The 56,364-nt window shown below is 63.4% G+C and carries 44 protein-coding genes (1 of these 44 running past the window's edge); 24 read left to right on the top strand and 20 right to left on the bottom strand.

The genetic code is table 11. From position 1 onward, the window contains the following. On the bottom strand, positions 1-690 hold the 5' portion of the coding sequence (locus NA10_RS07990) for a branched-chain amino acid aminotransferase (RefSeq protein WP_067565250.1). The gene continues 411 nt to the left of window position 1, outside the view; only the first 690 of its 1,101 coding nucleotides appear in the window; the start codon lies at positions 688-690; the stop codon falls past the left edge of the window. Between the two features lie 163 nt (positions 691-853). Further along, a complete protein-coding gene (gcvT, locus tag NA10_RS07995; protein ID WP_067565466.1) occupies positions 854-1,954 on the bottom strand; it encodes a glycine cleavage system aminomethyltransferase GcvT in 1,101 nt (366 codons plus the stop codon). A gap of 114 nt (positions 1,955-2,068) precedes the next feature. On the opposite strand from gcvT, the gene NA10_RS08000 reads away from it, so the two are divergent. Genes NA10_RS08000 through NA10_RS08015 form a run of 4 tightly spaced genes read left to right on the top strand, consistent with a single transcriptional unit; the run spans position 2,069 to position 4,333 of the window. Beyond that, entirely contained in the window at positions 2,069-2,389 is a 321-nt protein-coding gene (locus NA10_RS08000) for a hypothetical protein (RefSeq protein WP_067565253.1), read from the top strand. After that, positions 2,389-3,750 (top strand): hypothetical protein, encoded by a 1,362-nt coding sequence (locus NA10_RS08005; protein ID WP_084514409.1) that lies wholly within the window; start codon positions 2,389-2,391, stop codon positions 3,748-3,750. Before NA10_RS08000 ends, NA10_RS08005 begins: the two co-directional genes overlap by 1 nt. Further along, complete coding sequence (locus NA10_RS08010) at positions 3,747-4,055, top strand: hypothetical protein (RefSeq protein ID WP_067565256.1); 309 nt, start codon at positions 3,747-3,749, stop codon at positions 4,053-4,055. Before NA10_RS08005 ends, NA10_RS08010 begins: the two co-directional genes overlap by 4 nt. Then, a complete protein-coding gene (locus tag NA10_RS08015) occupies positions 4,052-4,333 on the top strand; it encodes a hypothetical protein (RefSeq protein ID WP_067565259.1) in 282 nt (93 codons plus the stop codon). Before NA10_RS08010 ends, NA10_RS08015 begins: the two co-directional genes overlap by 4 nt. 180 nt (positions 4,334-4,513) lie before the next feature. Here the strand turns inward: NA10_RS08015 and NA10_RS08020 are convergent, their stop codons facing one another. From NA10_RS08020 to NA10_RS08030, 3 genes are all read right to left on the bottom strand, one after another. Then, positions 4,514-5,494, bottom strand: coding sequence for an exonuclease domain-containing protein (locus NA10_RS08020; RefSeq protein WP_067565263.1), 981 nt, complete (start codon positions 5,492-5,494; stop codon positions 4,514-4,516). Between the two features lie 2 nt (positions 5,495-5,496). Continuing rightward, on the bottom strand, positions 5,497-5,910 hold the full coding sequence (locus tag NA10_RS08025) for a hypothetical protein (RefSeq protein WP_067565266.1): 414 nt from the start codon (positions 5,908-5,910) through the stop codon (positions 5,497-5,499). A 422-nt stretch (positions 5,911-6,332) separates the two neighbouring features. After that, entirely contained in the window at positions 6,333-7,361 is a 1,029-nt protein-coding gene (locus tag NA10_RS08030; RefSeq protein ID WP_084514410.1) for an SEC-C domain-containing protein, read from the bottom strand. 306 nt (positions 7,362-7,667) lie between these two features. On the opposite strand from NA10_RS08030, the gene NA10_RS08040 reads away from it, so the two are divergent. Next, positions 7,668-8,132, top strand: a complete 465-nt coding sequence (locus NA10_RS08040) for an IS1096 element passenger TnpR family protein (protein ID WP_067565276.1) — start codon at positions 7,668-7,670, stop codon at positions 8,130-8,132. 92 nt (positions 8,133-8,224) lie between these two features. Next, positions 8,225-9,409 carry a Fic family protein gene (locus NA10_RS08045; RefSeq protein ID WP_067565277.1) on the top strand — a complete coding sequence of 395 codons (1,185 nt, stop codon included), beginning with the start codon at positions 8,225-8,227 and terminating at the stop codon, positions 9,407-9,409. A 212-nt stretch (positions 9,410-9,621) separates the two neighbouring features. Here NA10_RS08045 and NA10_RS08050 read toward each other — a convergent pair whose 3' ends face one another. The 7 genes from NA10_RS08050 to NA10_RS08080 form a co-directional block, all read right to left on the bottom strand. Beyond that, the gene (locus NA10_RS08050) at positions 9,622-10,329 is read right to left on the bottom strand and encodes an enhanced serine sensitivity protein SseB C-terminal domain-containing protein (protein ID WP_067565280.1); all 708 of its coding nucleotides are present in this window, start codon (positions 10,327-10,329) and stop codon (positions 9,622-9,624) included. After that, positions 10,316-10,675 carry a hypothetical protein gene (locus tag NA10_RS08055; RefSeq protein ID WP_157556195.1) on the bottom strand — a complete coding sequence of 120 codons (360 nt, stop codon included), beginning with the start codon at positions 10,673-10,675 and terminating at the stop codon, positions 10,316-10,318. Before NA10_RS08055 ends, NA10_RS08050 begins: the two co-directional genes overlap by 14 nt. Beyond that, positions 10,660-12,090 (bottom strand): WXG100-like domain-containing protein, encoded by a 1,431-nt coding sequence (locus NA10_RS38100; RefSeq protein ID WP_218021473.1) that lies wholly within the window; start codon positions 12,088-12,090, stop codon positions 10,660-10,662. The genes NA10_RS08055 and NA10_RS38100 overlap by 16 nt, the downstream gene beginning before the upstream one ends. Further along, complete coding sequence (locus NA10_RS08065) at positions 12,087-12,374, bottom strand: WXG100 family type VII secretion target (RefSeq protein ID WP_067565286.1); 288 nt, start codon at positions 12,372-12,374, stop codon at positions 12,087-12,089. The genes NA10_RS38100 and NA10_RS08065 overlap by 4 nt, the downstream gene beginning before the upstream one ends. A gap of 2 nt (positions 12,375-12,376) precedes the next feature. Next, positions 12,377-12,706 carry a WXG100 family type VII secretion target gene (locus NA10_RS08070; RefSeq protein ID WP_169812544.1) on the bottom strand — a complete coding sequence of 110 codons (330 nt, stop codon included), beginning with the start codon at positions 12,704-12,706 and terminating at the stop codon, positions 12,377-12,379. Between the two features lie 119 nt (positions 12,707-12,825). Next, complete coding sequence (locus NA10_RS08075; protein WP_067565292.1) at positions 12,826-13,440, bottom strand: AAA domain-containing protein; 615 nt, start codon at positions 13,438-13,440, stop codon at positions 12,826-12,828. A gap of 299 nt (positions 13,441-13,739) precedes the next feature. Further along, entirely contained in the window at positions 13,740-17,354 is a 3,615-nt protein-coding gene (locus NA10_RS08080) for a DEAD/DEAH box helicase (RefSeq protein ID WP_157556197.1), read from the bottom strand. A 382-nt stretch (positions 17,355-17,736) separates the two neighbouring features. Between NA10_RS08080 and NA10_RS08085 the strand changes: the two genes are divergently transcribed. Continuing rightward, on the top strand, positions 17,737-18,096 hold the full coding sequence (locus NA10_RS08085; protein WP_067565298.1) for a nucleotide pyrophosphohydrolase: 360 nt from the start codon (positions 17,737-17,739) through the stop codon (positions 18,094-18,096). An 11-nt stretch (positions 18,097-18,107) separates the two neighbouring features. Here NA10_RS08085 and NA10_RS08090 read toward each other — a convergent pair whose 3' ends face one another. Further along, positions 18,108-19,964 carry a DUF2075 domain-containing protein gene (locus tag NA10_RS08090; protein ID WP_245677089.1) on the bottom strand — a complete coding sequence of 619 codons (1,857 nt, stop codon included), beginning with the start codon at positions 19,962-19,964 and terminating at the stop codon, positions 18,108-18,110. Positions 19,965-20,330: 366 nt separating this feature from the next. Here NA10_RS08090 and pglW point away from each other — a divergent pair, with 366 nt between their 5' ends. Together pglW and pglX are read left to right on the top strand one after the other, a co-directional pair. Then, positions 20,331-24,860, top strand: a complete 4,530-nt coding sequence (gene pglW, locus NA10_RS08095; protein ID WP_067565304.1) for a BREX system serine/threonine kinase PglW — start codon at positions 20,331-20,333, stop codon at positions 24,858-24,860. Next, positions 24,857-28,495: a BREX-2 system adenine-specific DNA-methyltransferase PglX gene (gene pglX, locus NA10_RS08100; RefSeq protein WP_067565307.1), complete on the top strand. Its 3,639-nt coding sequence runs from the start codon at positions 24,857-24,859 to the stop codon at positions 28,493-28,495. The genes pglW and pglX overlap by 4 nt, the downstream gene beginning before the upstream one ends. 74 nt (positions 28,496-28,569) lie before the next feature. On the opposite strand, the gene NA10_RS08105 is transcribed toward pglX, so the two are convergent. Further along, positions 28,570-28,764, bottom strand: a complete 195-nt coding sequence (locus tag NA10_RS08105; protein ID WP_067565310.1) for a DUF397 domain-containing protein — start codon at positions 28,762-28,764, stop codon at positions 28,570-28,572. Beyond that, entirely contained in the window at positions 28,761-29,669 is a 909-nt protein-coding gene (locus NA10_RS08110; RefSeq protein ID WP_157556199.1) for a DUF5753 domain-containing protein, read from the bottom strand. Before NA10_RS08110 ends, NA10_RS08105 begins: the two co-directional genes overlap by 4 nt. Positions 29,670-29,822: 153 nt before the next feature. On the opposite strand from NA10_RS08110, the gene NA10_RS08115 reads away from it, so the two are divergent. From NA10_RS08115 to NA10_RS08165, 12 genes are all read left to right on the top strand, one after another. Beyond that, on the top strand, positions 29,823-30,287 hold the full coding sequence (locus tag NA10_RS08115) for a DUF4254 domain-containing protein (protein ID WP_067565316.1): 465 nt from the start codon (positions 29,823-29,825) through the stop codon (positions 30,285-30,287). Positions 30,288-30,311: 24 nt separating this feature from the next. Continuing rightward, entirely contained in the window at positions 30,312-30,554 is a 243-nt protein-coding gene (locus NA10_RS36490) for a hypothetical protein (RefSeq protein WP_157556201.1), read from the top strand. Between the two features lie 149 nt (positions 30,555-30,703). Beyond that, positions 30,704-31,024 carry a type VII secretion target gene (locus NA10_RS08120; protein ID WP_067565319.1) on the top strand — a complete coding sequence of 107 codons (321 nt, stop codon included), beginning with the start codon at positions 30,704-30,706 and terminating at the stop codon, positions 31,022-31,024. After that, positions 31,021-33,354 (top strand): TPR repeat domain-containing protein, encoded by a 2,334-nt coding sequence (locus NA10_RS08125; RefSeq protein WP_067565322.1) that lies wholly within the window; start codon positions 31,021-31,023, stop codon positions 33,352-33,354. Before NA10_RS08120 ends, NA10_RS08125 begins: the two co-directional genes overlap by 4 nt. Positions 33,355-33,470: 116 nt before the next feature. After that, the gene (locus tag NA10_RS36495) at positions 33,471-34,199 is read left to right on the top strand and encodes a hypothetical protein (RefSeq protein ID WP_157556203.1); all 729 of its coding nucleotides are present in this window, start codon (positions 33,471-33,473) and stop codon (positions 34,197-34,199) included. After that, positions 34,196-34,429 (top strand): hypothetical protein, encoded by a 234-nt coding sequence (locus tag NA10_RS08135; protein ID WP_067565326.1) that lies wholly within the window; start codon positions 34,196-34,198, stop codon positions 34,427-34,429. Before NA10_RS36495 ends, NA10_RS08135 begins: the two co-directional genes overlap by 4 nt. Positions 34,430-34,843: 414 nt before the next feature. Then, positions 34,844-38,767, top strand: coding sequence for a BREX-2 system ATPase PglY (gene pglY, locus NA10_RS08140; RefSeq protein WP_067565329.1), 3,924 nt, complete (start codon positions 34,844-34,846; stop codon positions 38,765-38,767). Then, on the top strand, positions 38,764-41,616 hold the full coding sequence (pglZ, locus tag NA10_RS08145; protein ID WP_067565332.1) for a BREX-2 system phosphatase PglZ: 2,853 nt from the start codon (positions 38,764-38,766) through the stop codon (positions 41,614-41,616). Before pglY ends, pglZ begins: the two co-directional genes overlap by 4 nt. A 225-nt stretch (positions 41,617-41,841) precedes the next feature. Beyond that, the gene (locus NA10_RS08150) at positions 41,842-43,656 is read left to right on the top strand and encodes a DUF262 domain-containing protein (protein WP_067565335.1); all 1,815 of its coding nucleotides are present in this window, start codon (positions 41,842-41,844) and stop codon (positions 43,654-43,656) included. A 4-nt stretch (positions 43,657-43,660) separates the two neighbouring features. Then, positions 43,661-44,698 (top strand): CBS domain-containing protein, encoded by a 1,038-nt coding sequence (locus NA10_RS08155; RefSeq protein ID WP_067565338.1) that lies wholly within the window; start codon positions 43,661-43,663, stop codon positions 44,696-44,698. A 56-nt stretch (positions 44,699-44,754) separates the two neighbouring features. Continuing rightward, positions 44,755-46,062 carry a BREX system ATP-binding protein BrxD gene (gene brxD, locus NA10_RS08160; protein WP_245677093.1) on the top strand — a complete coding sequence of 436 codons (1,308 nt, stop codon included), beginning with the start codon at positions 44,755-44,757 and terminating at the stop codon, positions 46,060-46,062. Further along, positions 46,059-48,239 (top strand): DEAD/DEAH box helicase, encoded by a 2,181-nt coding sequence (locus NA10_RS08165; protein WP_067565344.1) that lies wholly within the window; start codon positions 46,059-46,061, stop codon positions 48,237-48,239. Before brxD ends, NA10_RS08165 begins: the two co-directional genes overlap by 4 nt. Before the next feature lie 289 nt (positions 48,240-48,528). Here NA10_RS08165 and NA10_RS38105 read toward each other — a convergent pair whose 3' ends face one another. From NA10_RS38105 to NA10_RS38115, 3 genes are read right to left on the bottom strand one after another with little or no spacing between them, the layout of a single operon-like run. Then, complete coding sequence (locus NA10_RS38105; RefSeq protein ID WP_067565347.1) at positions 48,529-49,038, bottom strand: SbcC/MukB-like Walker B domain-containing protein; 510 nt, start codon at positions 49,036-49,038, stop codon at positions 48,529-48,531. Positions 49,039-49,043: 5 nt separating this feature from the next. After that, positions 49,044-50,393, bottom strand: coding sequence for a TIGR02680 family protein (locus NA10_RS38110; RefSeq protein ID WP_218021474.1), 1,350 nt, complete (start codon positions 50,391-50,393; stop codon positions 49,044-49,046). Beyond that, positions 50,284-51,105, bottom strand: coding sequence for a TIGR02679 domain-containing protein (locus NA10_RS38115; protein WP_157556205.1), 822 nt, complete (start codon positions 51,103-51,105; stop codon positions 50,284-50,286). Before NA10_RS38115 ends, NA10_RS38110 begins: the two co-directional genes overlap by 110 nt. A 212-nt stretch (positions 51,106-51,317) precedes the next feature. Between NA10_RS38115 and NA10_RS08185 the strand changes: the two genes are divergently transcribed. The 3 genes from NA10_RS08185 (at position 51,318) to NA10_RS08195 (ending at position 55,186) form a co-directional block, all read left to right on the top strand. Next, on the top strand, positions 51,318-51,581 hold the full coding sequence (locus tag NA10_RS08185; protein ID WP_067565356.1) for a hypothetical protein: 264 nt from the start codon (positions 51,318-51,320) through the stop codon (positions 51,579-51,581). 212 nt (positions 51,582-51,793) lie between these two features. Then, positions 51,794-53,752, top strand: a complete 1,959-nt coding sequence (locus tag NA10_RS08190; protein WP_067565359.1) for a UvrD-helicase domain-containing protein — start codon at positions 51,794-51,796, stop codon at positions 53,750-53,752. A 243-nt stretch (positions 53,753-53,995) separates the two neighbouring features. Then, the gene (locus NA10_RS08195; RefSeq protein WP_067565363.1) at positions 53,996-55,186 is read left to right on the top strand and encodes a Fic family protein; all 1,191 of its coding nucleotides are present in this window, start codon (positions 53,996-53,998) and stop codon (positions 55,184-55,186) included. 44 nt (positions 55,187-55,230) lie between these two features. On the opposite strand, the gene NA10_RS08200 is transcribed toward NA10_RS08195, so the two are convergent. Together NA10_RS08200 and NA10_RS08205 are read right to left on the bottom strand one after the other, a co-directional pair. Continuing rightward, on the bottom strand, positions 55,231-55,731 hold the full coding sequence (locus NA10_RS08200; RefSeq protein WP_169812546.1) for an LmeA family phospholipid-binding protein: 501 nt from the start codon (positions 55,729-55,731) through the stop codon (positions 55,231-55,233). A gap of 38 nt (positions 55,732-55,769) precedes the next feature. Further along, positions 55,770-56,364: hypothetical protein (locus NA10_RS08205; protein ID WP_218021475.1), on the bottom strand; the 595-nt coding region annotated here is incomplete at its 5' end.

Here is a 56,364-nt window from a genome sequence, read left to right on the forward strand (position 1 = left end):
GGCATCGAGCCACACCACCTGGTCGCAGCCCTGCTCGGAGGCTTGCTTCTGCGCCAGCAGCGAGGACGCGTAATTACCCGCGACCTTCGCCTCACCGGTTCCGCCGGGGGCGGCGCGCACGTATTCGGTCGACAGCCACACCTTCACCGGCTTCACACCGCGCGGGAAGTACGCGCCCGCGGGCGAACCCAGCAGCAGGTACTTGTACGCGGCGGCGGGTTTCACGCCGAGCCCCGCCTCGGTGGCGAACATGAACGGCCGCAGGTACAGCGACTCCTCACCCCCGGCGGGCGGCACCCAGTCGGAGTCGACTTCGAGCAGCTGGCGCACGGATTCGATGAACAGCTCATCGGGCAGCTCGGCCATGGCCATGCGCGCGGCCGAGCGGCGGAATCGCGCGGCATTGGCATCGACCCGGAAGGTCGCGATGCTGCCATCGGCCTGCCGGTAGGCCTTCAACCCCTCGAAGATGGCCTGTCCGTAGTGGAAGACCATGGTCGCGGGGTCCATCGACAGTGGGCCGTATGGCTCGACGCGCGCATTGACCCATTCGCCGTCGAGGTAGTCGATGGACACCATGTGATCGGTGAAGAATCGGCCGAATCCGGGCGCCGCGAGAATCTCCTGCCGTCGCTCCGCCGGGGTGGGCGCGGGGTGCGAGGTGCGGGTGAACTGCGCGGCGACTGTCATGACGGCGAGTTTAATTTGCCGGTCGAGCGGACACGCCGCCACCCACCCGGCGGCCGGAAGTCATGGCGTTTCGCCCGTGATGCACCTGGCTTTTTCGTGCACTTGTCACCATCTTCAGGCGGAAAACCACCAATCCGAAGCGACAAGTGCACGATTAGTACACCTACGCCGTATGCGGTTCGACGAACGGCGGCTTGACGACCTCACACTTGATGCGCCGCCCACGCACATCGACCTCGACCTCATCCCCGGGCTCGACCTTCGCCGCGGTATCGAGCAGCGCCAGCGCGATCCCCACCTTGAGGCTGGGCGAGAAAGTGCCGGAGGTCGTCTCACCGACCTGCTCGTCACCCCGCATGACGGCTTGCCCCTGACGCAGGACGCCGCGGTCGATTGCCTTGAGCCCCAGCAGGAGTCGCCGCGGCCCGGCCGCCTTCTCCTGCTCCAGCGCGGCCTTGCCCCAGAACTCCGGCTTCTTCCAGCCGACGGCCCAGCCGGTACGCGCCTGCAAGGGCGAAATGTCAACGGAGAGTTCATGTCCGTGCAGCGGATACCCCATCTCGGTGCGCAGGGTATCGCGCGCCCCGAGCCCGGCGGCCTGACCACCGGCAGCCTCGACCCGCGCCACCAGCGCACGGAAGACAGCCTCGGCGTCATCCCACTCGGGCAGCAGTTCGTAGCCGTGCTCACCGGTGTAGCCGGTCCGGCACACCCGCACCGGCCGCCCCTCCCACTCGGCGTCGGCGTACGCCATGTATTCCATATCGGTCGGCAACCCCAGCGCCGCAAGCACTTCCGCCGACTTCGGCCCCTGCACCGCGAACACCGCATACCCGCGATGCTCATCGGTCACCGTGATTCCCTCAGGTGCCTGCTTCCGCAACTCCGCGACAACGGCCGCGGTATTGGCGGCATTCGGCACCAGGAAGATCTCGTCATCGCTGACGTAGTAGGCAATGAGGTCGTCGATCACGCCGCCCTCGGGCGTGCAGCACAGCGTGTACTGCGCCTTCCCCGGCCGAATGCGGTTGAGGTCATTGCTCAATGCCGAGTTCACGAAAGCCGCCGCCCCAGCGCCCTTCACCGTGGCCTTCCCCAGGTGGCTGACATCGAACAGCCCGACAGCGGTCCGAACGGCGGTGTGCTCCCCCACGGTGCCCGCATACGACACCGGCATCTCCCACCCCCCGAACGGAGCGAAGGTCGCCCCGAGTTCGACGTGGACGTTGTGGATGGGTCCCTGCAACAGCTTCTCGTCGGTCACGCGCTGGAGTTTATCCGCCGCCGACCCCGCGGTTGTGATTCGGGCAATTCCCGGCAGACCACTCATAGCGGTCTGCGATAGAGTCTGCCGGAAGTTTGCAGTTGAGGGAGCGCCATGCCATTCGAAGTCAACCCCGACGGCCTCCGCGCCGCCGCGGGCGCGCTTGCCCTGCTCCCCGGCGATATAGACCAAGCTCCCCGCCTCGGCGCAGCACCGGTTGCCGCGAAGATGCCGGGCTCAGCGGCAGGAGCCGCCCTGGCTCAGTCCGACAACCTGAGCCGCAAGGCCAAGGACCTCCTGAAGGCCCGCTTCAACGAATTCTCGGCCACCCTCGTCATAGCCGCCGACACCTATCGAGGCACGGATACCGAGGCGGCCAACCGCATCGCCGCCCTCACCGACATCAACTCCGGCGATCCCCACGCAGGCCGCTGATGCCCACCCCACTCGATGTACTGAAATGGGACGTATCCGGCTACGCCACCACCGCGACCAACGCCACCCAAATCGCCGACGCCATAGTCAAAGCCTCCGGCACCATGCACGCCACCATCCTCGACCTCCTCTGGCAGGGCACAGCCCGTCAATCCGCCGAGGCCAAAGCCGACGCCGAACAAACCCAAATGCGCGCCATCGCCACCGCTTACGACGACCTGGCCACGGCATGCGCCGGAGCGGCAAGCACCATGGCCGACCCGATCGCCACCATCAAGTCGATCATCCTCAACTACGTCCACCCACCGGTTTCCATCGGCGACGACTGGTCCATCGAGGGCGTAGAAGACTGGAATTCCGAAGCAGGAGTACAGCTTTCCCGCCTGGCAGGCCTGGCCTCCACCCTCTTCGCCGCCGATGCAGAATGGGGTGCGAAGATCGCCGCGGCCAACAGCGAACTCGAAGCCATGGCCCCGGCCAACGCATTGGCCGCCGCCAACGCCGTCATCCAGGCGGACAAGAAGAACGACACCCGAGCCGACCCGGAACGAATCCGCACCTCGGCCGCGGCCTTCCAGCAGGTCTTCGGCCGACTGCCGACCACCGCGACCGATTGGTCGACCGCGGAGGTGCTCAACCCGAACAGCTTCGACCCCAAATACAAGGATCACGACGCGAGAATCGTCGTCGGCCGGATCAATCCGGTGCCCGGGCAGGGTACCGTTCGCACGGCCCTGTATATCCCCGCGGCCGAGGTGACGAATTTCCCGGCATACGATCTCGGCGACAATCGCAGCGAGAATGCGAATTTCGATCCTGAACACGCGCGCGTCACCATGTACGTCGACTACGAGAACGGAATAATCGTCGCTCGTCAGAATCCATCGGTCACCGTCCATGGCGATGTCGACGTGGCAACACCGAAGGTCGAGGCACAGCAATTGCACGACGGCTCGGTGCTCGTTCGCTACGACGCCACCAACCCCTTCGCCCCCGGTGCGCCGGTGGGACCGGAGATATCCGGCCACACCGTCAACGGCGAGCTGGTGCTGGCTCCGACCAGCGGTAATCCGGGTACTTCCCGAATCACCGCCGGTGGGCTGATCGGCGACTACCCCTCGGTCGAGATCTACCAGGACAATTCCGCAGGAAAGGGACGGCCCGTATTGATCGACGCAGCTGACTCCGGCAGCCAGTGGGGACCATTGGCCAACCTCCCGTTCCATCACGAGGTCGGCGGCGGCACCGCCATGTTCGACCCGTTCAAGGCCGACTTCAGCCAGCCCGACTGGATGAAGAACGCCCCAACCAAACTGGGCAGCCCTGCCAGTCCACCCTCGATCGTGGTCGTGAACAAATGACACAGCAGACATCCGGACTGCAGAAACTCAAGTCCGACAACGTCTTCTGGAAATGGGCAACCATCACGCTGCCCCTGGCTATCGCCTTGGAAGCGGCGTTGTTCGGTGCGGTAGTCGCCGCGATCACCGATTCCGACCCCACAGCCGATCCATCGCGCCATCTATTGTTCGGCATAGTGTCCGCCGCTATGGGGATCGCCACCGTAATGCTTTGGCGTAGAAACACATCCCCCACCCGAGGCGCGGCATTCGGCGTCGGTGGCGGCCTGGCCTTTCTCGTCATCTTCTGGCTGGTGACCCTATGACCACCCCCCTGAGTCATGCCCTCGCCCCCGGTTCCTACGGCCCGGAAAGCTTCCTCGCGACCGTCGCCGGACTCCTCTGCATAGCAGCCCCTTTCACGGGCTGGGCCCCGAACGACGCCTGGTGGTGTTTCTTCGCACCCGCCATCGCGGGCATCGTGCTGATCTTCTTCGCCGGACCGGCCCGCCGAGTCGGCATCGGATTCCTCTGCGCCACAGCAGGATTCCTGATCACGATATTCGCTTTCCTCGGCGGCTTGGCGGTCGGCCATCTCTTCTGATCACATGCACCGAGGACGAACGATGCACGAGAGCCGCGACGGTACGCGTCGCGGCACTTCTCATTGTGGAAGCGGTGGCACGCCGAGAGTCGCGATCATCGATCTGGACGGTCTCAATTTCCCCTGCGCGCCTTCCTTATTGCGACCGGCGTCAGCCTCCGAGACCACCGTTCCGACTGCTCAGCGCGCCGTCACCGGCTGAAGCGCCGCGAGGAAACGCTCTTCATCCAGGATGTGGATGGACTGCCCCTGAGCGCGGAGGTAGGCCGCGCGGTGGGCTTTGGTGGTGGTGAAGGCGGAGGCGTCGGTGCCGGTGAAGCCGTCGCCGATCACCAGGCAGGTGGTGCGTTTGGTGACGTTTTTGGCGGGGGTGGCGCCGCAGGCGGCGATGATGTTCCAGGCTTCCTGACGGGTGAGGGTGGCGAGATCACCTGTGAAGACGACCGTTTGGCCGTACAGGGGGTGGGTGGGGTCGGTGCCGGTTATTTCCGGCATCACCAGTTCCTCACGGGCGAAGAAGGATCGGCGAGGGCGAGGGGTTTCGGTTCGGAGGGTCTCCGAGCGGCGAGGTTCCGTCCGACGCGGGGTGGTTGAGCGCGGGCGATAGGGGCGATCATTTCCGAGGCGTTCGAGGTCACCGAGGGAATCGACGCCTGTACGGGCCGCCAGTGCCAGGACGATATCCGCGGCGGCCCTCGCATCGGCTGCGGCGTCGTGGTGGGTCAGCAGCGAGATATCCAGTGCGTCAGCGACATCGGGCAGGCGATAGCTGTCGAGATCGAGGTGGCGTCGGGACATCGCCAGGCTGCAACTGAAATCCCAGTTCGGGGCGGGGATTTCGCTGTGGCGGCAGGCTTCGCGGATGGCGCCACTGTCGAATCCGGCGTTGTGGGCCACCAGGGGGAGGTCGGCGACAACCTCGAGGACTTCGGGGAAGCGTTCGGCGAAGACGGGCTGATCCGCCACCATCATGGGCGAAATACCGTGTACGCGAATGTTGTGGCGCGAGAAGAAATCCACGGAGCGCGGTGGGCGGCACAGCCAGGAGTGGGTGGCCAGGCGTACGCCGTCACGAACGATCGCCACGCCGACGGCGCAGATGCTGCCGCGGGAGGAGTTGGCGGTCTCGACGTCGAGGGCCGCGAAGGAGAGTCCGGGCATCGTCACCGCACCACGAGGGGCAGCGGGCGTGCGGCGAGACCTCCTTGTTCGACCAGGAAATGTCTTGCCGCCCGTAAGGATTCGAAATCCGACCAGGCGTCGGCCAGGTCAGCGATGCCGCGCGCCAAAACCAGTGCGTCGTAGACGATTTCATCCACCGCACACGGTGCCTGCCGGGCTTGTGCGGGGTGGACGAACTCCGGCCACTCCGGACGGATCGGCTTATTCGACTGCGCTGCTTGATATTCGGTGAACAGCGCGTCCACGGCCTCGACCTCGGCCCGCGCGGCGGCGAATGTCGCGTCGAGATCCACGACCGCAGTGGTGGCGACTTCCTCCGCAACCCCGTCGCACCACACCACGTCATACCCGGCGGTGAGCGCCCCGATGACCTCCGCATCATCAGCGGCAACCACCCAAGCGCCCGATAACCGCGAAAGCCCAATGACCCGACCGACATTCACATGCCAAACGACCAACCGGTCTCCCCTCTTGTCGAGCACTACTACAAGAGACAACACGGTCTGAGTCGCACTGGTCATGACGCTCCGAGGTCGCTGCGGATGCTCTGCACCGGACACCGTAGACCATGGGTCGGACAGACTCGCCGATTCGGGTAAGCAGACCCGGCGGTACCGAACGCTCGGACATCGACCATCAAGCAGCCGCCGGAGGCTCGGTACGGCAATCGGACTGGCGGTAGCCCTGGTCACCCTCGTCACAGGAGGGAGACGACGCGACTCGTGATCTGCCAACCGAAACCGGAAGCAGCGCAATTGGGTTCAGCGCTTGAAGTCGCTGCCGAATTCCCCTGATCATGCCCGACCCCGGAGCGGCTTCAGGTCGGTCGACCACAGCACTTCTTGTATTTCCGGGACGACCCACACCAACAGGACTCGTTTCGTCCAGGGGGCCAAGCGATGTCGCGGCCGAGACGGCTCAATTCCGCGGCATAAGCTGCGCGGGTATTCGACTGAAGCGGATCCCGGTCGTGGGCTGCCGCATACTCGGCCAAGCCCGCGACACCCGCCGCGGACACACGCAGAGACAGCCCGGAATCAGCTTCCCTGAGTTGACTTTCGACCGATGCACGATGCTCGACGTGACTGTCGTACTGATTCCGCAGTTCCGGCCATCGGCGCATCGCGGCGTCGAATTCTTCCTCCGGGAGATAGAACATCGACAGAGCTGTGGGACGTGCCGATGAGGAGCCGCGACGATCGATGCGGTCAGCCCAACTCCGACGCTGCTGCTCGGCCCAGCGGTCATCGGCGTCTTCGGGCAACCCGAGCGATTCCCGGACACGGCTGCGGCCGATCGCGAGTCGATATTCGCCGAACCCTTCCGCACCGTCGTCACCGATCAGTCGTTGCCGAGCCAATCCGGCTTCGAACCAGTGCAACGCCTCTTCCAGCGCTTCAACAGCTTCGAAAGCCTCAGCGACGGACTCGTAAATGGCGTAATCATCCGGGCCCTCGGCAAGGATCGTGTCGAGCATCGCCCGACCCGCGAGGGCGTCGTCGTACTCGAGCAGGAACAGCGCGTACCAAACCCGCGCATCACCGGCGACCTCGCCGCCATCGGCGATCGCCGCGAGATGCAAACGGCGGGCGCGTTCCAATTCGCCTGCCATTGCCCAATATCCGGCTGCCTCATTGAGGTTCTGGGCACGTTCGTCAGGGTCGGCTTCGGCGGCTTGCTCGAACTGAAGAGCGATTTCCCGTGGCGGCTGCGAGTGGAGACCGAGATCGGCCGCGTGGGAGTCCAACTCGTCCCGCAAACGCGCGTGTTCGGCGAGCAGCCGATCGTGTTCGCGTTCCAGGGCCCGCAGCTCTCGCCGCTCGGAAGCTGACATGTCGTCGGACACCGGGCACTCCTCTCGTCGTCCCCACGATAGTTTCCGAATAGGGTCGACACCGCCTCAACTTCCGTGGAACCAGCAATCCTCGGCATCACATCAGCTAATGTCGCCCCGTGGCCGGCATGCAGCAGCCCTCCCGCCGCGGACCACGTCGCAAGAGGCGGTCACCCTCCGCCTGCGCGCGACAATCGTCGGCACCGAGCCGCCACTGTTCCGATGGCTGGACGCGCCCTCCGAGCTGTTCCTCAACAATCTGCGCGAGGCCATCGGCGCGTCCTTCGGCTGGGTCGACCGTGCCTCTCACGAATTCCGTTGTGGCCCAACCTTCGATGCCCGACTGTCGAGCGCTATATCTGCCCCGAGGCACTCGGCGACGGCGACACCGCGGTCCCCGAGGAACAGGTCCGCCTGGACGAACTGTTCTACACCCCGGGCGACACTCTGTTCTACCTCTACGATTTCGCCGATCTCTGGTTGCACCACATGGCGCTCGAGGAGAGCGGACCCCGCACAGCGAAGATGCCCCGAGCCCGCTGCGTCGGCGGTATGCGCGACTGCCCCGCGGACGTATACGGCGGGATAGCCAAGTACGAATACTGGTCTCGCAGAACCGATCCATACGACGACGGCAAATCGTTCCGCTACGTCACACCGGAAGACATCATCACCGAATCCGACGACCCGGTACCGAGCCCCTTCGTCATCGAGGAGATCAACTGGGCTCTGGCCAGCCAGGTTCGGCCACGGCAGGGACTCGAAGTAGGACGATCCCATTGAGAAGAAAGTATATCAACGCCAGTTCTAGCTACGTTTTTCCATGGATAAAGTGCAGTTAGTCGAGAGTTGGTCGACCTTTCGAAGGAGACCGCGTGAACTGGCCACCGCACCACAACGAAGATCGAATCTGGAACCCACACCAGCGCCAAGGCTCGCGGGCGGACCGGACCCTCGAGCGGATCACGGTCGCGATTCCGCCCAGAATCGGCAAGCTCGACTACGACCCAACCGGCAGCGTTGCTCGAACCCACGAAGCGGCATTGATCGCGATCGCCCGCCTCGAGGCCGGATTCGGCGAGCATCTGGCGCCACTGGCCGACTTCCTGCTGCGTAGCGAGGCCGTCGCATCCTCCAAGATCGAACATATCGATGCCGGCTGGCGAGCCTTCGGTAAAGCTGTTGCGGGCGGCAAAGCCAGCGATGAGGCGAGGCCGCAACTGGCGGCGGTCAAGGCCCTGATCGCGATGGTCGATGCGGCCGGCGCGGGCACGATCCAGCTCGACGATCTACTCCAAGCACATCGGCTATTGATGGCTGACTACACCTCTCGCGATGCGGGACAACTGCGCGATGTGCAGAACTGGATCGGCGGCAGCGACTACACGCCGATCAACGCCGCGCATATCCCGCCGCCCCCCGAACTGGTTCCCGAGTTGATCGCCGATCTGCTGGTCTTCGTCAACCGGGATGATCTGCCGATCCTCGCGCAGGCCGCCATCGCGCATGCCCAGTTCGAGTCCATTCATCCGTTCACCGATGGGAACGGACGCATCGCACGGGCACTGATCAGCGCTGTGTTGCGCCGCCGCGGCCTCACCCGCCGAGTGACCGTACCGCTGGCATCGGTCATGCTGGCGGACACCGGCCGATACTTCATGCACCTCAACCGATTTCGCACTGGCGACGTCAACGCGTTCGTCGAATACCTCGCAGTCGGCGCAATCCATGCCAGCGAGGCAGCCCAGGACTCCGCGCTAGCCCTGGCCGACCTACCGAGGCGCTGGCGAGACATCGTTCGCCCCCGGACCAACTCGGCGGACGAAACCCTCCTCGCAGCCCTGCTCGAAACCCCAATCCTCAACGCCGACACCGCACAACGGATCGCCGGCACCACCGACGCCAGCACCTATCGGGCACTGGGAAGGTTGACCGACGCGGGGATTCTCGAACTCCTTTCGGAGAGCAACCGCAACCGCATCTGGGCAGCGACTGATGTGCTGGCAGAGCTGGACGCGTTGAGCGCGGCGATTGGGCGGCGCACTATCGAGCACCTCTGACGGATACCCGACCCAGCGCCTTCCTCGACGAGTTGCCGTCTACGACCTCCCCGCCGACTCAGCCCCGGACCATATGGTCCGCCACGACTCGATGCTCTCCGGCGGCGTCACGGTCTCATTGAAGTAGCAGGCGTCTTCTGCCTCGAACTACCGGCTGGAGGCTTCGAAGGCGATTCACGCCTCAGCCTCCAGTTTCAGCATTGACAGGCGCGTCAGCCCGCCGGGTAAACCTGTGGCAGAGACTCGATTTCATGTCGGAAACCGTCGTCACCATTCGGATCGATGAAATACGTCTCCACCTGAAATTCCAATGCGAACGCCGAGGCGCTCTGGGCGATCGACTCCGCAATTTCCGAACGGGCAGCCGCAGTCCCCTGCGATTCATCGATACCGACCACGAAGACCGGCTGCGAATCACCGACCTGCATCAATCCGAACCTGGCCGACCGGACGGAACCGGTCGACGACAGCCGCGTGGCAAGCGCGTCGAGGAATTCCTTCGGGCGCCGGGCAGGTTCACCGATTCGAACCTCGGATCCCGCCGCAGTACCGCTCGAACCTGCTTTCAGCCGGGCGACCCCGGCGGGCATGATCGGAAGGCCAGGGGCCGAACCACGCCAATTGAGGGCGATACCAATCTGTGTCGGCAACAATCCGGCTAGCTCGCGCATCAAGATCTTGATTCGCGGGATCTCACCTGCCGCACCGACCAATTGTTCCTCGCTCGAGTAGGCGGGAACGAAAGGGGCACCGTCGATTTCGGTCGTGGCGAAGCTCGCGGTCGCGCTATGCGCGGAATCGGCTACAACGGGGGCATAGACGATCTGATCTGGCATGGCGCTCAACAACTCTTCCCCTGAAATCCGCCCGGCCTTCGCCTCCACCAGCAGTCGCTCGAAATCGTTGTCAGGAAACGTCATTGTCGGTCCCTTCATCCAAGATGCGCCCGAGCGTCTCGACCTTCTCCTCGAAGTTCAGATTGACGATGCGCTGCTCTTCGAAGTCCTCCCGCACCAGATAGAAGTCGCTGATGTTCCGACCACCGACATACAGGCGATCGAACAGATCCTTGGCAATCGCGAGAGCCGCACCGTCCGACTCCTCCGAATCATCAAGGGCCGCACCGATCTCCGCAAACCGGGTACTCCATCCGAAGACTCGAGGATTCTGCGGTTCATCCCGCAGCTGAGTAAGAATCCGACCGACAGCCGACGCGGCGTCTACCCGCCGACGAGACAACGAATCGCTGATCACTTTAGCGGCCACGCTCCTGCCACATCGACCCCCGGAATCTTCCACGGCTGCGGCACGAATATCTGCTCTGCCGCACCACCGAGATGAACCCCCGATTGATAGCCGACCGGGCCGACATACACCTCGGTACCCGCTGGAATCTTCACCTGGAAGACGGTATCAAGCGGAGACTCCCCGTCCAGCGACCCTGTCTTCGGGTCGACCCACTGCGGTTTGACCGCCGAATCAATCCGCACCTGAGCGACCGACGAAGGCGGTTCAGCGGTGAACCACTGCCCGAGCGGCTCGTCAGCGGTTCCGCCGCGGTACAGCGTGACATCGTCCTTCAATACCACCGTGTTGTACTTCCCGCCGGCGAAGTTGGCAGCCGGGTTATTACGCATAGCGGCAAGCGGACCCGGATTTTCAACCATATTGAACTCGTAGGCACCGGTGTTCTTCCCGGTCAACAGGAGACGGGTTCGCGCGGCCGCAACCCACTGACGAATCTTGTTCGCGAGTGCACCACATCGCTCGAGGAGCGTCGACGTGATCCGAGTAGCTACCGCGGTCGCTTTCGTCGCCAAGTTGGCAATAATCGTGGCGACACGGCGTGCTTTGAACGCGGCCCGTGCACCCAAGGCGGTGTTGCCGATCACCGCCGATGCGCCTGCGGTGACGGGCGTCAGAGCGGCGAAGAAGAGCTCGCCGACAATGGCTTCCGCCGCGAATTCCTTCAACTCATCAAGGATTTGGTGATGCGCTTCGTCGAGATGCTTGGCATATTCTCCACACGCGTCGCCGAGTGACTGACATACATCGGCGAGATTGTTCAGGTCGGCCTGGCGTTCAGTAGCCGCGGCGATCGTCGTAGGGATTTCCTCCGACTGCTGGTTCTGCAGGAATGTGAGGGCCGGTGAGACCTGCGTCGCCAGTAGCCGGTAGTCGATAGCAGCTGTGTGCCAAGCGGATTCGGCCGCATGCAGCTGGTCCTGATGACCGTTCGGCCAGGCAGCGCCGACGAGATCCTTGATAAAGGACCAGCCGAAGGGTTCGGGGATACCGTCGCCTGCCGCGGAAGGTGCCACGTCCACAAGACATGGCGTAGGGAGTAACTGCGGTGCGGGCGGCGGCGCCGCCTCGTCATGGTGAGCGGCCGCCTCGGCCACAGCGTGGTTGTGCACGGCGACAGCAATCAGGTCGCGGGTCTGGCCGCACGCGGTGGCGAGGTCCGCGGACGCCGTCAGTGCCAGAGCAGCGACCTTGTCGTATGCGGTTGCCCATTCCTGACCGACGCTATCGCTGCCCGCCATCCCCGCATTGGCGCTGAGCACCCCAATCAAACCGGTGTGAGTGGTTTGTCCATCGGCGCAGATCTGGCCGAAAACCTCTCCGGCAGAGTGGTATTCGTCAGCACGACACAGAATCAGCGGAACGGTCGGACTCACGGCCACATCCCCTGATTGGCCGGACCGACCGCGCTGTACGCGGAGTGCGCAACCTGCAGCTTGGCCCGAAGCTCCCCGAGTGCGGTGTGCATCTCGGCAACCGCGGCGATCCGCTCGTCATGAGCGTTCTTGTGTGAGGCGGCCGCCTCACCGGACCAGTCGACATGCAATTCGTCGACCCGCTGCTCAATCTCGGCAACCCGATTCTCGATAGCGGTTTCGAGCTTCGCGGCACCATCGATCAACCGCTGCAAGCCCGTCAGATCCACCCGATAGTCAGCCACGGCTACACCACCGGAGGAAGGTCAAGGCTCGACCCGGCCGCATCGATCGACTCCGCCCGTGCTCGATCATGTGAGGTGTACTCATTGGCAGCCCGCCGAAGTAGACCGGCGTCGACACCGAACGAACCAACTACGCGGCGCGCGCCCTCTTCCCAGTCGGCCCATGGGTTCTCATGCGACGTTGCCGCCCCACCCTGCCAGTCCACGCCGAGGAACGCGCGAACTTCACGCATCTGCCCGTCCAGCGCATCGCTGATCTCCTGCGCAACCCGATCAAGCCAGCCTGCGACCGCGATCAGTTCCCCAGGACTGGCAGCAACATCTCCCGCCACGAGCAAGAGGCTAACCTGCGGCTATCGTTTCTGCTACATCGGGGCGACAGCTCGCGCACCACCCGATAGGAGGGGCAGTTGCACCAGCTGGTCAACCTCGGGAAGTCCACGAAGCGGCCCTACCGTATCGTCAGCGACTGGTTCGAGCGACAAGCGGCACGCTTGTCCGATCTCACCGGATGCCATTCGGCCACCATCCGATTCCGAACGCGACTCCCGAGTACAACTATTGGTCCGCGAATCGGCACCAAACCGCAGGGTGGATGGTACTCGAGCGCGACGAGATTCGCGGGCGTACGCCCCGCACTAACCATCTTCGCTATCCCTGATTTCTCGAATGCGCTTTGGCCCAACCAACCCCGGGCAAGAGTCTCAGCGGACTGCACGATCGGCGGCAGCTGCCGGAAGTCGCCCGCCACGATCGTATGCCCAACTCCCACACCGGCCACGAGCATCGTCATAGCCGCGGTAATCATGCTTGCCTCATCGATGACAATCACATCGAGATCCTTGCGCCGCAACGACTCTTTGAGCACGACCTGGTGCGCGGTGAACGCGATGAGCCGTCCCTCATGGACCACTTGATCACGCACATCACCGAGCAATGCGACGAGACCCTTGGCGAACCCTTCGAGATCGGAGATCTTTCGCACCAACGCCGTCCGTTCTTGGACGCGATCCGCGTCATGTGCGGGGATGGCGCGTAGCGCTGTGAGTTCGCTGCGGATCTCCACGAGTCTGCGTGCCGGTTCCGCACCTTGATCGGCAGCGATCTCGCCGAGGAGAACGGCGGGACTCCGACCACGCAGAACCCCCGGACCTCCAGTTGAGCGAGTAAGTCCGCTGTGCTGATGGCGCCACTGGCGTCTACTGCACGAATGACATCCTGCCGCCCGTATTTTCGGTTCTGCTTCACCATTCCCCCGGTAACGCCCTCTGCATAGAACAAAAACCGTTACACACGTGTCCGGACTTCGCACTCCCCAGCAGCACTATTCGCACGATCAGTCCGATATCCGCTAACAGCCTCGACCTATCCGGACGAGGCGCTTACACCGGGAGACCAGAGTTTTAGCAGACCTTCGGGTTTGATCTGGTCGTCCAGGGAGCTGAAGTAACGCAGGCCCCGCCAATTCCCATGATCACCGACAAGCACCAATCGGCGACGGGCACGCGTCACCGCCACATTCAAAAGATTGGGCTTGTCCGAGGCCCATTCACGTGCCTTCTTCTCGTCGGCGGCAGTTCCGAGCACGAGGATGACGATGTCGGCCTCTTTACCCTGCGTTGTATGCACTGTCCCCAGGCAATCGCGGGACACCGACAGACCCGAGACAGTCAAATAGCCCTGGAGCCGTTCGACGATACGACGGAACGGACTGACTATGAACACCTTTCGCTCGAAGCGTTTCTGAAGCTCTGCCTGTTTCTCCGCCTCGCCGACCGCCCAATCCGGGAGATCCGCTCCGAGTTCGGCGAGTTCTTCGTCCATAGCCGCCGCCAAACGCGTACGCACCATTCCGAGGAGACTCAGAACCTGTTTCCCTTCCGCCTCATTCCATTTGTCCCCGCTGGCCGGTGCATCGACGTTGATCCACAAGTTTTGAGCGCCCAGACTGAAGTCGTCCGTCCGGACGACGCCATAGACCATCATGTTGTCGTACGCGATTTGGTTACTCACCTCGAACATGAGCCGATCGCACCGCCGGTGCACGCGCAGCGGTGAACCCACCCAAATCTGGCCTTCCCCATCGGGATCGGGTAACCATGTCCCGTATCGATTGACTCGATCAGAGACAGCTTGGACCGAGGTGGCTTGGGGCGCCCAGCGCACATCGACCTCGAACTTGCCGCACAGACGGCGTTGCCCGGACCAAGGCAACGTGACGACCGGCTCCAGCTGACGCGGATCGCCGACCACCACCGCACGCCGGCAGCGCCAAAGCGCACCGACGACGGCCTGCGGTGTGGCCTGACCAGCCTCATCGACGATGAGCCAGCCGAGAGCCTCCCGCCCGAGCGCGGCAAACATGGTCGGCATCGACGCAAAGGTCGTGGACACGACCGGGACCACCATGAACAGCATTTGCCAAGCAGCGAGAACGGTTTCCGCCGGGAGGTCCGTCGGAGCGTCGCCTTTAACGATATCGACAACCGCACGCAGGTTGTTCCAAGCGATCCGAGGTTCCGCTGTCAGTAGCGCCCGATGGAGATCCAGTGCGGCCAGGAACACACGCGACCGCGCCGCCGCGAATTCCTCATCCATCCAGGGGGATGATTTCTCTCGTCGCTCCATCGCCGCACGGTCGCCAACCTCGGCAGTCCACTCGTCCCCCGGCAAGGTGTGCGGCCACCGAACGCGGGCCCGCGCGAGAAGGTCGGCTTCGCGCTCGAGTTCGATCTCCCGTTGCCGTGCGCACCGATTGGCGTTTTCCACCTCCGTGAGCGCTTGGCGGATCTCATCGTCACAGCGAATGATCCGCTCCTGCCATGCGACAAGCGCACGGCTGGCTTCACTGAACTGCCGCTGCCGCTCCCTGCAGGCCGCGGCACGCTGGTCTCTATCCCGTTCCGCGGCCGCGACGCGGGCATCCGCCATAGCCACCCTCTCGACAAACGGCTGGGCGTCGCTCTCCCAATCACCGAGGGCATTCCGTGACCACAGTCGTTTGAACCAACCAGGTTTCGCGCCAGCATGCTGATAGAGCTCTGCTTGAGCACGCCGCTGCCAATCGTCAGCGATGCCCACCTCGACTTCGGCGGCATGCAACGCACGCCGAGAATCGTTGAGACTGTTCGTCGCACGCTGTGCCGCGGATTCGGCGGCATGCTCACTGGTCGCCAACTCGCGTCGATGATCCTGCAGGAGCCGCAACCGATCTTGGTGATTCGCGCTTCGTCCACGCAGTGCTGCCAGCGTTCGATCCGGCTCGACGATCCGCTCGAGAATATCCGCAACCGTTTGCCGTTCCTCGGTCAGCCGCGCCACCTCGGCGACAGCGGCGTCGAAACGCGCAACCGCATCGTCCCAGGACAAGACTTCAACAGCGGTGTCCGAAGCGGAATTCTTGAGCTCTCCGAGGATATCGCTCAGGCCGCGAGGCTCCGCGTCGGCCTGCTCAGCCGCGCGCTCGGTAGGGCCCCACCAAAAGCGCTGAACGAAGTCTCCTCGATTGCTACGGCGGCCCAGCCGAGCGGCAATGGCTCCCCAGCACGGCTCGCCTGCGAGTCGGGTCGCCGGCTCGGACAGGTAGTCCGCGTCTGGAAAGGCTTCGCCATCAATGGCGTCCACCGAGGGGACTTCCAACGTAATGTTCTCGACCGCACCGTTATTGGATGAGGCGACGACCATTTCGAATCCGGTCAGGTCTGCCACCAATGGCACGATCGTCCGCTGGTAAGGACCGTCAAGGCACGGCCACCGCCGGGCGTTCTCGTCGGATTGGAATGCCGCGCGCGGATTCGGCAGCCGCGCCAGCCTCGTCGCGCGCTCGACCACCAGTGCCGCGATCAAGTCACGCAGCATGGTCGTCTTACCGGTGCCGGGTGGCCCATTCACTGAATACAGACCTGATGAAGCCGGATCCCCCATCCCGCACAATATTTGGTTGATGGCGAACTGCTGACTCAGAGTCAGTGGGTGAGCGGGATCGGATGGCCAGCGCCCCAGCGGCATCATTCGCGGAGTCAGCGACCGCAGCAGTACATGGGGCTCCTTGCGAACATCGATGCGCCGGTTCAGGTCGTCATTGGTTACCTCGCACAAATAGGAGGTAAGAGCCGCACCCATGTTGCCGGACAACAGCTCCCCTGCTACCAGCTCCAGGTCCTTGGCGTAGAAGCTGTTGATGAATTCGTCGCTCGATACCTCGTTGGCCCGCTTCGATGGGACCTGGAAGCTCTTGACCCAGATCTCCGTCGGTTCGAGGACGTCATCGACGCCGAGTTGCTCGGCTACCCAACGTGTTATCGCAGCCAGGTCGGCGACGGTCAATACCTTGGTGCCGAGCTGATCTGGTGTGTTGTCGCCTTCGTCGCCGTCCCCAGCCTCCGTTCCACTGGCATCAGGCTTCTTGTCACCCCTCTTTTTGATTGCTCCGATCGCGTCATCGGTGACGGACTGGCTCATCTTCTCGGCAACGGTCTTCGCGATCGGCCCGAGATGAGACTCCGCAATCGAGCCGATCACCGCCGGGATCGAAGCCAGACCTCCGTTCACGACGTCGAGTGCGACACGCGCTGTCGTGTTCGCGATCAAGCGGAGTGCCCGCTGACCGCCGGTGGTCACGGCGCCCGACGTTTCCACCGCCACCCGGCCATCGCCGATATCGAACAGGACAGCCAGGATTCGCTTCTGTTGATCATCGAATCCATCGAGCCAGTCGTCTCGGCCCGGGCCGGGCGGCACCACGCTTCGACCCAGTGCCCACGCGCAAGACGACAGCACCACACCGTCTTTGAACAATCGACCGTCACCATCGACAGTGATGCTCAGCAGAGCGGTCCTGCCGCGGTTACGCGGGCCTTCATCATGGTCTGTGTCCGATGCCGGCAGCACCTTCTTCAGTACCTCGCGAACCTTCGCGGTTTCGAAGATTCCGGCGTACACGGTATGCCGCCACACATATTTGTCATCGATCCGCCGCACCGGCGGCTCCCACGGAAGCTTCGTTCCCTGCCGCACCTTCACAATCCCGTTCGAGGGCGACGGACCCTCGACATTCTGCGGACTGAAGTACTCGACAGCCCGCCAATAACGCAGAATCCGTGCCTGCCGCTCGACGTCTCCGCTTCGCCCCAAGACTCCCACCCCCGTGCCGCCGTTCTTCTACGGTAGAACAGAATAGCTGCGCTCGCACGGAAGGTATTGATAACCAATGGATTTGAGCGCCTTGCCTGAATTGATCAGAGCAGGGTCCGTGGCCGCTCTCTTCAAACTGGCGCTGAGCGCTCCCGTCCCACTCAATGCGATAGCTCCGCACTGCACCTCCCCCACGATGGGGACAGAAGCAATCTGATAGACAGAGCCTATGGATGTCGAAGGCTTGCAGCGCCTGGTCGCCGATTTCGCCGCCCGCCGAGAGTGGGAGCGATTCCATACACCGAAGAACTTGGTGATGGCGATGACCGGCGAGATGGGCGAGCTGTCGGAGCTGTTCCAGTGGCTCACCGCGGAGGAGAGCTCCGCGATCTGCCAGAACGACCACCGTCGCGAACGGGTCGAGGAGGAAGTCGCCGATATCTTCATCTACCTGCTGCGGCTGGCGGACGTGCTGGACATCGATCTTGCCGCCGCGGTCGAGGCGAAGGTGGAGAAGAATGAGCAGCGCTATCCGGCGGAGGCGGTGAAGGGCCGGGCGGTCAAGTACACCGAGATCGATCTGCTCTGAATCCGGTTGTGTCAGAAGGCCATTCGCTCCAGAAACTCCTGAGTTTCGGGATCGGTCGAGTAGACGCATGTCCCCTGCATTCCGCGAGTCAACAGCACCTTGTAGGTGTTGCGGATCAGGGCCATGAAATGCAGGGGGTCGGCTCGTTTGACGGCGGGGTCGTGGGAGAACTGCTGGCGAGCTTCCCAGCGATCACCGCGGCGCACGAAGTCGGGACCGAAAATCACTCCCGCCCAGTCATATTCGAAGCCCTGTGCGGTGTAGACGCAGCCGACCTGCCCGAAGCCGCGATCATCGGAGGCCCAGAAGTCAGAGATGGGCACGTCGGGAACCCGCTTGCCCTCCCTGGCATTCCAGGGCCGCCGCCACTCGCCGATCACTACATCGTCGACCAGTCTGCGCCCATCAGGCGTATCGATCGGATCGCTCCAGCGCCAGCAGTAGCCTGCCGCAATGCGAGCGGTTCCGCCTTCCTCGTCCTGCTGCGTGGTCAGCCATGATTCCAGGGCAGTGGGCGAAGCCGCGCTGGTTACCCGGAAGTCGTCATCGCTGCCGGAGATCAGGTCGCTCCACGCGATCGGCGGCTGCTGATGCAGACCGAGCAGTCGGGCGACCCAGGTGTCGAAGGCTTCGGATCCGCCGCAACGGAATTGGCCGGTAAGGCGGATGACTTCGAGGTCACAGCCCGCGGCGGTGGCTGCCGCGCCGATCTCGGTGAGCGATCCCATTTCACCGGGCCGCACGATCTGGTCTTCATCGAGCAGGAATACCGGAACCAAGGCCGCGTCGATGAGTTCTTCGATCTGACGGCGGGCCAGCGCACGCTTCGCCGCCGAGGTCCAGCGATTGGCGCTGGTTTCGCGAACCCGGTGCGCCTCATCGCAGATGATCACATCCAGAGCGCGAGGCTCCGCACCGACATAGTTGTTGAAGTACTTGAACAGGTCCTGCACACGCTTATTACTAGTGCCCGCCACGCGCCGCATGGTCTGGGTGAATGCCTTCGATCCGGTGGCGTGGTGCACGGTGCGCCCCTGCCGGGCAAGCTGCCCGAGCAGACTCAACGCGATGACGCTCTTGCCCGATCCGGGCCCGCCGAGCACCACGATCACCGTTTGGGTGCGTGCGGCCCGAGCGCTGGCGACTGCCTGCACCACCATCTGATAGGCGACGCGCTGTTCGTCCAGCAGCACGAACTGCTCGCGGTCCTGAATCTCCTTGGCCGCCAAGGTGAGCAGCGCCTTGCTGGGCGCATGGTGAAAACCGAGGAATTCATCGGCCGCGGCGCGGGCGTGGTCACGGTCGCTGTCGACAGCGAGCACTGCGCGCAGGCGATCGACCATGGCGCCGCGGTCATCCATGGTGAACAGCTGTCCGTAGTCACTGGGCTGGTATTGCAACAGTGTCGGAATGTCGGCGGCGTGCGCGTTGTGCAGGTAGGCGATACCGAAGACGCTGCCGTGACCGTCTGCGAGCGCCGGTGTGGCATCGACCAGGTACTGGCAGTAAGCGCGGACCTGCGCGGCCGGATGCAATACCGGATTCGTATAGGCTGCGACCGAAACAAGCTCCGCGGCAATGAGTTCCGCCTTCGTCCACTGCTTCAGCTCGACCAGCACATAGCTGGCCGCCCCGGTACGCGGATGCACCCCGCACAGAATGACGTCGACCCGCTTGGGGCTGTGCGGCAGCCGGTGCTCTAGCAGCACCTCGACCTCGCCGAGCCCGGCGTCGATCAGATCGGACAGCAGTTGCGGCAGGCTGCGCAGCCATGACCGAACCTCGCTCGCGCCGATCTTCTGCCCCCACTGGTGGCCGGCTTGTTCGACCAGCAGCTCCGTGAGCAGACCTGTCTGTGCATCGCTCAATAGTTTCCGGGCACTTCCCCGAACCAATGCCACCTTGTAATCCCCACTTAGGCACGCGAAATCGGCGTGCGGGTGGGGACAACAACGAAGGTGACTTCGGTGCCCGGCGGGCCGCGACGATCACAGTAACCGACGGGTAAGACATCTCGCGGCAGGCATGGGACCGGTTATCCGCTCCGAATCCGAGAAACGCCGATTCGGCAACCTGTCGGTTCGGCAGGATAGTGTTGCCACGGCAGGACGGCCTTGATCGGCGGCATTACCGCCGGTGCGGTCGGCATCGCCACTGCGGTAGCGGGGCGGTTCACTACCGGTACGGGGTGGATCGGCGGGAAGTCGCGACGATGAGAACAGGATTGTGCACGCATGGACCAGAATCGGTGGACCACGGTCACCGAATCGAGTTTCGAGCACGAGCGGCGCGGGCTGGACGCGATCCGCGCGCAGTTGCCGGATTCCGGTCCCTGGTACGCGTGGTCCAACTTCACCTTCACCGCCAAGACCGGACACGTGCGTGAGGTCGATCTGCTGGTGATCGCCCCCAATGGGGTGTACATGATCGAGTTGAAGGATTGGAGCGGCCGGGTCACCAGCGAGGGCGGCGACTGGGTGCAGACCCTCGCACGCGGTGGCCGCCGGTTCCATCGGAATCCGCTTCACCTGGTGAATCAGAAGAGCAAGGAACTCGCGGGCCTGCTCGCCGACAACGGCGCACGCGTATTCGTCGGTGCGGCGGTCTGCTTCACCAATTCGGAGCTGCGGTTCGAGCTCCAAGCCGGTGATCGCACCGGGACACACACCGTCCGGGAGTTGCTGGCGCGCTTCAACGCCCCCGTCCAGGATGTACGGCATACGATCGACGCCCAGCGCGCCAAGGCGATCAGGAAGGCGCTGGAACAGGCGGGCATCCGGCGCAGCGACGCCGACTTCACCGTCGGCCCATACCTGTTGGAGCGCAAGCCTTTCGACGCCGGACCTACCTGGCAGGACTTCCTCGCCTCACACACCGAGCTACGAGAGCCGGTGCGGGTGCGGATCTATTTGCGTGAACGCGGCGCGGATGCCGAAATCCGCAAGTCGGTTGACGCGGCTGCGCGACGGGAGGCCGCGGTATTGCGCCGGTTCCGGCATCCGGGCGCGGTGCAACTCGAGCTGTTCGATCCGTCCGGTCACATCGCCGGACCCGCGCTGATTTTCCGCTATCACCCGGAGACCCTGCATCTGGATGACTATCTGACCCGCTACGGCGAGCTCCTCGATGTCGGGGATCGTATCGAGTTGGTGCGCCAGTTGGCGGAGACATTGAAGTCGGCGCATTCGACGCGGCTGTATCACCGTGCGCTGGCTGCCCGTTCGATTCATGTGATCCCCCGGCGCGGGACGAGCGAAGCCGATCGCTGGCGTAAACCGGTGTTGCAGATCTCGGATTGGCAGGTGGCGACTCAGCGTTCGGCGGGCACCGCGCTCGCCATGACCCGCCACGCGCCGACCGCGTTGTCGGCGCAGCACCTGTCCACCGGATCGGACGCCTATCTCGCCCCGGAGCTTTCGGCGATATCGCCCGACCCGATCGCCATGGACGTATACGGGCTGGGCCTGCTCACCTATCTACTGGTCACAGGTAAGGCACCTGCGACGACGCAGGCGGAGTTGCTGGCGCGCTTCGAATCCGGTGAGGAACTGCGCCCGGGAGCACTGGTCGACAATCTGCCCTCGGATGTGGATCTGCTGGTGGCCGCGGCCACCGACTATCAGCCGTCCAAGCGGCTCACCTCCATGGACGAGTTCCTGGAGCTGCTCGAGGATGTCGAGGACGCGCTCACCACGCCAGACGAGATCGAACCGGCGGAGGAGGAGAAGGACCCGCTCGACGCGGTGCCCGGTGATGTGCTGGCGGGCCGCTGGCTGGTGCGCCGGCGCCTCGGCACCGGATCGACGAGCCGGGCGCTGCTGGTACGCGATTTGCAGGCGGAGGAAAAGCAGCGCGGCGCAAAGGCTTACGTGGTGCTCAAGGTGGCACTGTCGGACGACCGCGGCGAGGTGCTCATCCATGAAGCGGGAGTGCTGCGCGGTCTGCGCCGGCACTCCGGGGTCATCAACCTGGTCGATCCCGGTGTGCTGACATTGGGCGGCCGTACGACGCTGGTGCTGGAGTATGTCGGCAATGAGCAGGGTTTGGACCATGAGCCCCTCCCCGACGACTCGGGTGACCTCGAGACGCGACTATCGAATCACCGCACCGAGGAGACCGTCGCCCGCGAGCTGCGTGACAACGGCCGACTGCCGGTGGCTCGCCTCGAGCGCTACAGCGACTATCTTTTCGGCGCGATCGATTTCCTCGAGGGCGAGGGTGTCTGGCACCGTGATCTGAAACCGGACAATATCGCGATTCGAGTGCGCCCCAACCGAACTCGCGAATTGGTGCTGATCGATTTCTCGCTCGCGGGTTATCCGGTGCAGCGCACCGAGGCCGGTACCGACGGTTATCTGGACCCGTTCATCGGCGATCTGATCCGTTCGGTGTACGACGCGCACGCCGAGCGGTACGCACTGGCGGTGACGCTGCACGAGATGGCTTCGGGCGAACTGCCGCGCTGGGGCGACGGCAGTATGGTGCCGCGGCAGCTGAACGCCGAGGACTTCCCGTATCCGGAGATCGCGGCGGACGCGTTCGACCCGTCGGTGCGCGACGGTCTGGTCGAGTTCTTCCGCAAGGCGTTGCATCGCGATGTGGCGCAACGGTTCTCGGACCTGAAGCCGATGCGGGACGCGTGGCGCAAGATATTCCTGGATATGACGCGCACGGTGCCGTCACGTCCGCTGAGCACGCATCCGGAGCCGCCCGCCGATGTGGACACGGTCTCGCCGGATGAGCAGCGGCAGTCCTTCGCCGATCAGGCGACCCGCGACACCCATCTGTCGCAGGCGGGTTTCACCGCGGCCACCGAGCAGTTCCTGTACGGGCTGGGCGTCAACACCGTCGGTGAATTGCTGGACTACGGCCGCGGAAAACTGATCAAGACACCGGGTTTGGGTGCGCGCGGGCGCCGGGAGATCCTGGACCGGCTCAAGGAGTGGGCCCGCCGTTTCGGCAAGGCCGAGCCCGCGCCGCTCACGCCGGAGGCGCGCAAAGAGGCGAAAGAGGAGATCAGCGCCGCCGAGGCCGATCTCAGCGAAGGACTTCTTCGTACGCTGAGCCTGGACGCACTCGCCGCCCGATTCGTGCCCGAGCGCAACAACAACGGTTCGAATGCCACCAAGGTGGACGTGGTGGCGCGGCTGCTGCGAGTTCCCGGTGCCGGAGATCTGCCAGAGCTGGATGCCTGGCCGACCCAGTCGGCGGTGGCGGAGACGCTCGGGTTGACCGCGGCCCGGATCGCCCAGCTGCTGAAAGCGCAACGGCAGCAATGGAAGAAGGATCCGGCGGTGCAGGCCCTACGCTCGCAGATCCTCGAGATATTGGCGGGCTTGGGTCGGGTGGCGGCGGCGACCGAACTGGCCGACGCGTTGATCGCCCGGCGCGGCACCCGACTTCATGAACGCGCCGAGCGCCGCGCCCTGGGTTTGGCCGCGGTGCGGGTCGTGGTGGAGGTGGAGCCGTTCGCGGCCGATGTGCCCGCGTTCTATGTCGCTCAGCGACGCGACACCGGAGCCAATCCCGTGGTGGTGCTCGCCCTGGAGGCGGGCGAGAACGCGGACCCGGGCACACCGGCCGGTCCCGGATTGGCGAATTACGCACTGCGCCTGGGCAAGACCGCCGACGCGCTGGCCGACCAGGAGACCTTGCCGACCGCGGTTGCCGTCCTGGACCGGCTCGGCGCGATCGAATCGCCCGGCGGCACCCTCACCTGGGATGAACGCCGACTCATTCAGATCGCGGTCGGCGCATCACGGAATGCGGCGGTCACCCCGCGCCTCGAGATCTATCCGCGTGATCTGCCGCTGGTGCGCGCGATCCGTTTGACGCAGGCCGGGCTGCTCGCTCCCGCTCCGGCCGGTGCGCCGCCCACGCATCAGCCCGGGTTGCGGGCGGAACGTGTCTTCGAACGGATCCTCGCCCGCTTTCCCGAACTGACCATCGCGGGCAGCGACAGCGATCGACCCACCCCCGAACTCACCAAAGCCTTACGCGAGGCCGGTTTCGCCCTCGTGGTGGCGATGCATCCGGTGCAGCGCATCCAGCGCTACATTCCGGAGCACTCCGACCAAGCCAGCTACACCGCCACCGGGACCAGGTGGTCCGCCCCGGTCAGCTCACACGCCGCGGGCCGCTACTCCGACGATGAGGATCTGGCCAAGGCCGCCCGCGCCGAGGAGTTGTTGATCGGAGCCGCGCCCCGGGACGGCTTCCGAGTCCTGACCTCACCGACCCTGGTCTCCCGTTCCCCCGCCACCCCGGACGCGATTCGTGAACTGCGGGAACGCTTCTCGGCGCGCCCGATATCGGTCACCGCGTTGTTCCTGGAGGTCATGCACGATCTGGTGCCGCCGGGCAGCAAACCCACCTGGGACACCATCCTGCGCGCCGATATCGCCCAACCCGGCACCAAAGGCGCGCTGCGCTTCTCCGAATACGTCCACACCGCCTGGGGCCGTATCGAACCGGAGATCGCCGCCAACGTCAGCGGTAACGGGCCGCTACTGCTCACCGACACCCTGGTATTCGCCCGCTACGACGCCATGGGCGTCCTAGCCCGCCTGGCCGAACAGGCCCGCCGCGGCCAGGGCGGCCTGTGGCTGCTCTGCCCACAATCCGACCCCATGCGCCAGCCGCACCTGGGTGCGGTAGCGGTCCCCTACCAGTCCGCTCTCAACGAGTGGATCCAATTGCCCGAGTCGTGGATTCGCAATGTCCACCGCGCGGTCCCGTCAACCGAAACAGGAGCCACCGCATGATCAACCCCGGCCCACTACTCGCCGACCTCAAGAAACAGGTCAGTGCGGCCGAGGATGATCTGAACAAGCAGCTACGGGCGCTACCCGAAGTGAAGTCGCGGCTGCATGACGAGTGGGCTCGGGCCCGCAAACTCAACCGGACCGCTGCTACGGAAACCTCATGGCTCGACGAACGCATCACCCAGGTAGCGGTGGCATGGGTGCTCGGCACCGTCTTCGTACGGTTCTGCGAAGACAACCTGCTCATCTCCGAGCCGTACCTCACCGCTCCCACCGACGATCGCCGTGAACTGGCTCAGGCGCGCTACGACGCCTACGTCGAATCCGACACGGACCCCACTTACCGAGGGTGGCTGGAGCGCGCCTTCGCCGAACTCGGTGCGGGACAAGCGGGAAAGCTGCTGTTCGATCCTGCTCACAACGCCCTCTACCAAATCCCGCTATCCCACGACGGTGCACGCGAACTCATCGAATTCTGGCGTGAGCGTGATGAACACGGCGTGCTCGTCCACGATTTCAGCGATCCACTCGATGAGGACGGCGTCAATGGCTGGAGCACCCGCTTCTTGGGTGATCTCTATCAGGACCTGTCGGAGGACGCCCGCAAGCAGTACGCCCTGCTGCAAACCCCGGAGTTCGTCGAGGAGTTCATCCTCGATCGCACCCTCGAACCCGCCATCCGCGAGTTCGGGTACGAGAAGATCGAACTCATCGACCCCACCTGCGGCTCAGGACATTTCGTGCTCGGAGCATTCAAGCGGTTGATGGAACGTTGGACCCAGGAACAGCCCACCAAGGACGCCCACGAACGGGTTCGCGCCGCGCTGAACTCCGTCCATGGCGTGGACATCAACCCCTTCGCCATCGCTATCGCTCGCTTCCGTCTGCTGGTAGCCGCGATGGCCGCCGCCAATATCCGCACCCTCACCGAAGCCGCACGATACGAATGGCCGATCAAGCTCGCTATCGGCGACTCCCTCATCAAGGCACGGCAGCTAGAACTCACATTCGACGGGGAGGTAGGAGATCCGCTCGCCGAATTCTCCTACGCCACAGAGGATGTGCACACTCTACCCGGAATTCTAGAGCCAGGCCGCTACCACGTCGTGGTAGGCAATCCGCCATACATTACGGTAAAAGACAAGAACCTGAACGAGATCTACCGCGGACTGTACAAAGCCTGCTCTGGGAAGTATTCATTGTCGGTGCCATTCGCACAGAGGTTCTTTGAGCTCGCCAAGCTCGGGGAGCCCGATGGAAATGGCTTCGGCCGAGTCGGACAGATCACCGCCAATTCATTCATGAAGCGGGAGTTCGGAACCAAGCTAATCGAGGAGTTCTTCGCTCACGTAGTGGAGCTCACCGAGGTCATCGATACCTCAGGGGCTTATATTCCCGGCCACGGTACGCCAACAGTAATACTGATCGGTACGCGGCGCTCAGGAAAGGCTCGAGGCACGACGATTCGGACGGTTCGAAGCATCCAAGGTGAGCCGAAAGCGCCAGCAAACCCAGAAGATGGATATGTATGGCAGGCAATCGTAAGGCAGATCGACGATATCGGCAGTTTGAGCCAGTGGGTTTCGGTTGACGATCTCGACAGGGATCGGTTCTTCAGCAAACAGCCATGGATCCTGCTAGATGGCGGCAAGGAAGTAGTCGAGAAGCTTTTAGAGGCCGCCGAGTCATTGCTACGATCGAAGGTTAAGCGAATCGGATTCTATGGCGTCACGGGGGCAAACGACGCCATGACCGCATCGTCTCGAGTTTTCACCCGGTTCGGCGCCGAAGAAGAGTTCATTAAAACCTTAACGGTCGGTGATGAAGTACGTGACTTTTCTCTCAAGAGTAATGAGAATGTATTTCATCCATACAATGCAAAACGCGAGATTGAATCCCTCAGTTCATTTCCCAGGCTAGCACTTTTTTTGTGGCCGTCACGAACTGAACTCGGGAACCGTGCAACCTTCTCGCATAGCACATACTTCGGAGATAATCGGCCATGGTACGAATGGCACCAGATCCCGAAGGATCGCGCGACTAGTTCGTGGTCAATTTCTTTCGCTGAGGTCGCAACACACAACCATTTCGCATTGGATCGTGAGCGGCGAGCATTCAATCAGAAAGCACCTATTATTAAACTCCCCGCAGAAGCAAGCGAGGAGGAGCACTTGCGACTACTCGGATTACTCAACAGCTCCACCGCCTGCTTCTGGCTAAAGATGGTGAGCTATCCCAAGGGTGGCGACCCTATCGGAAGCTCCGGGGCGCGAGTAAGCATGGTGCCCTGGTCGGACCGCTACGAGTTCACTGGTGGCAAGCTCGAAAATTTTCCTCTCCCAAAGAATTCCCCAGCAGCATTCGGAAGCGAGCTCGAGAAAGCGGCTCAAGCCCTGTCCATACTTAGCCCCAATTCTATTTGCACCATAGCAATCCCAACCGCCGCCTCACTGCGCGAAAATCGAAAGCAGTGGCAACAGACCCGAGCTCGAATGATGGCATTACAGGAAGAACTGGACTGGCAGGTCTATTCAATATATGGCTTGACATCGGAGAACTTGTGCGCACCTGAAGGATCGGTCCCTGAACTAAAATTCGGGGAGCGTTCCTTCGAGATCGCTCTTGCGCGCAGTGTCGCCAAGGGCGAGTCGACCGATGAGTGGTTCACTCGACACGAAGCCGCAGCAGTTGCCGAAATTCCGTCACATTGGCCAGATTCCTATAGGAAGGTCGTCCAACGAAGGATTGGTGCCATCGAATCCAATCGCGTGATAGGTATGATAGAACGCCCGGACTACAAGCGGCGTTGGGTCACCGACGGCTGGGATGCGATGCAGAACTCCGCACTTCGTTCCTGGCTTCTTGATCGCATGGAGTCTCGCGATCTTTGGTTCGGCGGCAATGGTCAGTCACAGATGTTGACTCTCTCCAGACTCACCGACCGCCTGGCAGCCGATCAGGATTTCGTCTCGGTCGCGGCCCTCTACGCGCCGCGCACTGAGCTTGCGCAGGTAGCGGCCGAACTGATCACCGAGGAACACGTTCCGTTCATATCGGCCCTGCGCTACAAGCCTTCTGGTTTGAAAAAGCGCAAGGACTGGGAGAACGTGTGGGATTTGCAGCGGAAAGAGGATACCGCACCGGATGAGCCCGCTCGGCGCAAGATTCGGGACTCGATTCCGGTGCCGCCCAAGTACACCTCGGCGGATTTCCTGCGCACGGCCTACTGGCAGGCGCGTGGGAAGCTGGATGTGCCTAAGGAGCGATTCATCTCCTACGGTTCCACCAATGTGGCTACCCCCGAGCTGTATGGCTGGGCTGGGTGGGATCACCGGGAACAGGCCATGGCTATCGCCATTCACCTTGCCGAGCACGGGCTTTCAACCGAGGAAATCACCCCGTTCCTGGCCGGGTTGCTCGAGTTGCAGCCGTGGCTGGATCAGTGGCACAGCGAGATGGATCCGGAGTTCGGTATCTCGCCGGCGGGGTTCCTGTCCGGTGATCGGCGAAACATGCAGGGCGAGCACGGTTTGACCGATGACGATCTGCGGAACTGGCGACCGCAGCCCGCCGTTCGCGGTGGGCGTCGCGCTACGAAGAAGAAGACCGCGAGCAGTCCCACACCTGACAAGTGATGACTGGATTGCGTCGGCACCTACGCGCCGACGCGATCATGCGGGCTCTGGCAGCGGTTGCGCGCGAGATCGGTTCAGCGCTGCCAGATCTCGCTGGCGAGGAAGCTATCCCACTGGTCAGCAGAGAACACCAACGCGGGTCCCGCTGGATTCTTCGAGTCACGAACCCCAACCGCCCCGGCCGAAAGATGGGCGATCTCAACGCAGTCCTGGGTCGGCTGGCTGTGGGTGCTCTTGAACCACCGGGCACCGGACATATCCACTGTCACGCCCCGTACTCCTTCGCTATCTGCTGCACCAACTGCTTGGTGTCATCCTCGCTCAACGCTACCCGCTGAATGTCCGCGATTACCCGGCGATGCCGTTCGATCATGTCCGTTCTCTCCAGATACAAACCGCCTTCGTACCCCTCGACGAAGACCACAGGCGGTTCCGCGAGATGGCTTGCCAGTGGCGGAAATTCGAGCAGGGTGAAGGCCTGCGCCAGTAGACCGAGATGACTGCCCGCGTCCAGGGGAACCGTTCTGATCGACAGGTTCGGCCGGGACCCGATCAGCTCGAGTATGTGGTTCAGCTGATTTGCCATGACGGGATGGCCTCCCGGAGTGTGGCGGAGCGCCCCCTCGGACAGCAGGAAGTTCACGCGAAAGTTCGGATCTACCAGCCGGACCTGGCGGTGAGCTGCCAGTTCCAGCCGTCGTTCGAGTGCATCGGCCGACAGGTTCGGGTCTCCGGCAAGACTGACGGCCCGCCGGTAACCAGCGGTCTGCAGCAACCCTGGCAAAAGGACAACCTGATGAGTGGTGAGGTGTGTGGCCACGGCCTCCAGGCCCAGGTAGTGGTCGAAATGAGGTTCGTACTGATCGGTGTACGCCTGCCACCAACCTTTGGTCGTACCTGCGAGTTTCGCGGCCAGCTGCTGATCTTTCACCTCCTGCCACAGGAGGAAGACCTCGTCCCGTTCCCGGCTGGGATCCGGAACCTCATAGAAGTCGAGCAGATCCCGGATTTGCGCCGTGCAGATCTTCACCTTCTGCCCATCTTCCATCCGCCCGATGCTTTGCGGCGATAGTTCGATATGCAGTCCGGCGGCCAATTGACTCTTTTCTGCTTGCATCCGGAAGCCACGGAGTCTGCGACCGAGAGCCCTTCGTGGAAGCGATGATCCGACCATTTCGTTAGCCTCGCTATCTGAGAATCTCCGTTCTGGAATGTGCCCAGCTGGAACGCCAACCGTTTGTCATGCAGTTGTAGCTGGACATTCCCAATTCTATTGCCGCAGGTGTCTACTGAAGTCACGAACGTGAAAAGCCGAGGGGAGCAACGAATGACGACCCACCTGCCATCGAAGGATCTGCTCCTGGAAGCCTGCACGGGCACCGTCGCGCTACCGCACCCGCTGCTACAGGCCGCGTACGAACTGGCCAGCCTGCACGAGGCCCGCCGCTCTGCCGATCGCGCTGGTCTGCTCGAAATCGACTGTGCTCGAGCCCAGTTGGTACACGATGTGGACTGCTGGATCGCCCGCGAACTCCCACGTCCGTACGCCGCCGCGGCCCTGCACACCGAAACCGTCGGCATGGTCATCGACCGCCTGGCCCAATTATCGGTAGACGCTCACACCGCGCTCGGCAGCACGGACGCCGAATGCCGGCTGCACTACACCTGGAAGCGCCTCGCTGAACTCTCACTCGCCTACGCGGACCTCTCCCACGACCTGAGCACGCGCACCCGCCGCATCCCGGACTGCATCACGCCACATCTGGAAGACCTTCAGCACCAGCAGATTTGAGCTCATCACCGAAGGAGGCGCACGATGACCGCAGTATGGCTGCCTTTCCTCATCGGCCTGACCACCGGCATCGCTTCGGCCTGGTTCCTGACCACGATCCCTGCCCACGGCCGCTCGCCATCTGCCGAAGGCTGGACGGTCGCCGCCATCACCTCACGACTCGAGCGCGAACACCAGCCCGGTGGCGGGCTGGGTGAAAAACCGCGCCCGAGCACACCGAGCCGCCACAGGCGAGCACATCCCGGCGACCGAACCTTGACGTCGTGACGTCACCAGGTAGAGAGGCGGTCGCGCGAATTAGCTCGATATGGTGAAACCTGCTGCGGCAGAATGTCTCTGATAGTGTTCGGCGGTATTCTTCGCCGGGCGGGCGATGAAGAAAACCGTGCTTGAACCCAATATGAACGGGGGGCGAAATGCAGGTTTCTCCAGACGAACTACGCGATGCGGCGACGACATTCGATGGAATCGTCACCGCGGTCGGGAAGTTACCGGTTATCGATACGGCATCCGGTGTCCTGGGAACGTTGGGATCGTTCATGCAGGGCTCGGACACCGGACCGGAGCTGGATCGGATAGAGACGGTGCGCGCCAAAGCGATTCCCATCGTCAGCGGGCGTTATCGGGAGTTCGCGGCGCTGCTGCGCGAATCCGCGGACGGCTACCACGGGTCCGATCTGGATGCGGCGGCCCGGTTCGAGGCGCTCGGCGACTTCAACTCCGGAGTCAAGGGATGAAGGTTCCCACTGTCGATCAGGTGATGCTCTGGAATATCGACATGGGATCGGTGGCCCCCAAAGCCGAGCTGATCGCCCAGGGCATCCGCGACGCCGCCGACACCATGAACAAGACCATCGACGGCCTGAACTGGTCCGGGCAGGGACGCCACGGCGCGGAGGGCCGCGCCGATCGGGAACGCACGCAAATGCGGTTGACGGCCGAGGCGTTCGACGACTTGGCCACCGCCTGCCGCAACGCGCAGAACGCGATGGGCCCCATGGTCACCACCGCCCGGCAGACGGTGACGACCCTGCGGAAGGCCGGTTACGAGGTCAACGATGCCGATTGGTCGGTGCGCGATACCTACAACTATCAGGCCGTCCGCGACACGAACCTGCATGACCAGTACGAGAACGACCTGAAGAACCTGCAAGCCACCCGCGCGAACGAGGCGAGCAATCAGACGGTCGCCCTGCAACGGCTGGCCGCCGATCTGGGTTGGGCCGACGATGCCGCCGCTACCGCGATCCGCACCGCGCTCAATTCCATCGAACAGTTGACACCGGCAACCTCCGCGCTGAATCCGACTCTCGCAGCACAGGATGAAGCGGCTCTGCGCAATGGGACCGCGACCCCCGAACAGGTCCAACGGCTCCAGCTGGCAACCCAACTGACCCAGCAGCAACTCGATGAACTGCTCGCCGGTGAGCAGGTGCACCTGCCCCAGGGACAGTTCGACTATCTGCGCGGACTCATGCGCTCGATGGACACGATGAGCGTCACCGATATCAAGAATCTGGGTGACACTCTGCCCGCGGACCAGCAGACGATCGTGCGCGCGGGCGTCGCCGACGCCCTGCAGATCATGTCGAATCCGCAAATCGACACCGCTGGCAATCTCGGGGGCGAGCAGAAGATCGTGGGGGACACCGGCGGTATGGGCTTGCTGCCCACCCAAGTCCGCACGCTCCTGACCGAAAAGCCTTACAAATCACTCAATCCCGCTCGCGGGGGCGGTGCGGGCGGCGTCATCGAAGTACCTCGAATGGGCGATTTCAATGCGCTGACCGATCTATTGGGCAAGGGCAATACCAGCCTGGCCCAAGGCGCCGACATCGACCGCGGTCTGCTCAAACAGGGCGCGGAGATCGCTGGCAGCAACGTGAAGAACATTCAAGGCCCCTGGGGCAGTACCGAGACCCCGAGTTCCTTGGCCGACAAGATGCTCAGCCGCGCCGGGATCGACCACCTCGCCGTACACGACCTGCTGACCGGCGGGGCGAAGTTGCCCGACGGCACGCACCGCATGGACGTCACCGTCGCGCAGGGAGGAAAGTACGACCCCGACTCGCATATCGGGAACCTGCTCAATCACAACTGGGAGGGCCGCGATGCCGGTATAGCCACGGTCGTCACCACCGCCGGAGAATTCGCGACCTCACCGATCGGGGCGCAACGCGTGGACGCAGGTGAGTCTGCCTATGCACTCGCGAGCTATATGAGCAAACACGAGGACGAGCTGTTGCATATCAACAGCTTCGAGGGACGACAGGAGATCGGCATCGCCAATCCGGCGCTTACCCAAGCGCTGGCGTCCACCCTGTCGCCCTACATCCCAGATATGGTCAGCATCAACCCTGATCTCCTGCACACAAGCGGGTTCACCCACGACTTCTCACCCCAGAGCGTCAAGAATATCTTCGCGGTAATCGACTCCGACCCGATCGCCGCGAAACAGTTCAATGCCTCGGCATATGCAGCCGTGTCGCAGCTGAACCAACAGTTCGGAACGACCGATGCTCACAACTACCAGTTGGTCGAATGGGCGGGCAAGATCGACGCCGCGGCCAGAGACGGCATGCAGCTCGAGCTCGACACCAGGAAACTCGACGGCAAACAGCAGCTCACGGCAACGACAGCTTTGTTCGATTCGACGAGGGAGGTCACCGCGTTCACCATCAAGCGGGTTCCCGTGATCGGCGACGCCCTGGAATTGGCGGTGAAGGCGTCCTCACCGGAGGTGAAGGCATGGTTGCTCGGTTCGGTGCCCGAAGTACATTCCACCATCGATCTGTCTGGGAACGCGAACCCCTCGCAGCGGTACTACAACATTCTCGAAGGCATGACACAGACAGCGGACCCTGCGGACTTCCGATCCGACCCCTATATCGGAAAATACTTCGACTCCGATGGGAAACTGAAGTCCCTGGAAGAGATCGCCGGCACCGATCCCGGTCGGTACCTGCCCGAGTTCGACAGCGCGATGCGGAACCGCCTGCCCGGTCTCGCGAATTACGACGCCAGCTGGACCCTCGGACACAACCCGAACGGACTGCCACCCAAATGAGAACCGGCACAGGCCACCAACTCACCGTCCGGGCAGCCGCATTCGTGTTCGCAGGCTGTCTACTAGCGGGCTGCTCCGCAGATCACGTTCCCACGAAATACCAACTCCCGGACAATGTGCAGTTCTCCTACCGCTGGACGGCAGCCCCCGAGTTGGACTTGAACTCCGATGCAGCCATCGTTACTCGGGCAGTCATCGAATCGGCATTCATCGCGACCATCACACGAACAACCGACAAGCAGACGATCGGCACATACACCTACCCTGGATACACACGCGCCGTTGATCCGGCCATCAGGGACGAAGACAATTCTCTCTACAGTGTTTGGGACGCCGGTAATCTCAACAGCTGGGCACCTCTCCACGGCACCACATACGCCTATCTCGTCTCGCTGCGGAAGCCATCCGGTGATCCCGCGGCTCGCACGATAGATGCGTTGACATGCGTGTGGTTCAACGGCCTGAGCACCAGCCTCGAACCTGGCAAATACCAATCACTGTTCGTATCGGCACTCCTGCCCCAAGCCGTCGAGCTGACGCTGACCGCCCCGCAAGACGAGACGCCGAGGCTCACCGCACTCGGCCACGGCACAGCCCGCTTCCCCACCGCAGACGTATTCGGACAATGGTCTGTTACATCGATGCAGGTCAAAACCCGTTGGAGCAAGAAGGATTCGGGATACCAGGATCCCTGTGCGACGCTGCCCAGCAATCCGGTTCCGCAGGAGCAGCTCAACTCCACCGACGTGACCTTCTACCCGAATCAGCTTCCAACCCTCGACCCGTACCCCGGTTGGCCGGCAGACACCGAGCCTCCGACAAATTCGACCGGTGTCGGCAAATGAGCTCCCCGCATCTGCCACCCGAAATCATGGCCCTGCTCAGGACACCCGCCGCCGAACCGACGGCCGAAACTCAACCCGGCGCGGACGCATCGGAGACCGAAGCGACGGATGATCCTCCCGACAGCGACGATTCGGACATCGATGCCGCAGCGGGTTTCACCGATGCGGTCACCTACGAACACTGGCACCGTGAACAGTCGTGGTCAATTCGCGAACCACCGTGGTCGTGAAATCGGGGTCACCGCTTCAGCCTGGCAGGTCTCGGCCGGATGCCGTGAAAACCACTGGCGCACCGCGAGCGTGGATCCTGGCGGAAGCATGCCAGGATGTCGGAGCCCGGCCACCCCTCCAGGCGGTACTTTCAGGGTCCGAGGCGTAGCTCGTGGCCCACTGTTTGGCCCCACCGTGGGAACCTGCCATCGGCCTGGTGTCGCAGAGCGCTCTGGTCAGCGTGGTGGTCGCGGGGTCGAGATGGACACCACGTTCGGTGAGGGTCTTGGTAGCGGCGCATTTAGTCCGCAATTCGAGTCCGGCGACAGAACGTTCACGCTGTCGGTTCAGCACGATAATGTTGACATTGCCCGGGCAACGATCACACCGAAGAGAACACACGGAGCCACCGCCACGGTGGGAGGGGATAGGTGATGGACCAGCGTCCGCTGCTGCGCGACCTCATCGACATCAAAGAGCATGTCGCAGGGTCGGATTACGTGCTCACACTCGCGGACGCGGTGACCGAGGAGGGATCGACCAAGGCCGTCCAGGACTATGTCCTCACCGAACGGTTGCTCGGCAACTTCGATGAGGCGCTGTCGCTGATCAAGTCCGCACTGGACGGGAACACCTCCAAACCGGCCTTCCTACACGGTTCGTTCGGTTCCGGTAAGTCGCATTTCATGGCGGTGTTGTACGCGCTGCTGTCCGGCAATCCGGCGGCCCGCTCCCGCTCCGAGTTCGATCCGGTACTCACCAAACATGATTGGCTGTTGTCCGAGGACAAGAAGTTCCTCATGGTGCCGTATCACATGATCGACGCCAAGGCCATGGAACAACGCGTGCTGGGCGGATACGTCGACTTCGTGCGCAAGAAGCATCCGGAAGCGCCTATCCCGCCGGTGTATCGCACCGATGCCCTGTTCACCGATCTGCGGCAATTGCGTACCACCATGGGCGAGGAACAGTTCCTCGCCGCGCTGAATCGCGACTACGCCTCCGACGAGGACGACGAATGGGGTGAGACCGCGGCGTTCTGGACCACGCAGCGGATCGACACCGCGCTCACCGCGGCCGAGGCGCAGGATGCCAGCGGCCTCAATATGGTGAATCCGACCACGCCGCGCGAGCTGCGCGCGAAGCTGGTGCACGATGCCGGCACCACTCTGCTGCCGGGGTTCACCCAGCGCGCCGCCGAGGACGAAAGCGGCTTCATCTCACTCGACGCGGGGCTCAGTGTCATTGCCGCGCATGCGAAGTCGCTCGGCTATGACGGCATCATCCTGTTCCTGGACGAACTGATCCTCTGGCTGGCCAGCCTCATCCACGACGAGAAGCGAGTGGCGCGCGAAGCCAGCAAGATCACCAACTTCCGCGAGGGCGGCGACGCCCGGCGTGCCATCCCGATCATCTCGTTCATCGCCCGGCAGCGAGATCTGCGCGAACTGGTCGGCGAAGAGCTCGCCGGCGCGGCGGAGTCCGCGATCCAGGACGCCCTCAATCACGCCTCGGGCCGATTCGATCTGATCAGCCTCGAAGACCGCAACCTGCCGCAGATCGCGCACGCCCGGCTGTTGAAGGCACGGGATGCGGCGGCGGCAGCGCAGATCGACGAAGCGTTCGAGAAGACCAAGCGGATCAACCCCAAGGTGTGGGACACGCTGCTCGGCTCGGACGAAAGCACCACCGGCGCGGACGAAGCGTCGTTCCGGTTGAGTTACCCCTTCTCCCCCGCGTTCCTCGACACCCTCGTGCATATCTCCGCCGCACTGCAGCGTTCGCGGACGGGCCTGAAGTTGATGGGGCAGCTCCTCGCCGACCATCGCAACGAACTGCACCTGGGCGACCTGGTCCCGCTCGGCGATCTGTACGAACAGCTCACGCGGGGCGGCGACCGGCCGTTCGTCGCCGACAAGAAGGTGCTCTTCGACGCCGCGGACAAGTTGTACAAGACTCGGCTGCGGCCCTATCTGCTGAGCTCGTGCGAGGTCACCGAGGATGACATCGACGCGTATGTGAATCGGCGCGACAGCATCACCGACGCCAAACTCGCGGGCAACTGCAAGAAGTTCGTCGGACAGAACCGGCTCGCCTGCACGGTGCTCCTCGCCGCACTCGCACCAAGCGTTCCGGCCTTGCGGGACTTGACCATTCGACGCCTCGGCGCACTCAACCACGGCTCCATCACGACCATGATCCCCGGGCGGGAGGAGGGCGTGATCAAGGATATGGTCGGCGAGTGGGCGGCCCGCTTCCCCGAGATCAAAGCCGTCGGCACCGATGCCAATCCCGGTGTGCGCCTGGAGCTTTCCGGCGTGGATGTCGAGATGGTGCTGGCCAACGCTTCGGTGAACGACAATCCGTCCAATCGGGCCGCGTTGGCGCGCGACCTCCTCGCGGAGGAACTGGGACTCGACCGCGCGACCGGCCGATTCGATGCTGACGAACTGCATTTCGTGTGGCGCGGATCGAACCGGGTGGCGGAGGTCGTATTCGGCAATGTCAGCGATGAGGACAACCTGCCCAACCACGATCTGCAACCCACGTTCGAGGGGCGCTGGCGGATCGTCATCGACCTGCCCTACGACGAGGGTGCGCATACCCCCGTCGAGGACGCCGACCGCATCCGGCGACTGAGGGAACAGCAGGGCGGCAACCATCCTCAGACGGTGGCCTGGCTCCCTACCCATCTGACCAAGCCACGCTGGGAGGACTTTCGGCGGCTGCTGGTCATCACCAAAGCGCTGGCAGACCCGTACCGGTTCGATACCCAGTACGCCCAGCACCTCAATCCCGACAACCGCGCCAGCGCGAAGCAACTGCTGGAATCGCAGCGCGAAACCCTGCGCAAACAGGTGCTGGCCACCTTCAAACAGGCGTATGGGCTCGCAGAGCGCAAGCCCAATGACGTCACCAACGATCTCGACCAGCACTTCTATCCGTTGCCGGACATCGACGGTCTGACCGTGTCGATCGGGCAATCCCTGCACGACGCCCTGCGCACCCTGGCGGACAAGCTCCTCGCCTACCAGTACCCCGACCATCCGAATCTGGATCCGGAACGAACCGGTACCGCCGTGAAACTGGTGGACGCGAAAACCGTTTTGACACATGTGCGTGGCGCGGCGGAGGCGCGAGACGGCCGCGTCGAGGTGCCGTCGAAGGACCGGCCGCTGATGCGGCGCATCGCCGAACCGCTCGGACTGGGTCAGCAGAAGGAAGCCTATTTCGAGCTGTCCCGCCGCTGGGCCGATCACTTCCGCAAGACAGCGCAGAACCTAGGCATCACCGGCGACCTGTCGGTCATCAAGCTCAACGACTGGACCGATCTGCCGAACAAGCGCGGTCTCGAACCGCATATCGCGAATCTGGTGATCGCGTCCTTCGCGGAAATGGACGACCGCATCTGGGTGCGCGGCACGCCCCTGGACGAAGCCCCGGAGCTCAACCGGATTCAGCCCGGTGACACGCTGCGGACACAACCCCTGCCCAGCGAATCGGAATGGGACACCGCACGAAACCGATTCGAAGTGCTCTTCGGAGAGAAAGCCCCCACGCTGTTGCGCGGCGGGCCCGCGCAACAGTTCGCACGCCGGATCGCCGCCGTTGCAACCACATTCCAGGATCCAGCGACCCGCTTGGTCGAACAATTGGAGAAGCACGCCGAATTCCTTCGCCTCGACGATTCGAAACCGGGTGAGCGGCTCGCCCTCGCCCGGCGTTCGGTCGATCTGCTGACGACGCTCAGCACGGCGGGCGGCGGCTCCGCGGGAGCGAAGAAGACCATCGAGACGCTCGCGCGGTACGACCTCGCCGATATCACGCCGGACCGCTACGCCACGTCCATCAAGTCGGCCGACAAAGTGATCTCCGCCCTCACCCACGCCGCGTGGGCCAACCTCGCGCAGGGCGAATACCTCGGCCCCGAAGGTGCGAAACTGCTGGATTCGTTGCGCACTGTGGCCCGCGCCGATCAGCGCTCCGCCGACCTGGCCGAGGCATTGCGTGATATCGATACGAAGGTCACCGCACTGTCGACTCGCAAACTGCGGGAGGACGCCGAGCGCGATCGGCAGCGCGCCGCTACGAGTGGAACATCCACGACCGGAACGCCTTCCGGTCACCAGACACGGGTGGCCGACGATATCGATCTCGCGACCGCGAGCAACGTTCCGCCGATATCCGATCGGGTCGCGGTACAGCCTTCCGGCACGCACGCCCACGCCACCCGTCGTTCCGGCAAATACACCATCACCGCCGGTGCGGCGGGCCAGGTGTTCTCCGATGATCTCGCCGAACTCGCCACGCTGGAGCCCGGGGTCACCATCGAAATCCTCTGGCGGGTCGTGGAATGACCGTCACCACCGTGCCGACCGCGCTGCGCCTGTCGAGAACGACTGTCGCCCAGTACCTCTCCGCGAACAAGCGACTCGCGCAGGCGCTCACCTCCACCGGTATGCCCGAAACGCTGCTGCTTCGTGGTGAACCGACCTGGGAAGGCGATCCGGTCCTGACGCTCGCCGGTGGCGGCACAGCCCGGGTGGTGGTCGCGCCGTCGCCGATGGCGGTGCACGAGACAGTCCTGGCGCACGCCCGCGAGACCGATCAAGAACCCCGGGTCTTGGTGATTCTCACCGATGTCGAGGAACACGACCTCGATCCGGCGATCCTGGCTCGCACCCACCGCGGGCGCGTCTACGCCGTCGATCGGTGGGACATCGTGCGGGAGACGTTCGGCGCGAAGGCAATCGATCCCCGGCTCAAACGCCAGGCCTGGGCGTGTGAGGCATTGTTGGACGCGGCCGGGGCGCAAGGCTGGCCAACCGAGTTGGCCGGCGGACTGTTGTCGCGCACCCCCGCGCTGGCTGCCCTGGCCGCGCGCCGCCTGCAACTCGGGCAGGTCGGCGATCGCATCGACCCCTACACCCTGCTCGACTGGTCGCAGCGTCCCGGCGGTCCGCAACTGCTACTCGACCTACGCGCGCCCGAGCGTGACGGGCTCATCGAATTCCTCAGTGACAAGGAACAATCCGGGCCGACCGCCCGAATGCTGGCGGCATTGGTGCGCACCGGGCATGGTGCCGAATCGGTCGCATACGGGCTGGTGTGCGCTGCGCTCTGGGAACATGCCAGCCCCAGCAATGCGGTGTATCAGGCGCGCGGCCGAGTGGAACGCTGGCTCGGAGATCGCCCGCCTATCGCCGGTGAGGCATTGGACAGGCTGCTGGCGACCTTCGGCCGTACCTGCGAGGAATATGTCCGGACGCTGCTGCTGAAGGCACGCACCGCCGCCGAGCTCCAGGAGGAGGCCGATGAGTCGGTCCAGCAAGCACGCAAAACAGCCGACACCATTCTCGTACAGGCGGACCTGCTGGTCCGCCAGTTCGGTGCAGGCGAGGCCGCTGCGGCCAGCCCCATCCTGACCACAGGCCTCGAGGCCCGCTTCACGGCAGTTGGACACGTCCTCGGCAACGCCCTCGAGCCCTCTTTCGACCGTCGGCGACGGCGCAAGGAACTCGACGAGGCGGTCAGCCGGTTACGCGATCACTATCTCGCCGACGACCATCGGGTCCGGATCAGCAGAGTTCGGATGGCGCAACGCCTCACCCGGTGGCTGTCCACCGATCCGGACCCGACTGCCGAGACCGTGGCCGCCGCCATCAATCGGCAGATGCACGACACCGCCTGGGCTGATCGGGCCCTGGACTACCTCGAGGCCGGCGGCGATGACGATCCCACCGTGCGCGTCGCCTATCACGCCATCATTTCCAAGGCCCGTGGCCTGCGCCGTGAATTCGATCGTCAGTTCGCGAAAACCCTTGCCATCTGGACGGAATCGGGCACCGATCCTGGTTCGATGCTCACCGTCGAGACTTTCCTGCATCGCGTTGTGCGGCCGCTGGCCACCACGCATCGCGTCATGCTCATCGTCGTGGACGGCATGAGCGCAGCCATCGCCACCGAGCTGGCCGGAGAACTGCGCGGCTACTTCGCCGAATACGATCCGCTGCCCGATGACAGCACGCTGCGCAGGCGTGCCATGGCGGCTGCGTTGCCGAGCCTCACCGCTGTATCGCGCACCTCCCTGTTCGCCGGCACATTGATGAAGGGCGATCAGAAGGTCGAGCAGCGCCTCTTCCCGGAACACAAGTTCTGGGGAGCGAAAAAGGCTGCCGTCTTCCACAAGGCCGATCTGCGCAGTGAACCTGGCGAGAGATTCGGCAAGGATCTCCAGGCCGCGCTCGACAACGCCGAATACCATGTCGCGGTCGTGCTCAACACCATCGACGACCGGCTGGCCAAAGAGCATCGACTCGATGATTCCGGCTGGGAGACAAGGGAGATCGGCGACCTCCGCGCCCTCGTCGGTGCGGCTGCCTCACGTGGCATGGCCGTCCTGATCACCAGTGATCACGGCCATGTCATCGACCGGCACGGTACGACCGTCGACGCCGCCAGCTTCGAATCAGCGCGGCACCGCCTCCCGGCTTCGGAACACGACCGCCTCGCCGACACCGAAATCGCGCTGTCCGGACCCCGAGTCGTGTGGCCGCACACCGACGCCTCGATTGTCGCGCTGTGGGATACCGATTCTCGCTACACCGCACTGAAAGCGGGTTATCACGGCGGGGCCGCCCTCGCCGAGATCACCATCCCGATCCTGGCGTTCCTGCCCTACCACGCCGAACGACCCAGGGGCTGGCAGGAATTGGGCGATCAACGCCCCGGCTGGTGGAAGGACGATGTGGACGCGATTCTCGCCGTGCCGATTGCAACACCGGCGGAAGTGGTCAAACGCGTCGACCGCAGGGCCAAGGAAAAGCTCGCCAACCAGATGTCGCTCGACATCCCGATGGCCGCCGAACCCAGTTTCGAGCCTACACAAAGGATCCCGAGCCCGGCCGACGATCTTCTCGTCCGGTTGCTCGCATCGGAGATCTTCGAGGCGCAGCTCGAGCAGCTGGCACGCAAACAGCCGATCACCAAGCTGGAGAAGGCTATCCGCATCCTGCTCGACGGGCCGCTGCCGACGACGGCCCTCGCGCAACGGATCGGCGACCCGCCATCCCGGGCCGGCGGTTTCGCCGCCATCCTCGGCCAACTGCTCAACGTCGACGGCGTTCAGGTACTCGAAACCCTATCCGACGGACGGACACTCAAGCTGAATATCTCTCTGCTGTCCGCGCAGTTCGCACTGGGCTGATCGCGACATCGCCGTCCACAGTGGCGGCGGTGTCCGCAGACCGAACGCCACCCATCGCACCAGACACGGCATCGGCGGCGCGCCATAGTCTCGGCGCTGCGGAGACGAATCGAACTCGTCATAGAAATCCTCTGCCACACAACGCTTTTGACGCGCATTACTTGAACAGTTGCCTTATTGTTGCCTATCGAATCATCGACATGACAACGCGTAGGGGGAGCCGCCTTGGCGATCGACAATGTGCCGCTGCAAGAGATACTGGAGCAGATCCAAACCGGAGTGGTCCAACTTCCGGACTTCCAGCGCGAGTGGAAGTGGGATGATCAGCGGATTCGCGAACTCATCGCCACCGTAACCCTCAACTACCCGCTCGGTGTGGTGATGACGCTGGAGACCGGCGGAAGATCGCCGTTCAGTTCCCGGCGGCTCGTGGGTGCCGAGGCCGCCGCGGAAACCGATCCGAACCAGTTGCTCCTGGACGGTCAGCAACGACTCACCTCACTCTTCCAGGCTCTGCACGTGGATCAGCCTGTGCAGACCACCGACAGTCGCGGCGCCGAACTGGCCCTGTGGTACTACGTCGACATCGCCAAAGCTGTTGGTGCAGAATCTGATCGAGACGACGCGATAGTCTCGGTACCGGCCGACAAGATTTTGAAGAAGAGCTTCAGCCGACGCATGGAACTCGATCTCAGTGACCCTCATGGTGAGTGCACGGCGGGATTCTTCCCGTTGCACATCATTTTCGATGAGGGCCGCATCGCGAAGTGGCAACAGCGGTTTGTCGAACTCGGGCAGGCCAATTGGGACCTCTGGCCGCGATTCAACAAATCCGTCATCGGGCGAGTGCAAGCCTACAACATCCCTGTAATCAAGCTGCCCTCCACCACCACGACCGATGCTGTCTGCTCCGTCTTCGAGCGAGTCAATACCGGTGGCGTTCCACTCAATGTCTTCGAGCTGCTGACCGCCAAATACGCCGGCGATCGTGAGTACGGTAGCGAGCACGGTCAGCACTACCAGCTGGTCGCGCAGTGGGAGCGGATCCGAAAGAACCTCTCGGACAAGTACACCGTGTTCGGCGGTTCCGACAATGACGAGTCGAACGGTTTGCTGAACAGCGAGTTCTTGCAGGCGGTGACGCTCGTACATACCTGGGAGCGCAAGCAGAACCGGTCCGCCGCCAGTGTCTCCTGCAAACGCCGAGATCTCCTCGACCTGCCGCTGGCCGAGTTCGATCGGCTCTACCCCGTATTGGAGCAGGCATTCGGCTGGGTGGGTGAGTTCCTCGCCCAGCAGTACATCGTCCACCCCGCTGACCTGCCGTATCGCAGCCAACTCATACCGCTGGCGGCAGTACGGGCCATCCTTACTCTACGTGGAGTGCAATCTATCGACGCCGCGATGATGGAGCGGATCACCCGCTGGTATTGGTGCGGGGTGCTCGGCGAAATGTACGGTGGCTCAACCGATAGCCGCTTTCCACGAGATGTCGAACAGCTCATCGCATGGACGGATGCCGACGCGCCGACGCCCGATACGATCGAGGAGGCATTGTTCCTGGACGAACGACTCAATACGCTCGCCACCCGCGTCAGCGCCGCCTACAAAGGGATCATCGCGTTACTGTGCAAGCAAGGCGCTATCGACTGGTACTACAACCAAACACCCTTCACACAGGCCTCCCTACTGAATCAGGCCGTCGACATCCGGCAGATCTTTCCCAAGAAGTGGTTCACCGGACGCAAAGTCACGGCACCGGCCAACCCGAATTCGATCGTCAACAAGACTCCGCTGTCGAACCGGGCCAGCCGCAATGTCGTCGGCGCTCCCAGCGCGTACATGCCTGTCCTGGCCAGCGAATCCGGCTGTCGCAATGAATGGTTCGACGATGTGGTGGCCACACATCTGATCGACCCGGCCACCTTGCGCAGAGACGACTTCGAGTCGTTCTATGCCGATCGGGCCAAGCAGTTACTGGGTCTGGTAGCGGAAGCCATGGGCCGCAGTACGGTGACTCGTGAGATCTCGGAGCGCTGACGATATGGCCGAGAACCTCGATCCCGATGACGTCGCGCGCTTGAAAGACGCCACGTTGACGCTGCCGGAACTGCTGGACCGATTCGGTTTTCGACTGAGGAACTACGAGTCGGTACCGGTCATATCGGCCGCGCTGGAGGCTGCGGGGCTCATCACCGACCCGCCGTTCACAGACTGTGGAAGAAAGACGCCTATACGCATCAAGTCAGTGGACGCGTCCGACCGAACCGACGCTGAACCGGCCGAAGAGTTCGACTCGGCGGATGGCTTCGATCTGAGCGCACCACCTCAGCAGAAGTTCACCGTAGGCCAACTGGCCGTCCCACTGACGTCCGTCTCCTCCACTGACGAGTTGTCCCACGCACTGACCTGCATGCGTACCAACAACTTCTCCCAGGTACCGGTAATTGACGGCCCGTCCGAGCCGAACGGCCCATCCGAGCTGAAAGGAACCATCACCTGGGACTCGCTCGCTCTGTTGCAGAACAAGCCACACCTGGAGCAGAACCTTACGAACGCCATCGACCCGAAGCCACCCGTCGCGGATGCCAATTCCGACCTTTTCCAACGGCTTTCAGAGATCTGCCACTACGGCTACGTCCTGGTGCGTGACAATCTCGGCAGGCTGACCGGCATCGTCACTACCGCCGATGTCACCGAACACTTCCATACGATCGCGTTGCCCTTCTTCCTCGTCGGCGAGATCGAGATCCTGCTCCGCCATTGCCTCAGCCCCATCACGGCCGACGCCATCAAGGCAGCCAAAGAGAAGGACGGATCCGGCAAGGTCCAGAACTTGATGTTCGGCGCCACTATCAGTCTGATCCAGCACGATCATAAAAACGCCACGCAGGCCGCGACAGCCGACGCCAACTGGAAAGCATTGAACTGGAAGACAATCAATCGCGTTGATTTCGTGCAGCGACTCCGCGAGGTGAAGAATATCCGCAACTCCATAGCGCACTTCGACGGCAAACCGCCCACCGAGGCGGAGCTGACCGAACTCCGGCAGTTCAAGGCTCTGCTCGAACAGCTGGCGTGAACGGCCGGTGAACCACCATCGCCGGATGACATGAAAGACTCAACACCGTGAGCAGCGTGCAGCCCATCCCTGTCAGCGCGGTCCGGCGGCGTGCGGTGATCGACGCACTTCGACGAGGCGCAGTGCCCGACAGCGGCCTGGATCTGCTCGCCACCGGCCTCGACAGGTTCGAAGCCGCGGTCGAGGCCGAGCTCGACGCCGTGGCGGCAGGGGGCGCGGTCTTCAAAGCCGTCCGCGGTGAGTACGGGTCAGGAAAGACGTTCTTCGCACGCTGGCTCGGGGAGCACGCCAAGCGCCGTAACTTCGCCGTGGCCGAAATCCAGATCTCGGAAACCGAGACACCACTGCACAAGCTGGAGACGGTCTATCGGCGGCTCACCGAACGGCTCACCACCACCAGCTTTCCGCCGAGTGCGCTGCGACCTGTCGTGGACGCGTGGTTCTACGCACTCGAGGAGGACGCGTTGGCCGCCGGCGCGTCCGAGGAGATACTGCCCGCAGCCGTGGATGCGCTCATGACCGCACGACTGACCGAAGTATCCAGGCACGCACCGGCTTTCGCAACCGCGCTACGCGGATATCGAAACGCGATACTGGCCGACGATGAGGCCACCGCCGCAGCCGTATTGGCGTGGCTCGGCGGTCAGCCGAACGTGGCGGCCTCGGCCCGCCGCGCGGCCGGCGTACGCGGCGACCTCGATCATTTCGGAGCGCTCGGCTTCCTTCAGGGACTGCTGACCGTATTGCGAGACAGCGGACATCGCGGACTGCTCGTGGTCCTCGATGAGGTCGAGACACTGCAGCGGGTACGGTCCGATGCCCGGGACAAGGCACTCAACGCGCTGCGCCAGCTCATCGACGAGGTGCACTCCGGACGATTCCCGGGTGTGTATCTGCTGATTACCGGCACCCCAGCCTTCTATGACGGTCAGCAGGGCGTGCAGCGCCTCGCTCCGCTGGCGCAACGACTCGCCACCGATTTCACGACCGATCCCCGGTTCGACAATCCGCGCGCGGTGCAACTGCGACTGCCCGGGTTCACTCTCGAGTCGCTGATCAGCCTGGGCATCACGATTCGCGACCTCTACGCCACCGGCACGGAGAACAGCGATCGCATCACCTCGGTGGCGGACGATGCCTACGTGGCCGAGCTCGCACGCGCGGTATCAGGGTCGCTCGGTGGCAAGGTCGGCGTCGCTCCTCGTCTTTTCTTGAAAAAGCTCGTCAGCGATGTGCTCGACCGGATCGATCAGTTCCCCGATTTCGATCCGCGACAGCACTATCGGCTCACAGTGACCAGCACCGAACTCACCGACACCGAGCGCAATCTCGTCAGCCCCGACGACATCGACCTCGATCTGTGACCGATCAGGTTGCGGCAGAGACGAATCCGATCGATCTACTCGATCGGGTTGTAGTGCATCACATTGTGAACACCCTCGGCTGGCCGGACCTGCGGCCCTTGCAGAAGGCGGCTATCGTGCCACTCCTGCACGGAGACGACGCGATCCTGCTCGCCCCGACCGCAGGCGGGAAAACCGAAGCAGCATGCTTCCCATTGCTGAGCGCAATGGCAGGGAACGACTGGCGCGGGGTGTCCGTGCTGTATCTCTGCCCGCTCAAAGCGCTGCTGAACAACCTGGTCACCCGGGTGGACGGTTACGCGCAGTGGCTCGGCCGCCGCGCCGCGCTCTGGCATGGCGATGTCAGCGATGCACAGCGCAATCAGATCCGGCGCGATCCCCCGGACATCCTGCTCACCACCCCGGAATCGCTGGAAGCGATGTTGATCGGAGTGAAGACCGACCACGGACAACTACTCGGAAACGTGCGGGCGATCGTCGTGGACGAAGTACACGCCTTCGCCGGGGACGACCGCGGCTGGCACCTACTGGCGGTGCTGGAACGATTGCAGCGAGTCACCGGGCGACCGATCCAGCGCGTGGGTCTGTCCGCGACCGTGGGCAATCCGCGTCAACTGCTGACCTGGCTGCAGGGCTCCGGCGCGGATACTCGGACGGGCATCGTAGTGGCGCCGGACCTTCCGATCGCGATCGAAAGTGCCTTGCCATCGAATTCCATTGTGACGCAGGGCAACACCCCAACATCCCGAACACCGCCCGGAGATGTGGAACTGGACTACGTCGGTTCCCTGGAGAACGCCGCCAAAGTCATCGCGACTCTGCACCTTGGTGAGAAACGGCTCGTGTTCTGCGATTCCCGCCGACAGGTGGAGCAGTTGGGCGCCGCGCTGCGCGCGCGTGAGGTCACAGTCTTCCTCTCCCACGCCTCGCTCTCCGCGGGGGAACGCGCCCGCGCCGAACAAGCATTCGCGGAGGCGCGCGACTGCGTCATCGTCTCAACCTCGACGCTGGAACTCGGCATCGATGTCGGCGATCTGGATCGTGTGATCCAGATCGACGCACCCACCACCGTGGCGTCCTTCCTGCAGCGCATCGGCCGGACCGGCCGCCGCACCGGCACCATACGCAACTGCCTGTTCCTGGCCACCAGCGAAGAGGCATTACTTCAGGCAGCGGGTCTGCTATTGCTATGGGCACGCGGCTGGGTCGAGCCTGTCATGGCACCGCCGGAACCCCGACATCTGATCGGGCAGCAACTGCTCGCGGTCACCCTGCAGCACGGCACCCTCGGCGATCGCACCTGGCCACAGGAATGGAATGGCCTCCCGCCCTTCGACCGCTCAGCCGAGCCGATCCTGCGCCATCTGATCGACACCGGCCACCTCGATCAGGACCAGGGGCTGCTGTTCATCGGCCCGGAAGCCGAAAAACGGTTCGGCAGAAGGAATTTCCTGGACTTGACGGCATCGTTTACCGCCCCACCGCAATTCACGGTCCTCGCTGGGCGCCATGAGATCGGACAGACCGATGCCGCCGTCCTGACCGATGACAAGCCCGGGCCACGCCTACTGCTCCTCGCCGGACGCAGTTGGCGCGTCACCTATATCGACTGGAAACGCAGGCGAGCCTTTGTAGAACCAGCCGATCATGGCGGCGTCGCCAAATGGTCGACACCTGGCTTGCGCGGATTGTCATTCGCACTCACGCGAGCTATGCGCGATGTACTTCTCGGTGCGGACCCTCCGGTCGGCCTGACGCGGCGAGCCCTCAATACGCTGACCGAACAGCGAACCACACGATCGGCCACCGTCATCACCAACGCCACGGTGATCGATCGCTCCGACACCGGAACACGTTGGTGGACATGGGCGGGGTTCCGCGCCAACGCCACCCTCGCCGCCACCCTGACGGGAATCTCCGAAGCCGACCAACGGCCCACCGACTTCTACGTCCGGCTACGCCCCGACCTCACATCCGAGATGCTCTTTGCCACAGCAGAATTCACCGACGGCGAAGCAGCTCTCACACTGCCGTCCGTCGATCCGCGCGCGGTCAACGGTTTGAAGTTCTCGGCCCTCCTACCCGAGCGGCTGGCTGCCGCCACTGTCTCGGCGCGACTCGCGGACCTAGAGGGTGCCAGGGTCACCCTGCACGAAAAACGGCAATTCCGGGGCTGAACTCGAAGCTGGGGCACACCACCGCGACTGCGACTCGCATGAGAGCGGGCCAGCTCACGTACCGCCCGGGGCATGGGTCGGCTTCCTGCGGCCCTTCTTCTTGGGCTTGCGGCCCTTCGATACCGGCACGGCAGTCGATGCTATCGCGTTCATGCCTCCAGTAGTTGCTGTCCGTCCCAGGTGAACCGTGCCGTTGTCACCGCGTCGTCTCCGTCGCCGGTGATGATCTGATGAATCCCGATCCCTCCCAATTCGGCATACGTGCACCACTCATGGTCCGAGGTGAGCATCAAGTCCAGATCGAGATCCGAAAGGAGAGCGAAGATTTGGCCGCGGTTGGTGGTGTCGACGCGACGAAGACCTCATCCAGCAGGATCAACCGGGGCGCTTGGGGTGCGGTTTGGTAGTGGGCGGCTACGGCGGCGAAGAGTGGAAGGTGCAGGGCTATGGCCTTTTCGCCGCCGGAGAGAGCACCGTGCAGTTTCTTGGTCAGTTTCTGGTAGCCCTCGCCCCTGCCGCGATCGACCTTGACGACGAATTGGTGCCAGGCGGTGTAGTCGAAGACCTGGGCCAGTTGTTGTTCCCAGCTGGTGGCGGTGCCGTCGGCCTTGGCTTCCTCGATGCGGTCGCGCAGGAAGCGGTGCAGCGCTTCGTGATCGGCCTCGGTGAGGCGGATGGGATCCTTGAGGAGGAGGTCGCGGGCAGACTTGGTGCCGGGTGGGAGATTGTCGGCGATCTGCCAGACCAGGCGGACGGAGACGCGGGAAGCGGTGCGGACGCGTTCCAGGCGTGCGTTCATTCCGTCTACGAGCTCGTGGCTTGGCGGATACGAGCGGCGAGGTGGCGGCGGGTGTCGCCGGTGAGGGTTTTGTCGAAGAGAGCGCGTTCGCGGTCGGTGATTTCGTGTTCGGCCTCCTGGGCATCGGTACGCAGAATGTGCAGCAGTTCGGCCGCACCGACACGGACACCATCGATGACGGCGGTGAAAATCTGGATATCGTCATCGGTTTCGAGATCCAGGTCGGCGCGGGCGCTGAGGGCGGTGCGGGACTCGTGGATGGAATCGTTCAGTCGGCGCAGGGCTTCGCCGAGGTTGGCCGCGGAATAGGGGATGGTCGGCCAGGCTGCCGCTACCAGACGGGCGGCGTCCAGTGCGGCGCGGACGCCTTCGGAGCTGGCCAGCACGGTGCGGAATCCGTCCAGGTCGGGAAGGTCCCCGTCTACCGGGAAGACTCCCACCGCCACATGGCGGAAGTGCTGTGCGATGGCGTCGCGCTCGGCGGAAGCGGCCTCATGCGCCCGGGCGTCCGTATCGCGTTTGGTGTCCAGCCTGCCGAGCTCACCGGTGAAACCGCTGACTTCGAGACGACGTGAGCGCAACTCGTCGGCGATTGCGCCGAGTCGTGCTCGGATGCTACGTATTTGGTCGAGCACGTCCAGGTAATCGAGTCCGATGACGGCTTCGACCGTGGCGAGTTTCGCCGCCAATTGCCGGTGTTCGGCCTCGGACGCCGAGGCTTCCGACTGTCGCTCCCGCGCCAATTTCGTTGAGCTATCAGCTTTTTCAGCGAGGTGAGCGGCGTTGTCGCGGGCGGAGATCCATTCCCTATGCGCGTCCAGCCAGGTTTCGGCATGGTCTCCGAAACCATCCAGGGCCGTGCCGACCCGCGTCAACGCCTCCGGTTCGGCGGGCAGGCCCGTCTCCGCGGCAAGCCGGGTCAGTTCCAGCAGCGCGGACTTCACGGCGGCCGCCTTCGTCTCGACCTCACCGAGCCGGGCTCGGACGACCGAATCCGCCGCGGCCAAGTCGGATTCGGCTCGCGTGAGCCGCAACTGAGCGGCGGCGAACTCGGTGTAGTCGCGTCGGGAAGCCACTTCCGCGCGAATCACATCACGGCGCCCGATCAGTGACCGCCTGTCATTGGCCAGAACGGTCAGTGTTTCGTCGCACTCGGCGATCCCCTCGCTCAGTTCACGGATGCGGCGTTCTCGCGCCCGCCGCCGGGACGAAGCACCGATGTATGCGGCATGGTCCTTGTTCCAGCTACCGGTCAGCACACCCACCCGCCAGCTGCCGTCCGCACCGATCGCCGCAACCGGCGCGGCGGACGCGACGCCGACCGGGGTTCGCGCACGCTGAGAGGATTCGATCAACAACCGATGTCCCCGTGCCGCGCGGCCCGGCCACGAGCACCGTAGATGACAGTTCGTCGCCGGCGAGACCGGCCCGCTCCCACAGTCGCCGCAACTGCACCGAATCCACGGGCACGTCGATACCGAACACAGCGGCAAGGGCTTTGACCACCATGCCGTGCAGGCGAACGCCCTCGTCGAGCGCGTGCGGGTCGCCGAGAACGGAGTCCGCGAAAACGGGCACAGGTATTCCAGCGCTGGGCAATTGAGCGACTACATGCAATGCGCGTTCCAGCTCGGCACGGGTCTCCGGGACCGAACCGTGCAATGGCCCGGACCGGCGCATCGCCGTTGCCCATCCCAGCAGGGCGGGCTGTGCGGCCACCACCTCATGCCCGGTCAGCCAGTCCCACAACTGCTTTCGCTCGGCCGCCGCCTGGCGGCGCTCGGCCGAACGGTCACCGATCGGACCCACGATCTGCTCGACGATTGACCGCACCGTCGAACCGGTTGCCGTGGCGACAACTTGTTCGAAGCTGTCCATCTCCACCGTGGCGAATTCCATAGGCAGCCGCGCCCACCCGAAGAAGTCGGCGATGGCGGTGCGCTCATGTTCGGTGAGCGGGCCCACCGTAACTCGCCGCACCGTCTGCCCCGACGACAGGCGACGATGCACTTCACGCCAGAGCGGCGCGAGCCCAGGCGAAAGGCGATGGATGGCGGGATCCGGCATCGGCCGAGACTACCGGGCGGTTCCGGACACTCGATAGGAGCCGATCGCGGACCGGATGACGTGATTTCGTAATCCTCAACTCGAACAGGGAATTCACCTCTGACCGTCACCAATCGGAATTTCGATCAGATTCGGAACGGATATTCGAGCTTGGTTAAGACCGACCGATCTGTCCAAGGGAATCAGGTATCAACTATCGCGGGTGGAGTGAAATGAAATTCAACGATCAATACTTCTCACGCGAATACCGGTTCTCTCCGGGTATCGAAGAGGAGACCGGTAAGCACTACCTGTCTATTCCGGCCAGCAGTGGAGTGGTCGACTACGAGGAGTACTACGAGATCGATCAGCCTACGTTCGATCGATACATGCAGAACCCCAGCAGTGCAGTCGATTTCGCCGAGAAGTGCCGCCGGCGGGAGATGGACTCGCTGCTCATCATCCCGGCCGCTACCAACCGCGGCACGGCCGTTTAGCTCACCACCGTAGGTTGCGATCGCAGCCCCACGCGAAACCTATTCTGTGCCAACCCATGTGACCGAGTGTGTCATTCAGTTCCGTTCCCGATCCGATGTCGACTCCATGTAATACGTTGCTAGCCATAGTGACTCGAATCTGACCCGAACTGCCGCACCGCCGATGTCGTCCCTGCGGTCATCTGATCAGAGCGCCGGAAAAGGGGATTCCGATGGTGGACATGCGGTTTGAGCAGCGTCGGCAATGGGTTGAACAGGTGTTGAGGGAGCTGCCGTTTCTGGATGCGGCGCAGAGGCGTTTCCTGTCGGTTCCACTGATGCGCACCGGTTGGCAGGTGCTGATCGATCGGCAGGGCGGGCTCGGGCGAGCGGGACGCGCGAACGCCTTCGCGGTGGGACCCTCGGGTGTGTTCGCGCTCGTGTTCACCGACACCGTCCCGGAGACATCCGAATTGCGGCGTATTCGCAACCGCGCCGAGGAGACATTCTCGAATCTCGGCGCGGGACGCGGACAGTATGTGCCACACATGATCGACATGTTGCTGCTCATGACCAGGGCCGTCGCCGCCAAGGCGGAAACCTCGTTCACCGCAGTGGATCTGAACAGTCTGCCCGGCGAGCTCTTCAGTGGAGAAGCGCGGCTGACCAAGCAACGAGCCAGGGAGATCGCGTACACGGTTGCTGAGCGCAGTTCTCGATACGAGTTGCTGTCCACCGATGATGCCCCACAGGGTCCGGCTGCCCAGGTATCCGAGGGCTTGTTCGCTGCTACGGACTTGCGCGAGGATCTTCGCGCCAAAGCGCTGGATCGCCCATTCGAGGAGTGGATGATCTTTCTCGACCCGAACCAGATGGAACTGGTGATCCGTAACTACAACGGTCCAGCTCGCTTCAGCGGGCCCGCTGGAACCGGGAAAACCGTTGTGGCCCTGCATCGAATGGCGAGGTTTGCCAAACATAATCCCGGTCGTCTGCTGTTCACCAGCTTCGTGCGAAATCTGCCTGACTACCACCGGTCAGGGTTCGTCCGGCTGGCACCGCATGCCGGCGATAGGGCCGAATTCGTAGGGCTCTATGGGTGGACCATGAGGTTCCTCAAAGATCGTGGGGTCGCGTTCAATCTGGACAACGGCGCTGCCGAGACAGCCTTCAGCCAGGCGTGGAGAGATCGCGCGCGGATGAAGCTCGAATCCATCGAATCCAACCCTGGCTACTGGAAGGACGAGATACAGCGCGTGATCAAAGGACGCGGGATCACCACACTCACGCGGTACCAGGACATCGATCGCACCGGGCGCAATGGCATAAGCCTCGATGACGCACGCCGAGAGACCGTCTGGAAGGACCTGTTCGTGCCCTATCAAGCCCGCCTGAAAGAGCGCGGAGTTTGTGATTTCATCGATGTGATCGCCAAAGCCTTCGAGGAATTGCGAGCCGCACCACTCGACGACCCCTACGGACTGGTCGTCGTCGACGAGGTGCAAGACTTCACACTGCTCGAACTGAAACTGGTCCACCAGATCGCGGGTGGGGAACCCACTGCTCCGCTCGTTCTCGTCGGGGACGGTCAACAGCAGGTCTACGCCGGTGGCTGGCGGCTGTCCGACGCAGGCATCCCGATCGTCGGTCGCGGCGCGGTGCTGAAGATCAACTATCGAAATCGGGCCGCGGTGCATGAGTACGCGAGAGCCATCGACGCGGGGAATTCCGTCGACGACCTCGACGGCGCACCGGGCGTCACACTGCGCGACACCGAAGTCGTATTACCCGGGGGCACAGCGAAATCCGAGACGTTCCCGCGGCGGGAAGCCGAATCTCGCCTGGTTCAGGCGATCCGAGCATCCGGACGCGCCTTGGCCGACATCGCGGTCATCCTCAATACGAACCGAGAGGTGGACCGGGTCTCCTCTGCGCTGCGCCGGGCCCAGATCCCCACGCGCCCCCTGGAAAGCTTTGACGGAACCTACACCGAGGCAGTCAAAATCGGCACGGTCCACCGCGCCAAAGGTATGGATTTCCTTGCAGTATTCCATCTCACCGACGCACCAGCTTCATCGGCGCAACAGCTCACCGGCGCAGAGCGTGACCGTGCCGAACTGGCTGCGCGACAACGCATGGTCGCTCTGACACGCGCGCGCGACTACATCTGGATCGGATACACCGAAGACTGATCGATGCCAACGAATTGGATGAAGGGGCAGTTGCCGGAGTCCGGCGCTGGTTACTGCGCCGTTGTGAGGGCTGATCAGCAGCGGTTCTCGGTTACCCCGCTCCGGATCGCGCATTCAGCCAGCTGTCTCCCGATGCCTGTCACTTCGGTCTAGAAAGTAGAATATCCCACCCATTTAACTGAGTTTATTAGCCGAATACTCAGCTATGATCAGTCCTAGTCGAGCTTTCCTCGAAGGAGGCACATGGACTGGCCGCCGCATCGCATCGAACCGCGCGCTTGGAAACCACGTCAGCGGCAGGGGTCGCGGGCGGATCGCACGCTCGAGCAGGTCATGGTTTCGATTCCGCCCCGAATCGGCGACCTCGACTATGACCCGACCGGACCTGTCGCCCGCATCCACGAAGCGGCATTGATCGCTATCGCTCGCCTGGAGGCCGGGTTCGGGGAACATCTGGTTCCGCTGGCCGACTTCCTCCTGCGCAGCGAGTCCGTGGCCTCGTCCAAGATCGAACACATCGATGCGGGGTGGCGGGCGTTCGGTAAGGCTATTGCCGGGGGGAAGGCCAGCGAGGAGGCGAGGTCTCAGTTGGCCGCGGTCAAAGCGCTCATCGCGATGGTGGATGCGGCGGGGTCGGGGGCTGTCACGCTGGATGATCTGCTCACCGCGCACCGGTTGCTGATGGATACCGACTACTACACCGCCCGTGATGGTGGTCGGCTGCGCGACGTCCAGAACTGGATCGGCGGTAGCGATTACACGCCGATCGATGCCTCACATGTGCCGCCACCGCCGGATTCTGTGCCCGAACTGATGAATGATCTACTCGTCTTCGTCAACCGGGACGACTTGCCGATACTGGCGCAGGCGGCGATCGCGCACGCACAATTCGAATCGATTCATCCGTTCACCGATGGAAACGGGCGCATCGGACGTGCTCTCATCAGCGCGGTGCTGCGGCGGCGCGGACTCACGCGGCGCGTGACCGTGCCGTTGGCCTCGGTGATGCTGGCGGATACCGGTCGATACTTCTTGCATCTCAATCGTTTTCGAGACGGGCAGGCAGACGCGTTCGTCGAGTATCTGGCGGTGGGGGCGATCCATGCCAGCGAGGCCGCACAGGATTCGGCTTGTGCGCTAGCCGAACTGCCACGGCGTTGGCGCGATCTCGCACGGCCGCGGGCTAACTCGGCGGACGAGGCGATACTCGATGCGTTGCTGGAGACTCCGATCCTCAATGCTGATACCGCACAACGCATCACCGGCACCACTGACGGCAGCACCTACCGCGCGCTCGGACGACTGACCGAAGCCGGCATTCTCGAGGTTCTCTCGGATAGCAAGCGCGATCGAGTCTGGGCCGCAACCGATGTGCTGGCCGAGTTGGATGCGCTCAGCGCATCCATCGGACGACGGACGACCGAACACCTTTGAGAGGTGGTGCGACCCAACGAATCGCGGAGATCATCTACAGCCGGTCAGGATTTGCCCTTCAGTTGGTCGATGTCGACTACGACGTTTCTGCCGGTGCCGGTGACTATGACGGTGGTGCCGTCCATGTGGATTGAGGTGGGGACTACGCCGAAGGGGAGGAGGCCGGCTACGTCGAGGAGGACCATGGGGCGGAGGGCGTTGAAACGGGCTGTGGCCTCCAAGCGGTCTACGGGGACTCGGTGGAGTTCACGGTTGGCCAGGTCGGTCAGGGGGAGTTCTACGCCGTGGAGGGTGGCTGCTACGTCTACGAAGCCGAATTTTTCGGTGCCTACGTGATTCGCCTTGATTTCCAGGTCGTCGTATTTGCCTTTGGCTGCCTGGAGTAGGACTGGGAAGCCTTTGATGTCTACCGACGGGTTGGAGCCGAGGTTGGCGGTGTTGCGCATGGCCTCGGCTGCGGCGTTCTCGGCGTAGGCGGCGGCGCCGAAATCGGCGGCTATGGCTAGGCCGGTGACGAGGACCAGGGTGACGAGGAGGGTGCGCACCTCCACATCATGCCAAGGTTGTTGGCGCGCACCGCGGGTCATTCGGTGACTCGTTGGATGAAGCGGGTCAGGTCGGTGGGGGTGTAGCCGAGGAGGCTGGCTCGTTCGACGGACATCAGGAGGAGTTGGGCCAGAATTCTGGCGCCCCAGGCGTCTTTGCCATCAGAGAGCCATTCGTCTACCTTTTCGACGCCGAGGTCGGTCAGGAGCAAGCCGTGGCGGGTGCGGATTTCGGCGCAGGTGGTGGAGATGGCGTCGAGGAGATCCGTGCCGGGACGGGTGCATTCGAGGCTGAAGCAGTGGGTGAGGGGTTCGGGGACACAGCCCTCGGGTGGGGCTGCCTTGATCGCGGTGTAGGCGGGATCGTCGGAGGCCGCGCCCTCGGAATTGAAGAGGCTGTCTATCAGGGTGAAGCGGTGCCAGCCGGGCGGCGGCTCGGGTGGCCGCGGAGATGCCTTGCGGCCGAAAGACTTTTCGACTTCGGCAGCCGCTACTTCTTTGGATTCGTGGGTGACGGTGATTGTTCGGTGGCCGTCTTCACCGGTAACCGTCCATCGGCCACTGTGCGGATCTTCGTCGTATGAGAGGTAGAGAGACACGGCTGATATTCGGAGCCGCAACGGATTTGGTGGT

Source organism: Nocardia acidivorans NBRC 108247 (genome assembly GCF_001625085.1).
GTDB lineage: Bacteria > Actinomycetota > Actinomycetes > Mycobacteriales > Mycobacteriaceae > Nocardia > Nocardia acidivorans.

What these genes read in the sequence shown, in the direction of transcription:
- NA10_RS08000 (WP_067565253.1), top strand. Translation starts at nt 2,069, where the DNA reads ATGCCATTCGAAGTCAACCCCGACGGCCTCCGCGCCGCCGCGGGCGCG.
- NA10_RS08005 (WP_084514409.1), top strand. Translation starts at nt 2,389, where the DNA reads ATGCCCACCCCACTCGATGTACTGAAATGGGACGTATCCGGCTACGCC.
- NA10_RS08010 (WP_067565256.1), top strand. Translation starts at nt 3,747, where the DNA reads ATGACACAGCAGACATCCGGACTGCAGAAACTCAAGTCCGACAACGTC.
- NA10_RS08015 (WP_067565259.1), top strand. Translation starts at nt 4,052, where the DNA reads ATGACCACCCCCCTGAGTCATGCCCTCGCCCCCGGTTCCTACGGCCCG.
- NA10_RS08020 (WP_067565263.1), bottom strand. Translation starts at nt 5,494, where the DNA reads ATGCCCGGACTCTCCTTCGCGGCCCTCGACGTCGAGACCGCCAACTCC.
- NA10_RS08050 (WP_067565280.1), bottom strand. Translation starts at nt 10,329, where the DNA reads ATGACGTTTCCTGACAACGATTTCGAGCGACTGCTGGTGGAGGCGAAG.
- NA10_RS08085 (WP_067565298.1), top strand. Translation starts at nt 17,737, where the DNA reads ATGGATGTCGAAGGCTTGCAGCGCCTGGTCGCCGATTTCGCCGCCCGC.
- pglW (WP_067565304.1), top strand. Translation starts at nt 20,331, where the DNA reads ATGGACCAGAATCGGTGGACCACGGTCACCGAATCGAGTTTCGAGCAC.
- pglX (WP_067565307.1), top strand. Translation starts at nt 24,857, where the DNA reads ATGATCAACCCCGGCCCACTACTCGCCGACCTCAAGAAACAGGTCAGT.
- NA10_RS08110 (WP_157556199.1), bottom strand. Translation starts at nt 29,669, where the DNA reads ATGGTCGGATCATCGCTTCCACGAAGGGCTCTCGGTCGCAGACTCCGT.
- NA10_RS08115 (WP_067565316.1), top strand. Translation starts at nt 29,823, where the DNA reads ATGACGACCCACCTGCCATCGAAGGATCTGCTCCTGGAAGCCTGCACG.
- NA10_RS36490 (WP_157556201.1), top strand. Translation starts at nt 30,312, where the DNA reads ATGACCGCAGTATGGCTGCCTTTCCTCATCGGCCTGACCACCGGCATC.
- NA10_RS08120 (WP_067565319.1), top strand. Translation starts at nt 30,704, where the DNA reads ATGCAGGTTTCTCCAGACGAACTACGCGATGCGGCGACGACATTCGAT.
- NA10_RS08125 (WP_067565322.1), top strand. Translation starts at nt 31,021, where the DNA reads ATGAAGGTTCCCACTGTCGATCAGGTGATGCTCTGGAATATCGACATG.
- NA10_RS08135 (WP_067565326.1), top strand. Translation starts at nt 34,196, where the DNA reads ATGAGCTCCCCGCATCTGCCACCCGAAATCATGGCCCTGCTCAGGACA.
- pglY (WP_067565329.1), top strand. Translation starts at nt 34,844, where the DNA reads ATGGACCAGCGTCCGCTGCTGCGCGACCTCATCGACATCAAAGAGCAT.
- pglZ (WP_067565332.1), top strand. Translation starts at nt 38,764, where the DNA reads ATGACCGTCACCACCGTGCCGACCGCGCTGCGCCTGTCGAGAACGACT.
- NA10_RS08155 (WP_067565338.1), top strand. Translation starts at nt 43,661, where the DNA reads ATGGCCGAGAACCTCGATCCCGATGACGTCGCGCGCTTGAAAGACGCC.
- NA10_RS38105 (WP_067565347.1), bottom strand. Translation starts at nt 49,038, where the DNA reads ATGAACGCACGCCTGGAACGCGTCCGCACCGCTTCCCGCGTCTCCGTC.
- NA10_RS38115 (WP_157556205.1), bottom strand. Translation starts at nt 51,105, where the DNA reads ATGCCGGATCCCGCCATCCATCGCCTTTCGCCTGGGCTCGCGCCGCTC.
- NA10_RS08185 (WP_067565356.1), top strand. Translation starts at nt 51,318, where the DNA reads ATGAAATTCAACGATCAATACTTCTCACGCGAATACCGGTTCTCTCCG.
- NA10_RS08190 (WP_067565359.1), top strand. Translation starts at nt 51,794, where the DNA reads ATGGTGGACATGCGGTTTGAGCAGCGTCGGCAATGGGTTGAACAGGTG.
- NA10_RS08195 (WP_067565363.1), top strand. Translation starts at nt 53,996, where the DNA reads ATGGACTGGCCGCCGCATCGCATCGAACCGCGCGCTTGGAAACCACGT.